Origin of the sequence: Paenibacillus auburnensis (assembly GCF_927798115.1) — a bacterium.
GTDB classification, from domain to species: domain Bacteria; phylum Bacillota; class Bacilli; order Paenibacillales; family Paenibacillaceae; genus Paenibacillus_AQ; species Paenibacillus_AQ auburnensis.
The window spans coordinates 57672-113508 of sequence record NZ_CAKMMG010000006.1; the positions used below are offsets into that span (position 1 = coordinate 57672).

Here is a 55837-nt window from a genome sequence, read left to right on the forward strand (position 1 = left end):
TTTGCAGATCAATGGCTACCTTGCCACTGCAGACCACCAGGCGTTTCACCTCAGCGGGCTTGCTGCCCAGCAGCGGCTCCGGCAATACAGCCTGGAAGCCTCCGGAGGCAAGCTCGGATCCCGGAGAGGTGCTGCGTGTGTTACGGATCAGACTCTTCGGCGCCATGATTACCAGCGGCTTAGCGTCAGGTTGCCCGCACAGAGCCGCTTGGCGGCGCAGCAGATGGAAATACTGCGCAGCAGTGGTCAGGTTCGCTACGGTCCAGTTCTCTTCGGCGGAGAGCTGCAAAAACCGCTCCAGACGGCCGCTGGAATGCTCCGGCCCCTGTCCTTCATAGCCATGCGGGAGCAGGATGGCCAGGTTGCTGCGCTGTGTCCATTTGGCCCGTCCGGCGGAGATGAACTGATCGATAATGACCTGCGCGGCATTGGCGAAATCACCGTACTGGGCTTCCCAGAGGACGAAGGTCTCCGGGGCGAACACATTATAGCCATATTCATAGCCGAGCACCGACGCTTCCGAGAGCGGGCTGTTATATACCCCGAAGGAAGCGGAAGAGGATGTGAGCTGATGCAGCGGAGAGAAGAGGGCCCCTGTCTCGCTGTCATGCAGTACAAGGTGGCGGTGGGCAAATGTGCCGCGCTGTGAATCCTGTCCGCTGAGGCGGATCGGGGTGCCGTCCTTCAGGATAGTTGCGAAGGCCAGCGTTTCGGCCAACGCCCAATCTACCCGCTCACCATCCTTGAGAGCATCCTTGCGCCGCTGGAGAATCCGCTCCAGCTTAGGATATACCTTGAAGCCGCGGGGTGCGGTCAATAGCTCCTGGTTGATCTCCTGCAGGCTGCTGAGCGGAACCGCTGTAGTACGCGGAGCCTTGGATTCCACATCAAGCGCCACTGCGGTTTTGGACTCTGCATTTTTGTGCTTGCCTTCTTTCATAGACTCAAAGGCTGCCTGCAGTACGCTTTCTGCCTCGGCATTCATCCGCTGCACATCTTCCGCCGAAATGATCTTCTCGCTCTGCAGCCGTTCGGCGTACACTTTGTAGACCGTCGGGTGATTCCGGACCTTGCTGTAGACAATCGGCTGAGTGGTATCAGGGTCGTCCATCTCGTTATGGCCGTGACGGCGGTAGCCGATCAGGTCAATCACGAAATCTTTTTTGAACAGATTGCGGTAGGCACTTGCCAGACGGACGGCTGAGATACAAGCTTCCGGATCATCAGCGTTGACATGCACAATCGGAATTTCATAGCCCTTAGCCAGGTCGCTGGCATAGTGGGTAGATCTGGAGTCCTCGCTTTCGGTCGTAAAGCCAATCCGGTTATTGACGATAATATGCAGGGTGCCGCCGTTCTGATAACCTTTCAATTTGCCGATATTAAGTGTTTCCGCAACGATGCCCTCGCCCGGAAAAGCGGCATCCCCGTGCATAAGAACAGCCATAGCTTTACTCGTGTCGAGCTTCGGCAATCCCGGTGTGCTCCGGTCCTCCTGCGCGGCACGGGTGAAGCCTTCAACCACGGGATTCACGAATTCCAAATGGCTCGGGTTGTTGGCCAGCGTGATCCGTGTACGCACGGTTTCTCCCTGTCTAACTGCACGGTCTGCACCGAGGTGGTACTTAACATCGCCGGTCCAGCCGTAGTTGATGCCCATGGAGCCTTCGGATGGAAACAGCTCTTTATTCGGGGAGTGATGGAACTCTGAGAAAATAATATCATACGGTTTGCCCAGAATGTGAGCCAATACATTCAGGCGTCCGCGGTGAGCCATCCCCATCAGGATATGCTCTGCACCGTCATGGGCGGCCGCACGCACGACTTCATCCAGCATCGGTACCAGGGCGTCATTGCCTTCCAGACTGAAGCGTTTCTGGCCGACAAAGGTCTTGTGCAGGAAGGTCTCGAACTGTTCCACCTGAATCAGCCGGTTCAGCAGCTCCTTACGTTCACTGTTGTTCAGGGGAGCAGGGGAGCTAGTGGATTCTGCCTGACTGTTCAGCCAGCGCAGCTCCTTCTCGTCATGCACATGCCCGAATTCATAGGCAATAGTCCGGGTATAGGCCTGAAGCATGCGCTGAACGGCATCCCATGCGGTCTTGACATCTCCCGGAGCGTTCTCCCAGATCAGCGAAGCAGGCAACGCCAGCAGATCTTCACGGGTCAAATCATAGGTTTTATAATCCAGCCACTGGGCCATAGGGTTTTCCCCACGGTCCAGCGGATCAATGTTGGCGGCCCGATGGCCATGTATGCGAATATTAGCGATCAGCTTCGAGGCTCTTACAGCCTTTTTCAGCCACTCTGCATCCCCTGATATGGAAGGCTGCGGTACCTGTGTCGTATCCAGATCCAGTGGAGGAGGGCCGGAGGTGGTAAAAAGATCGCGGTAATTAGGTTCTACTGAAGATGGATCATTGACGAACTGCTCATATTTCTCTTGAATATAACCTAAATTCGGTCCGTAATAATTGCTCCAAACGGATTCATTATAAGGTCCTTTGGCTGCCATGAATACATCCTCCTAACGGATGAACCCCACATGCGCCCAAACAGCACCGGCGTTAGGTGGAGCCTCGATGTTTGCGGTTTCATTCCTTATCCTATTGTGCTACTTTAAGGGCGGCTAATCAATTCATACTTTGCTCTATTCCGTTCGCAAAACGGCATGATTCAGCCCATGATTGATGCGGAACGATCATATATTTTTTTAGTGTTTAAAATTCTAAAAATTGGGTATATGGTTTAATAAATATATAGGTAAATAGTTTCAGGCTGGTTTGGGTCCTAAGGGGTAGAATTGGGCGAATACCTATTTAATTTACACAAATTGTTACAAATTCAAGCTGGTTTTTTCAAATTCTTTTCATTGAAAGTTTCCACAAAGCGACACATTTTTTGAGCAAGGCATTATATAATGTTATTGCGGATAACGGTTTCATGAATTCTAGCCAGATCCTTTCATGTGAAGGATCCAGTAAAGGGTAAACCTCGCCGAAAGGCAGGGACACAAAGTCTCGGGTCTAATGTAGAAATACTACGACGGCCGGACTGCCTGGGGACGCAAAATCTTAGGAGGAGATTTCTTGGATATGTCCAACCAGGGGAATGATGGGGAACTGCAGGCAGTAGATCTGGATTTAGAATGGGTATATTTGATGATGTCGGCCAAGAAGGCCGGCCTCAAGGTGGATGAGATTCGCCAGTTTTTAAGTCAAAAAACGTTGCAGGTAATGTGAGATGGAGCTGACCGGACGATACATACAGAAAAGGGCACAGCGATAGAGATGCTGTGCCCTTTTCTGTATGGCCGGGGAGGGTGGCGTCACTTTAATCCTTTTGCTCCAGCCGCCATTTCTGATAATCCAGAAATTCCTTGAATTCCCGTTTGCTTATCCCTGAAGCCATAGCCTCCTGTACGAGCCGGAACCATTCTCCGTCGAGTGAAGCCTCCTGTGACTCCTGGGGTTCGCCATACAGCAGTGCATGAATAGATACCTGAAGCGCATCAGCGATCTTTTCGATGAATTGGATAGAGGGGTTGGATTGAATATTTCTTTCCACATTGCTTAGGTATGATTTCGCCACGTCAGCCTTGTCCGCCAGCTCAGATAAAGACAAACCCTTTTCCAAACGGAGATGGTGGATGCGACTTCCCATATTATCTGGCACGATTAAAACGCCCCTCCGTTACTTTTTGTTAACAGTATAGCAAATTTTCTCATAGCGGACAAAAATCATTGTTTGATTGTCATGGGCTGCGGTCCGTGTATTTAAAAAGGCATATCCCGCCCGGGTTAGGGAAGGATATGCCTTTTTGGTGAGTTTACCTCGACTATTTAAGTTCTCCTAAACCTTGTTTAGCATTGAAGGTCCAGGTAAGGTCCAGTTTATCTCCCTGGAATACGTTCTGATCCTGACCGTTGTCTACAAAGACGAAGGCTACCTTGAAGACCTTGGATTGTCCGGCTGCGATACCGCCAGGCAGTGCGCCGGTGCTGATCAAATCATAGTTAGCCGTGTTCTTCAGATCCTTAAGGGAGATTTCACCGATGACAAAATTGGTGATGTCGCCGCTGACATAAGTATCTTTGAGAAGTTTGACTTTGAAATGGTCACCCAGATCCTGTCCTGCGTTATTCAGGCCGGCATCGGTTACCGTGTAAGCGCTAGCCAGTTTCAGCTCCTTGATATCGAGTGTGCCGCTGTTTTGCAGAGTGAAGTTGCGGACGGCGATGTCACCAGGCTTGAGGTTGCTGAGGTTAACGATTTCCGACGGGCTGGTGTTCAGATCCAGTGTTCCTGCTGCGAAGGTGGCTGTGCTCTGTGCAGTATCGCTGAAGTAAGCGAACGTTCCTCCTCCGATTAAAGACAATCCCAGTGCCGCCGATGCAATACCCAGACCCAGTGTTTTTTTGATACCCATAATATAAATTCCTCCTCGGTTATGTTTTTATTATTGAAATGCAGGGTTTACTTAAATTCGCCGGCTCCCTGGCTGGCTTCGAAGTTCCAGGTAAGCTTCAGCTTGTCGCCCTGGTAGTAGTTTTGCGGCTGGAAGGTTTCTTTGAAGGCAAATTGAACGGTGAGCTTATCCTCCGTACCCGCTTTAATGCCTGATTTTTCGCCTCCAAGCACGGTGCCCAGTAATTTTCTGGCTACGAGATCCGGGCTCTGGCTCTCCAGATCGGCGAGCGAAATGACAAGAACCTCCGGCTGTTTTTTGTCGTTGTTATTCAGGAAAGTAACAATAATATCATCCTTCAGATTATGGCTGCCGTTGTTGTTGTTCGTGTCCGTCACTGCGGATGAAGTCTTCAGCAAGACCTTAGGAATGTCGAGGGAGCCGTCATTTTTCAGTTTGAAATCTCTGGTGATCAGATCGCCAGGCTTCAGATTGCTGAGATCAACAATGACAGCAGGGTCAGAGGTGAGGCTTAGAGTTCCGTTGTTAAATGCAGCCGTACTCTGTGCGGAATCGCTAAAGTAAGCGAAAGTGCCTCCGCCGACAAGTGTCAGGCCAAGCGCTGCGGAAGCAACGCCGAGGCCTAGTGTTTTTTTAATATTCATTAGTTCATCCCTCTCTCATAGATCTTTTTGACAACAGGTGTACCGTTAATTATTGTGACTCCGCGTTTCGTAAACGGGAGATAACAATCGGTTATTGAAGCGGCATGGTTTCGGGGCCAGCCGGCGCGGCTGCGGCGCTTTTCTTTTCAAGTGCGGAAACGGCCTTCCAGGAACTGTAGAGTGCATAGAGCAGCAGCAGGAGACCCGGTATAATCATCAGCATGACACTGCCTGCTTTCGAAACCGCGAAATTCATCGCGTATCCCACATAAGGAACCGTTACTCCTGTATATTTCCCTACGACATTCGTTGAGCTGACCGCAGCAGAATCCGCAGCATCATTGTTATCGCCTTTGGTTGTGTAGGTAGCTTCACCCGTGGCAGTGTTTACAGTGGCATCGATGACCCGGTGGGTGATCAGAATATTCTCGGGATTCATAAATGTGATGACGTCGCCCTTTTGGAACCGGGTCATATCGCCGCCAGGCTTGATAGCAACGATGGAGCCGGTATGGATGCCGGGTTCCATGGAGCCGGACAGGACGGTTTTGATCTGATAGCCGAAGAAAGCCGGTTCGCCGCCGGAAGCTTTGGAGATCACAACGGCAACAACCACAAGCAGGAAAACAAGGGACATTAGCAGGGTCAGTGCTGTGCTGACTATTTTTTTAATACGCATTATTCATCGCCGCCTTTACTGGGTTCTGTGACCGGAACAGGAGAAGCTGCGGGAAGTTCCGGTACGGTATTGTCATTTTCGGTTATGTCCTGAACAGGCACTGCTGCCGGTGTTGGAGACGGATCGGGTGTATCCACGCCTGAAGCAGGGGCGTCTGGGGCGACAGTGTCTGGAGCGGCGCTGGTGTCTGGCGCCGGCTTATCCTCTACAGGCTTATCTTCTGCCGGCTTGCCGTTGTCCGGCACCGCAGGGACGGTTATCTCTGGGTTTCCTTCTCCCGCTTTAACAACCGGGGTCTTGTCATCTGCAGGATCTTTACCGTCCTGCTTGTCGTCATCAGCTTTGTCCGCCAATGCTTCTTCCTGAAGCTTTGCCTTGGCATCGGTGATTTCCAGCTGCTGATTTTGCAGATTGCTTACTGCCGAGGACAGGCTGCTCCGGGTAGAGGTTAGATCAGCATTCAGCTGCTCATAGGCCGCCTGCAATTCGGCAGAAATATCAGGCTGTGCTTCATATGCTTTGGCCACGAAGTCAAGCAGCTCGCTGCCGCCGGAAAAGCGGGAGTGTTCCTGCCCGAGTAATCCGCGGTCAGGATTGCCTGGCGGCAGCGCACTGCCGGTTGTATGAATGGAGCTCAGATAACCCACAATTTCGTTGTAAGTATTCTTGAGCGGTTCGGACAATACTCCGCTTTGGGCAGAATCCAGTTGCATTTGCCCGAAAATCTGTGCATCGCGGATTTCCAGACAATTGGGTTCAAGATGGAGCATATAGCCCCAGGCCTGATGCAGAATAGATGCCGCACTGCTGGCCTCCTGCAGAATCTGCTGCCAGATCCCGAGGTTGGTGTTGAGCTGTGCATCTATTGCCGCAATGGCGGAAATCGCAGAGGAAATCTGTGCTGCTACAAGCTCTGCGGCCTGATCCAGCTCATCCGGAGACAGTGCTGAGAGGTCCGCGGGACCTGTGAACTCTCCGGCCGGGCTGTGGCTGGCAAGAGAAGACTTAAGTTCGATGATTCTGTGGATGTGCCCTGACAGCTCCGAGAGCAGCTGTTCAATCTGTCCCGGGAAGACGGAGCAAAGCTCTATGCTGCTGGGTTGCTGCAGCGAGGTGTTGTACTCTCCGTAGGTACTGCCGATCTGACCGGAGGTGTACAGGACAAGAACGGATACAGCCATACCGGATTGCAGAATACGAAGCCCGGTTTTACTTGGTTTTTTTTTACGCCGTCTGGCGGATCTGGGGTACAAAGGCCAGCCCCCTCTCATGGCTTTACAATCATTCATTCGTTATATTCGTTCTTTATTAAGAACAATTTGATAAGGAAATCATACACCGTCTGCCGGGGAAAAGAAAAATGTGAATTAAGCCTAAAAGTTCTTAATAACGCACAATAATGGAGTATTATCTTTGAATTACTGCTATTATCGCTGTTTTACGCAAAATATTCTTTATAAAGAACAATTATTTGCACCTGGCGGATCGCCAATAACGCAAAGCAGCGGTTCTCCAATGCCTGGAGAACCGCTGCTTAGTTTCAGTAGATAAGTGTATACGTCCGGATTTGTTTAAAACGTAGAAACATTCTGCCTCAGGCCGGCTGGGCGGTTAGGGAAGCTTTTCTCCGCGTGAGCTTACATACAGGTCATACCATTCCTTGCGGGTCAGCTCCAGCTGGTCCGCACCTGCGCAGGCGGCAATCCGCTGCGGATTCACCGTTCCGATGACCGGCTGAATGGCCGCCGGATGGGTCATCAGCCAGGACAGGACGATGGCCTCAGGCGTCGTATTCTTCTGCCGGGCAAGCTCTTTGACCAGCGCGGCCGTATTCACGACATTCTCCGGCTGGCCTTCAAGTGAACGCCCGCTGAAGCTTCCTTGCGCCAGCGGCCCCCAGGCCTGCAGCTGGATGTTCTCCATGCGGCAGTATTCTATGGTACCCTCCGGAAAGGTAATATCCTTCCAAGGCTCGCGGTTTACGCTGACCATGGCATCAAGCCAGCTGATTTTGGCCAGACTCATATGCAGCTGGTTGACGATAAAGGGTTCGTCACAGTAATGCTGGAGCAGCCTGATCTGAGCGGCGCTCATATTGGAGACGCCGAAGTGGCGCACTTTTCCTGACACTTTGAGCTGATGCAGCGCTTCAGCTACTTCTTCGGGGTCCATCAGCGGATCAGGACGATGCAGCAGCAGGATATCAATATAGTCTGTCCCGAGGCGGGATAAGGTTCCGTCGACACTCTTTAGAATATGCTCCCTGGAAATATCGAATGTATTGGTGGTGTCTCCCGGTTCAATCAGCTTGATGCCGCATTTGGATTGTATAATGATCTCCTCGCGCAGTCCCGGCCGGTCCCTAAAAATCTCCCCGAATACCTTCTCCGCTTTACCGCGGGTATAAATATCGGCATGATCAAAAAAATTGATGCCGATCGACAGAGCAGCTTCAACGGCTTCATGTCCTTGTTTGATATTCTCAGCTGTAATCGGTTCATGGTCCCAGCCTCCGCCCAGCCCCATACATCCTAAGGCTATGCGGCTGGCGGGAATCCCGCGTTTGTTAAGTGGCAGCGTTCTCAGCAAGAAGTATCCCTCCGTCACAATGAATTGAAGAATCAGGGAATATTGTACACCTTTAGAAGCCGGTGTGGTATTTTTTGTCGCTGGAGGAACGGTGCTTCGTGCCTTCCTTATCCTTCTCCTCCTGCTTTTCCAGTGTTAAATCCTCCATCGGAATCGGATCGACGTTTTGCTCGCTTTCATGCATGTCGAACAGGCTGGGCTTGTCTGTCGGGTATTGCTCCGGATGGTCGCGCTTGTCTCCCTGCAGCTTTTTTTCCTCGTGCGGCTTCTTGTTTTCGTTCATGCTTGTTCCCTCGCTCTCATTTTGCAGTTTTGTTCGTTAATACACGCAATAGGCTGCGGTTAAACAGCAAAGAGGCCCCGGGGGCCTCTTCTATTCCTTGCTTATAACGACAGCGGGGTTCCGAAGTCGTTCAATTTGCGTGCCGCCACATCCTGGTAGAGACGTTTCAGCCAATTCAGTTCAGTAAGACTGTGCTCATATCTGCCGTACATCAGATGAAGCGCCGAACGGGGGACGACAGAAATATGGTCTTCGTACACCTGGTAGGCATAGTTAACCTGATGTTCAATTTCCCGGATCCGTTCCTCCAGTACCTTCTCGACTTTATCCTGATTGATATAGCGTGAGAGGGCCAGGGCCATATAGAGGGGATGAAAGACCAGATCGACTTTCTTAATCTGCTGCAGAATAAGCTGCTCGAACAAGGCCTTGCCCTTATCGGTAATGCGGTAAATCGTCTTGTCTGGACGGTCATTGCTGCGGATCGTCTCTACAGCTTCAATATAATCATCCTCAGCCAGCTTATCGACAGCGTAGTAGAGGGAGCCCATCTGCAGCTTCATCATCTGATCATACATTCGTTCCTTCATAATGAGTGTGATCTCATAAGGATGCATATCCTTCTCCTGAAGCAGACCGAGGATCACCAGTTTCATGGACATCGCCCGTTACCCGCGTTCAGTGGAGGGCTGAGCAGCCTTGGGCTGAACTGTAAGGCGGTCTTTCGGCATCAGGAATACAAAGACTACGCCCAGCACTGCAGGAATCAGCGCCCACATAAAGGTATGGGAGATGGAATCGGATAATGCCCCTGTAATCTTATCCAGTACGGCAGCCGGAATCTTGGCTCTTGCCTCCGGTGTCAGAGCTGCGCGCGAATCGCCAAACGAAGCGGATTCTGCACTGCCGCCAAAGGCATCACTAAGGCTGTTCGTGAAGCCGTTGCGCTGGATAATTCCGAAGATCGTAATACCGAGCGTCATGCCAAGCGAGCGCATGAAGGTGCTGGTGGATGTAGCTGATCCGCGCTGGCGCATATCGAAATGATGAATGGAGGACATGCTGAGCACGGAAAAGGAGAAGCCTACACCAAATCCGGTCAGCGCCATGAAGATATTTAGCATCAGTCGTGAAGTGTCAGGCGACAAGGTGCTTAAGCAGAAGACGCCTGCCAGGAAGCAGACAGCCGACAAAATCATAATATTACGGAAGCTGGTTTTGGTGGTGAGCAGTCCTCCGGTCTGGCTGCCGAGGACGGTGCCGATCATCATCGGCATCAGGATCAACCCTGAATTAGTAGCCGAGCCGCCGTAAACACCCTGTACAAAGATAGGAATATATACTGTGGCCACGATAAAGGTCGAGCCGTAGAACAAACCGATTACGCTGCTCGTTGCGAACAGGCGTTTACCAAACATGGCGAAGGAGATGACCGGTTCAGAAGCGAAACGCTCGATGAAGATGAAGGCAATCAGCAGGACCGCGAAGCCGGCAAACAAGCCGAGGATAGCCGCAGAATCCCAGGCATATTGATTGCCGCCCAGCTCCAATGCGAACATCAGGCAGATAATGGATCCAACAAGCGTAAAGGCTCCGCCCCAGTCAATGCGCTGTTTGGCATGGGAGACGGATTCCTTATAGGATGTCATAATCAAGGCAAACGCTACGATGCCGATCGGCAGGTTGATGTAGAATACCCACTGCCAGCTTAAGTAATCGGTAATATACGCACCGAGAAGCGGGCCGATGACGCTCGAAATGCCGAAGACGGCGCCGAAGAGACCGGTCAGCTTGCCTCTTTTTTGCGGCGGGTAGATATCGAAGACAATAGTGAAGGCAATCGGCATCAGTGCCCCGCCGCCGATGCCTTGGATGGCCCGGTAGATGCTGAGCTGTGTAATGCTGGTTGCCGTTCCGCACAGGGCCGAACCCGCCAGGAAGACGATAAGGCCAAAAATGAAGAACCGTTTGCGTCCGTACATATCGGACAGTTTACCGAAGATTGGCGTCCCGGCCATGACCATGACCATATAAGCAGAGGTTACCCAGACGATTTTGTCGAGTCCGCCAAGTTCGGATACAATGGTGCCCATAGCTGAAGCTACAATGGTATTATCCATAGCGGACATTAGAATACCAAGCAGCAGGCCGACAACTACGAGTTTAAGATTGCTTTCTTTAGTATGCATGCGTAGCAGGCTCCTTTTCCGTTGATTCTCGAAACAGTTTTTATTATATTCAAATTTGAATAGGGTAGCAATCATTATTTTTAAGGTATTTTAGTAGTGAGTATAGACTTAACACCAGGGTTGTATGCGGAAGGGAACTGGAAAGAGAAAGAGTGGATCGGGCCGGGGCAAAAAAAGAGCACCGCCGGGAGTCGGCGATGCTTTATACTGCAGTGTCTCCGGTGCGGTGCTCCCGGGTTTCGATGTATTCAATGAAAAATTCAGTGAGCTCCGGATCAAACTGGCTTCCAGCACAGGCCCGCAGCTCAATAATCGCTTCTTCAAAGGACTTGGTGGGCTGGTATGGCCTTTCGGTAGTCATCGCATCAAAGGAGTCGATAATGGTCAGCATCCGGCAGAGGCGGGGAATTTCTTCGCCCTTGAAGCCGTAAGGGTACCCTTTGCCGTCATAACGTTCATGGTGGAGCTCGATATAGGGGGCGAGTTCCTTGAATTTGTCATTGGTAAGCGCCATTTTTTTGCCCCAGGTGACATGCCACTTGACCATCTCCCATTCCTCGGGCGCCAGCTTGTCTTTCTTGTTAAGAATGTTCCAGGGGATTTCCAGCTTGCCGATATCATGAATAAGCGCGCCTAAGGTGAAATTCCTTTTAGATATGGGGTCGATGTCCAGCAATTCGCTGATATCCATAGCATAACGGAAGACGCGCTTGGAATGGCGGAAGGTCTCCATGTCCTTATACATGAACAGATTCAGCTGCTGCTCGATATCGCGCACATCCTGGCTGAAATCAAGCTCCTGCTCCAGCGGTGAATGCATCCCGTAGGTATGCACAGTATTTTTTCCTTGGCGTTTGGAATAATAGAGGGCCTGATCGGCCTGATCCACAAGCTGTGATTTATCATGGATGTCTAAGCTGCAGGCCGCAATGCCGGCTGAAAATGCAAGGCAGCCGAGCGGGAAAATTTCAACGCCATGGAAGCTGCTGTTGTTGAGTTTTTTGCGCAGCTGGTCAATATAATCCCGGGCTTGCAGGCTATCATATCCGGGCATAAGCAGGGTGAACTCTTCGCCTCCGTAGCGTGCGGCAACCGTTCCTGATTTCTGGGACTCGGTTTTGAGCATTTCTCCGACGAAGGAGATCAGCTTGTCCCCTTGAAGATGGCCGAAATGATCGTTATATTTCTTGAAGTCGTCAAGGTCAATCATCGCAAGCGACAGCGGCGCACCGGAGGACCTTGATTTCTGAATTTCCTGCTCCAAAACTTCCTCAAAGTAGCTGTGATTATATAATCCGGTCCGCTGGTCTGTATTAGCCCGGTCTTCGATGCTGCGGTACATGGCGAACAGTTTCTTGAAGGATTGGCTGAGCAGCACAGCGAGGCACATAAAGAGCATCAAGCCTAGGATCTGATTGTGATAGACCAGAACGGTCAACACAAGGGAAAGCGCTAAAGTGCAAAGAAAGACAAACACTGAATCTTTGATAATATCTTTGATCGTCTCGAAAAGTGTACCTCTGTATAAAATATAATAATACAAGCCGACCAGCAGGGTATTAGCAGCGAAATAAACCGTCAACACAGTGAGATACATAAATAACTGAGTGTTTACCAGTGCTCCAGGACTTCCTCCAAGGTATTGGAACAAAGCGGATGTTGCGGCGATCATGATGCAGTATATGGAAAAATTAGTAAGATGCTTCCACCAGCTCGTCTTGCGGTCGATGATAGAGAAGAATAAACAATTCATCAGGAGTACGGTCAGGGCAAAGCTGGTTCCAAAAGTGAAAATGCAGGCTAGATATACCGAGGAGTCCATCGACAACTCGTTGCCTTCCGGCGGGAGTTGTATCATAAAAAAGTTGAGAATAAGACAGGCGCCAGTCATTGCATAAATCCATACCCAGGTAGATGTTTCGTAATGGATAAACTCAAAACGGTTGGTATAAGAAAAGAGACTCATACCGATCAGGCATATGGAAAGTGCATACATGTGGCCTGAATCCAATGTTGCAGCATGAGATTTGAGTTTAGACATGATGACCCCTCTTTACATTTATCAGAATATTCCTTTTTACATAATAAAGCTTTTAGGAATAAATGAATAGCCGTATTGTAATGTAAAGAAAAGAAATAGGCGGGAAGCCCGCCTATTTCGCATTGTAGAATATTAGTTTCCGCCAATCTTGAAACCTGAAGTAAGAGCGATAATTACGGAAGCTACGATAATAGCATTGATCGCAAGACGGGAATAGCGGATGCCTTCCAGTTTCTTTTTCATGGGAGTCCCTCCTTATTTTATTTATTTTTGGGTTTTAGCGGCTTATCCCTGCACTTTGGGCTGCGATTTCAGGTCAACTGCGGCAGGTGTCATAATGTTCAGGAGGTATAGAAAAATTCCGAGATTCATTACAACATCTCCAATACTGATGGCCTGCGTCCGCGGATAAGGGCTGGATAGGGGGATAATGTCGCCGAGAAAAGGCAAACGGGTTGAAGCATCAAGCAGAAAGTGCTTGGTGACAGCATCGCCGCTTTTTAACATCTGCAGGTAAATCGGATCCAGTACAGACGCGGCCTCGACAGATACCGGCATTCTCCCCCCGTTGACAAGCATAACCAGAAAATTGAGGAATACGCCCGTCAAGATCAGCCAGAATCCTTTGTTGTGCCGGTTTAACCATAAAAAAATCAGCCCAACCACATACACAGCGATATAAATATACCCGCTGGCTGCGGCTACAGTGGACGACCGCTCCTGAATATCAAACATCAAAAATTGGAATACCAGCAGCAGGGGGAAAATCCAGCCTGCTTTGAGCCGGATGTTGCTGAACTGAACGAGGCCGTGTCTTAATCCGCCCCGGAAAAACCCTACTATCAGTCCGAAGATGATGCCATCGTACACCATTAAGCCTACCCGCCTCTGTTCAAGATTAGAAAATATGTAAATAATGGTTGTTCTTATGAATCTTTGATTCGCTGTTCTTCGCTATAAATCCTTTTTTTGTGCAGACAAAATTTTCTTGACATACCCCCACGGGGTATAATAAGATAAACCTGTAGCCAGGATAGAGGAGGTAATTTCGAATGGCACCGAACGAAGATAAGCAATCCTCTGCATCATGCGATAGCGGCTGTCATACTCCAGGTGAACGGAAGAGTCATCATTCGGCGGAATTTAAGAATGGACTTGCTACCCGCCTGAACCGGATAGAGGGTCAGATTCGCGGTATTAAAGGCATGATTGAACGGGATACTTACTGCGATGATGTACTGAATCAGCTCGCGGCAGTACAGGCTGCGCTCGGCGGAGTCGGAAAGCTGCTGCTGGAAGGGCATATGAGAAGCTGCATTATCGAGCGGATCGAAGCCGGAGAGCATGAGGTTATCGACGAGCTGCTGATTACGGTCAACAAGCTTATAAAATAGGGCGATAAAGGTTAACAGCCACCACTACATTTATAGGAGGGTTTATCATGTCAAATGTAACATTAACTGTAGAAGGAATGTCCTGCGGACACTGTGTCAGTGCTGTAGAGAAAGCCGTAAGCGGCCTGGGTGCTGCTGCTAAAGTTGACCTGCAGGCCAAGAAGGTAGCGGTCGAGTACGATGAGAGCAGCGTAAGTCTGAACGATATTAAAGCTGCTATTGAAGATCAGGGATACGACGTAGTGTAAGCCGGTTTCCGGCGTTTAAGGCTTGGAGCCGGGATCTTCATGTGATCCGGTGGCGTCCACGCCTTTTCTTTTTCACATTATTATACCCCATAGGGGTACCTGGAGGTGCGAAGACTATGGAAAAAACGGCAGAATCCGGCCTGCAGCAGGCGACCCTGCAGATTACAGGCATGACCTGCTCCGCCTGCGCGGCCCGGATTGAGAAAGGGCTGTCGCGCATGGAGGGGGTATCGCGGGCCAATGTAAATCTTGCACTGGAGCAGGCGACGGTGGGCTTTGACCCTGCGGTTGCAGGTCTTCCGCAAATTGAAGAGAAAATCCGCTCACTTGGCTATGATACGCTTAAGGAATCGGCGGATTTTGATATCACCGGCATGACTTGTGCGGCCTGCTCGGCCCGGATCGAGAAAGTGCTCGGACGGATGCCCGGCATTGCGGCGGTGAACGTGAATCTGGCGCTGGAGACGGCGCATGTGGAGTATACTCCCGGCAATATCAGCACCGCAGATATTATGGAGAAAGTCAGCAGCATCGGCTATAAAGCGTCATTGAAACAGGACCGCAAAGAGACAGCCGACCAGCGGGGCCAGGAAATTATACGCAAGCGCAACAAGTGGATGATCTCGGCGGTTCTGTCCTTTCCGCTGCTATGGGCAATGGCCGGCCACTTCGCCTTCACCTCATGGATTCCGGCGCCGGAGCTGCTGATGAATCCCTGGTTTCAGCTTGCACTTGCTACCCCGGTACAGTTCATTATCGGCTGGCAATTTTATGTGAGCGCGTATAAAGCGCTGAAGAACGGCAGCGCCAACATGGATGTGCTTGTGGTGCTGGGAACCTCGGCGGCGTATTTTTACAGCTTGTACTTGACGATAGCCTCCCTCCGGATGAGCGGGATGAGCCATACGGTAGATATGTATTATGAGACCAGCGCGATTCTAATTACACTGATTCTGGTAGGCAAATGGTTCGAGGCCTTGGCGAAGGGACGTTCCTCTGATGCGATCAAAAGCTTAATGGGTCTGCAGGCTAAGACTGCACTTGTTATCCGTAACGGGGCTGAGATCAGCATCTCTGTTGAAGAGGTGATACCAGGGGATATTGTGCTGGTGAAGCCGGGAACCAAGATCCCGGTCGACGGTGAGGTTATAGAGGGACTCTCCTCGGTTGATGAATCTATGCTGACTGGTGAGAGTATCCCTGTGGAGAAGAAGCCTGGTGATACGGTGATCGGTGCCACTGTGAACAAGAACGGGATGCTGAAGATTAAGGCCAACAAGGTAGGGCGTGATACTGCACTGGCCCAGATTATCCGAGTAGTGGAGGAAGCGCAGGGCTCCAAAGCGCCGATTCAGAGGATTGCCGATGTCATCTCCGGTATTTTCGTACCGATTGTTGTCGCCATTGCGGCGCTGACGTTTGTAATCTGGTATGTGTGGGGAGCGCCAGGCCAATTCGCCGATGCGCTGGAAAAAGCCATAGCAGTACTTGTTATTGCCTGCCCTTGTGCTTTGGGCTTGGCGACCCCGACTTCAATTATGGCAGGGTCCGGCCGAGCTGCTGAATTCGGAATTCTGTTCAAAGGCGGTGAGCATCTGGAAGCTGCACAGGGTATCCAAACCGTCGTGCTGGATAAGACAGGAACTGTGACCAGCGGAAAACCGGTGCTCACAGATATTATTACCACTACCGGAATCCCGGCCCACGGTAAAGTGCTGGCTGAGAACCGCCTGCTCTCCATTACGGCGGCAGCCGAGAAGCTGTCGGAGCATCCGCTGGCGGATGCCATCGTAGCCGGTGCTGCCGGGCGGAGCCTTGAGCTGCCGGTAGCTGAGCAGTTTCAGGCCGTACCCGGCAGAGGAATCTCTGCGGTGGTTGACGGGATGGCAGTGCAGGTCGGGACGCGCCGGATGATGGAGGAGAGCGGTGCAGAGACCGGGCAATGGACCCCTCTAATGAAGCAGCTGGAGCAGGAGGGCAAGACGGCGATGCTGGTGTCGGTGGATGGCGGTATTGCCGGCATTGTAGCAGTTGCTGATACGATCAAGGAGACCTCGAAGGCGGCTGTGGCAAAACTGCATGAAATGGGTATTGAAGTGGTGATGATTACCGGCGACAACAAACTGACCGCCGAAGCTATTGCCAAGCAGGCAGGGATCCGCTCGGTGCTTGCTGAGGTGCTTCCCGAAGGCAAAGCGGCCGAAATCCGCCGGCTGCAGAGCCGCGGTAACAAGGTGGCAATGGTCGGTGACGGAATCAATGATGCGCCGGCGCTGGCCACGGCAGATACCGGGATGGCTATCGGCACTGGAACCGATGTGGCCATGGAAGCTGCGGATATTACCCTGATGCGGGGCGATCTGATGAGCATTCCCGATGCGATTCTGATGAGCCGCAAGACCATGGCCAATATTAAGCAGAATTTGTTCTGGGCACTGGCTTACAATACAATTGGGATACCGATTGCTGCACTGGGCTTTCTGGCTCCATGGCTTGCCGGGGCTGCGATGGCATTCAGCTCTGTATCGGTTGTACTCAACGCGCTGCGGCTGCAGCGGGTAAAGCTGTAGCCAGAGGCCGTACTTAAGGAGCGATATTTATGAGTGAAGAACAACAATTGACCGGGGGGAGTGTCAGTAATGATACACTCTCTCTATTAATGAAGCATGCCTCCGTCCGCCAGTTCCTGGACACACCTGTAAGCGAGGAACAACTGGCTGCCATTATCGGAGCCGCGCAGATGGCTTCAACCTCAAGCAATGTTCAGGCCTATAGTGTTATTGCGGTTACCAATCCCGATCTAAAGGCACAGCTCTCCGGTTACTCCGGCAACCAGGCTTATATTGAGCAGTGTCCGGTGTTTCTGGTCTGGTGCGCCGATCTGTACAGGCTGCATGAAACAGCTGGGCCGCATCTGGGAGATACCCCTTCTTACGAGGACACCACGGAGAATCTGATTGTGGCCACTGTCGATGTTGCCCTTGCCGCACAGAATGCGGCCATTGCGGCCGAATCACTGGGCCTCGGAATTGTCTATATCGGCGGTATCCGCAACAATAGCGCTGCAGTGTCTGAGCTGCTGGGCCTCCCGGAGCTGGTCTATCCTGTGTTCGGCATGTGTCTGGGTACTCCCGCCGGAGCGTCCGGCCTGCGTCCTCGGCTGCCGCTGGCGGCCGTGCTGCACCATAACGGCTACGATAAAGAACAGACCAAGGAACAGGTCAAGCTGTATGACAAGGTATCCAGCCAGTATATGCTGGAGCGGACCGGCGGGCAGAGTGATATCCCTTGGTCGGCGATGATGGCGAAGCGGCTTGCCGAGCCTGCCCGGCTGCATATGAAGGAATTTCTGCAGGATAAGGGATTTATGAAGCGGTAAGTGCTCTCCGGGAATTCCTTATTGGAAGAGCATATATTATTGGAAAATATAAATAGCACAGGCAAGCATGGCATATCCGGAACCGGAAGCCATGCTTTTTTGTGCTGTTTGGTGGCCAATTCCCGGGAGGCGCCCGTTTTCCGCGAGAACAAAGGTGAAAATCCCGTTGATTCCCGGGGAACGCCCTTTTTTTCAACCGGAGGTGACAACTGTCAGTTTGAAGAAATGACAGTCCTTACTAATGTCATATCGCCGCTCCATATATTATTGGGATATGAAGATTAAGGACACGGGGGGATCGGATATGGAGCATGTAATTGAGATGGAGCAGGTCAGTAAAGTATTTCACGGGAAAAGAGCAGTTGACGGCATCAGCTTCACCATCGGCAAGGGCTCGGTTACGGCAATTCTTGGGCCCAACGGAGCGGGCAAAACCACGATGCTGTCGATGCTGCTAGGCTTGGCCGAACCAACGGAAGGGCAGGTCCGTATATTCGGCTTACCACCCAAACATGACGCGGTCCGGGAGCGAAGCGGAGCGATGCTGCAGGAGGTAAGCGTTATGGACCGGCTCAAGGTACATGAGATTATTTCGCTGATCCGCAGCTACTATCCGCAGCCGCTGGCGGAAGAAGCACTGTATGCAGCGACAGGGCTGGAAGCGGCTGATCTGAAGCGGTATGCCGAGAAGCTGTCAGGCGGGCAGAAGCGCAGTCTTGGCTTTGCTTTGGCGCTGGCAGGAAATCCAGATCTGCTGTTTCTGGATGAGCCGACGGTAGGGCTGGATACGACAGCACGGCGGCGGTTCTGGGAGACGGTACGCGGACTTGCCGCGCAAGGTAAGACCATTCTGTTTACCACGCACTATCTGCAGGAGGCTGAGGATATTGCCGACCGGATTCTGCTGTTCAGCAGGGGGGCGCTGGTCGCTGACGGCAGCCCCGAGGAGATTAAATCGCGGCTGGTGCAGCGTTCATTGTCTTTCCTGCCGGAGGGAGATGCCGGGGAGCTGAGAAGGCATCTTGAGCAGCTGGCAGTGATTAAGGAAATCAGCGATCGGGACGGCCGGATTCATGTGACAACAGACAATACGGATGAAGCGCTCAGGGTTATTTATACCGGCGGGTTTGCGGTGAAGGATGTGCGGATAGATCAGGGAAGGCTCGATGCAGCTTTTGAACAATTAACCTTAGAACCGGAGGCGGTACAGCCATGAAGATGAAATTACTGATGAACCAATGTAAGGCGGAACTGCTGCGGATCCTGCGCAATCCCTATTACGTGTTCTGGTCCCTGATCATGCCGATTATGTTCTACTTTATCTTCACCAAAGTCGTGAATACGGGAGTAGAGGATGCCGGGCAGTGGCAGGCGCACTACCTGATGTCCATGTCGGCGTTCAGCGTGATGGGTTCATCCATTATGACACTCGGCATCCGGCTGGTTCAGGAACGCACCCAGGGCTGGAATACCTTCATCCGGATCACGCCGCTGCCGTCCTCTGTTTATTTCTTCGGCAAAATGTTCGGGCAGACGATCATGCATCTCTTCTCGGTTCTTTGTATTTTTGCAGCTGGTTACCTGATGAACGGAGTGTCGCTTAGTCCGGCGGAGTGGCTGCTTAGCGGCCTTTGGATTGTAGCCGGCGCACTGCCGTTTATGGCTTTGGGGACATTGATCGGATTCATGAAGCGGGTCGATACAGCCAGCGGTGTCAGCAATGTCTTATATATGGCGCTGGCGCTGTTAGGCGGGATGTGGATGCCGCTGGATATTCTGCCGCAGACGGTTCAGCGGATTGGAAAATGGCTGCCCTCTTATAACTATGGGGACGGGGCGTGGAGAGTGGTACAGGGAGGTCATCCGCAGTGGGGCGGGGTGCTGATTTTACTCGGCTATCTGGCAATATTTATGCTACTATCTGGATATATCCGAAAAAAACAGGAAGCGGTGTAATCCACGATGGCACGAAAACAGTTTCATATGTTTCCCCAACGATTCGGTTTTTTCCCGTACGTATGGCTGCTCTATCTGCTGATGCCGGCGTTTAACCTGCAGATGGAGCACGGAGTTAAGCTGCTGCTCGGGGTTCTCATGCTGGTGCTCTTCGCCGTTACTTACCGCCAGTTGTACTGGGCAGGCGGCGGGAGAGTTTTTCATCTATGGCTGGGGCTTCAATTGCTGCTAGTCGTCGTGCTGAGCGTATTCTACACCCCTTATAATTTTTATCTCGGCTTTTATGCCGCGAACTTTATCGGCTGGTATACAGATAAGACATTATTCCGGCGTGCCTACACAATGTTCGCCCTGTCTGTTCTGCTTCCGCTGCTCCTCTCTATGCGAAGCATGGAGCTGAGCAGTCTGGTATTCCTGTTCCCGTTTCTGCTGATTATGCTGGTCTTTCCCTTCGGCGCCCGTTCTCTGACCAGCAACCGGCTGCTGGAAAGAAAGCTGGATCAGGCGAACGAGGTAATCAAAGAAATGGTAAAACGCGAGGAACGGATGCGGATTGCCCGTGATCTGCATGATACGATGGGCCATACCCTGTCACTGATTACGCTGAAGAGCCAGCTCGTCGAAAAGCTGGCTGCGAAGGACCCTGAACGTGCGCAGGCGGAGGCGCGCGAGATTCAGCGTACCTCCCGCGCCGCGCTGCGCCAGGTGCGGGAGCTGGTGTCCGAGATGCGTGCCGTATCCGTAGCGGAAGAGCTGGCGGAAGCCGGGGAGATGCTGCGTTCGGCAGAGATTGCTCTTGAAGTAGAAGGCGATGTATCCCTGGAGGGAATATCTGACCTGACGCAGAATATTCTGAGCCTCTGCATCAAGGAGGCGGTGACGAATATTGTGAAACACAGCGGAGCGGACCGGTGCAGGATCATTATTGGAATTACGGAAGGCGACGTACGGATTACCATTGAAGACAATGGGATCGGCCTGCGTCAGGCCGGTGAAGCTGGCGGAGCCTACCGCGCGGGTAACGGGCTAAAAGGGATGGCAGAGCGGTTGTCGCTGATGGACGGTTCTTTGACGCTTAGCCCAGGCGGCACCAGAGGCACCTCGTTGTCCGTGGTAATCCCAAGAATCGTGAAAGAAGGAAAGGAAGGGGTAACTGCATGATACGTATCGTTATTGCCGAGGATCAGCGTCTCCTTCGCGGCGCAATGGCCTCGCTCTTGGAGCTGGAGGATGATATTGAAGTTGCAGGCGAGGCTGGTGATGGAGCCGAGGCGCTTGCCTTAATTGAAAGAATCCAGCCCGAAGTCTGCCTCATGGACATTGAAATGCCGCTAATGAGCGGGCTTGAGGTAGCGGAGCTTCTGCGAGAAAGGGGGGTTCCCACCAAAATCATCATCCTGACCACCTTTGCGCGGCCGGGGTATTTCGAACGGGGTGTGAAGGCCGGGATTCAGGGGTATCTGCTGAAGGATGAGCCGGTAGACAAGCTGGCCGACGCGATCCGCCGCGTAATGCAGGGGCATCGTGAAGTCTCCCCTGAGCTGGTCTTCGGCAGCCTGCGGGAGGAGAACCCGCTGTCGGAGCGCGAACGCGAAATTCTGAAGCTGGCCGGCAAAGGCCAGTCTGCGGGTGACATTGCCAGCGGGCTGCATCTCTCCTATGGCACTGTACGCAACTACATCTCGGAGATCCTCAGCAAGCTGGAGGTCAAAAGCCGGATCGAAGCGGTGCGGTTGGCGGAGGAGAAGGGCTGGATTTAACGGTTATCATCCGGCCACTCCAGGCAAATACCGGGATTTATTTACATAACAAAAGCACTGCCGTCAGGTTAAATTGGACGGCAGTGCTTTTGTTCATAGGGGCAATTGCGGCGGGCTGATCAAGCATGAAGTATGCAGCCGGATTACTTCCTATCCTTTGACTGTTCCTCCCGCATCCACTGCGCCAGCTGGCGCTTCAGCTGCAGGAATTCCGGCGAATCGGTAATCTCCTCGCGCCGCGGCCGCGGAAAGGGGATATCCACGGTGTGCAGGACCGAGCCGGGACGCCCGGAGAACACGTAGATGCGGCTCGAGAGCAGCAGTGCTTCTTCGATGTTGTGGGTGATGAACAGCACGGAGCGGCGGTTCTCCTCCCACAGCTCCAGCAGCCAGCGCTGCATGTCGCTGCGCGTCAGCGCATCCAGTGCGCTGAACGGCTCGTCGAGCAGCATTAGTTCCTGCGGTGCGAGCAGCGCCCGCAGGAAGGCGGCCCGCTGCTGCATGCCGCCTGACAGCATGTGCGGGTAGGCCTTCTCGAAGCCGCCGAGGCCAACCTTGGCCAGCCAGCGGCGGGCGTTGTCCCGCGCTGCAGCCTGCGGCTCGCCCTTCAGTTCCCCGGCGAGCAGGACGTTGTCCAGGGTGCTGCGCCAAGGGAACAGTGCGGGCTGCTGCGGCATGTAGCTGATCTCGCCGCGCTGTCCCGTCACGCTGCGCCCATTCATGCTGACGGTTCCGGCATCCGGTGCCTCAAGACCGCCGATAATGTGGAACAGGGTGCTTTTTCCGCAGCCGGAGGGTCCAAGGATGGAGACGAATTCCTGCGGCTCCACCGTCAGGGACACATTGTCCAGCACCCGGGTGCTGCTGCGACCCCGGGTGAACGTCTTGGAGATGCCGCTGACCTCAAGGGCTGGCGGCAGCTTCTGGACGGCAGTGCGGTCTACCGGACTTGCTGGACCCGAAGGGCTTGCGGCCCCCGCCTGTGTTATTCCGGCATCTATTTGGTGAGACATGGAGTATGTCTCCTTTCCGGTAAATTCTGCAATGCGATACAAGCTGGTGGTGTGCGGAAAGAGCGTTTCTCGGGCTTCTTCCGCCAGCCTCCCCCTCATTCAGGGGGTCTTACGCGGCTTCCAGCGCACGAGCCATTTCTCCAGCAGGGCGATAATAGCGAACAATACAAGACTTAATAGTACAATAATAGCAATAGCAACAAACACATTGTCCGTATGATAGGCCGACTTCTGGAGCAGCATGTAATAACCAAGCCCCTTGTCCGCGCCGATCCACTCGGCGACGACTGCGCCCATTACGGCGTAGGTGGCAGAGATTTTAAGGCCGGAGAACAGGGCTGGCAGGGAGCCAGGCAGCTCCAGCTTGGTGAAGATCTGCCACTGGCTTGCGCCGGCCATCTTCATATAGTTCATCATCGTCCGGTCACTCTGCGCCAGGCCGCCCATCGCGGCGACTGCAACCGGGAAGAAGCAGACGAGTGTGATTAACACGATCTTCGGCAGCAGTCCGAAGCCGAACCAGATGACCAGCAGCGGTGCCAGGGCAATCGAAGGTACATTCTGGCTGAGGATCAGCAGCGGGTAGAGCGCCCGCTTGAGCCAAGGCAACAGATGCAGGAGCAAGGCTACGATCAGGCCGACGCCGGTGCCGATCGGGAAGCCGATTAGGGTAAGGCGCAGGGTTGCCGCGGTATGCGACCAGATGCTGGCAGCGTTCTCCGCAGAAGCGCGGAATATTGCGTCCGGGCCCGGCAGAAAATAGGCCTCGACCTGAAATGCAGATACGGCCATCTGCCAGATCCCCAAAAACAAGACGACCGCCACTAAGGGCGGCCAAATCTGCTTGAAGTACGATCTCACCGGTATTTCTCCGTCAGCTTATCCATGCTGATGCCATTCGGGTTATGGGCGATTTTAATCTGTGAAATGATGCTTGGGCTTCCGGCTTCAACAAGCGCTTCATGCATTTGGCGGACGACTTCAAGAAGCTCAGTGATCTCGCCTTCCATCGTAGTATCCAGCGCGTTCACCTGATGCTTCACACCTGACTTTTGAATAACCTCAATGGCTTTATCGACGTAAGGAATGGAATCCTCGCCGTTTGGTGTTTTTGGAATGACCTGAATGCTAAGCAGTGTATTTGCCACAATAATCAATCCTCTCAGTGTATTGGTATATCCAATTAATTCTCCGGCAAAAATTCATTAGTAAACGTGCTGTTTACATCCAGCTTCTGATCCAGCAGCTTCAGGCCGTACATCCAGTCGGCATAGTTCTGCCAGACCTCAGCCTTCTGCTCACCCCAGCGGGCAGCGTCATCCTTATATTTCGGGCTGAGCCATTTCTGGCTGGCCAGGACAAGCTTGGGATCCAGATCCGGTACAGCTTTGGTCAGGATGGCGGCCGCTTCTTCCGGCTTATCGATGGCGTACTGGTAACCTTTCGACGTCGCCTTGAGGAAAGCCTTCACCAGTTCAGGCTGCTCGGCGATTTCCTTCTCGCTTGTGGTCAGCACCGGCGTGTAATAATCAAGCTGAGGCGCATAATCCTTGAGGTACAGCATATCCAGCGGCTCTCCGCGCAGCTCGGCTTCAATACCGGTCCAGGCGTAGAAGATCCAGGCGAAATCAATATCGCGTTTCACGGCGGTGAAATAATCAGCTTCCCCGATATTCACCAGCTTGACCTTCTTTACATCTCCGCCTTCGGGGTCCATGATCGCCTTCATCGCAGCTTCTTCAGCAGGTGAACCCCAGCCTCCGTAGGTTTTGCCTTCGAAATCCTTCGGCGAAGTAATCTTACGGTCCTTCGGTGCTGCGAAACCGGATGTATTATGCTGAATGATAGCGGCAATAGATACGATTGGCACATTCTGCAGACGGGCCAGTGTCAGGGCTTCCTGGGCGCTGATGCCAAAAGCGGCTTCACCCGAGGTCACCATGGTATCGGCACCGGCTGCACCGGGCTGCACGATCTCCACATCAAGCCCCTCTTCCTCATAGTAGCCCAGTTCCTTGGCCGCATACAGGCCGGTGTGATTCGTGTTCGGCGTCCAGTCCAGGGCGACCTTGATTTTGGTCAGCGGTTTGGGCGCATCGGTTGCCGCAGCGGCGCTTGATTCCGGGGCAGTGGTACTGTCTGCTGCGGAGCTGCCTCCGTTGTTTCCGTTGTTGCTGCCGCATCCGGCAATGGACAGACTCAGGATGCAGGTAAGGCAGAGCATTAAGCTTTTTTTGACTCCCATTGTTCTTCTCGACTCCTTCCAGCAATCCCTAGTCTTCCAGTTTCTGAATAGATCCATTCTGATATGCCAAAAAAAGCGCCCCGAAGATCGGGACGCCATGTATTTGCGCAAGGTTGCAGGCTCCGGCCGCAGGGGGCCGGGAAGCATTTAAGATTCCTACGCTGGCATTATCCAGATCAGGTGTAAGGGTCAGTATCTTGCGGGATACAATCTCAGCCGGCCAATTCCAGCACCCCTGATTCTATGAAGTTTGCGGGTATTGCTTGTTCTACGCTGTATTATAGCGGCCTGCCCCGGGGTTGTCTAGTAGCGTTCCCTTCAATCCTTGGAAAAGAACCGCTTCCTGCGGCGGCTGCGGAACCCGTTCCACAGCTCCTTGAGGGTCAGGAAGATGCTGACGGCAATCCCTGTAAAAGTGACGAACAACGCCAAATATTCAAAGGGGGAGTAGCTCAGCATTTTGCTCCAGTCGATCCTGCCCTTTAAATCTTCGATCACCTGATTCATGCCGTAGATGCCGCTTACGACCGTAAATACAGTAAGGATCATCAGCAGCGTATCCCGGCGTTTGGCCTGGAATTTATCCTGGTATTGGAACAGATCATTCAAGGTCATCTTCACTTCCTCGAACAATGCGTCATTGCCGTAGACCTTGCGCAGCTGGAAGAAAATCTCCCGGCCCTGTGACTGCGAGATCAGCTCGAGGAAATAGAATTTAGCCGAAAATTTGTTGATCAGAAAGATCAGATTCTCAATTTCATCATAGTCGTGGTTGATACGCAGACGGGAGTGCAGATTAGCCAGCTTGAGCAGAACGATTTTATGAAAAATGCTCAGCAACAGCCCGTAATAATATTGGCCGTACATCTGGTTGATGAGCTGGGTAGCGATCTCAGGCTCCGCCCGGCTTAAGCAGCAGAAGGTCTGTTCATTGGTCATGTAGTAGGTGTCTGGACCCCAGCGGTTATACGAATGTTCCCGGACGTAGTTCTCTATGTACTCCGGATCGCTGGCGCTAATGTAAGGATTGCCGCTCAGATCCAGTCCGTCCAGCTGGGATGCACGGTAGCGTATCTCCGCACTGAGCTCATCCTGGCTGTCCTGGCGGTTGAAGCCGTAAAAGGCCTGAACCATCATCCGCTCATCGACAAAAAAAGGCAAGGTTTCAAAATAAGCGCCGTCGATTTCCGTTTGATCGAGAAACGGCTCCAGGCCGGGCGTCAGATTCCTGAACACAAAATCCTCTACCTGCTGAAAGGACTTGTTGTCACAGTGAATATGCGTCTGCTTGTCCTGAAAGGAGGAATCCTCCAGAGTGCGGAACCGGTCGGCGAATTCCAGCGCCGTGCTGAACGGCAGCGTCTCTTCTTCAATGCGGACCCGCACGGTTAAGAATCCTAGCTGAAACGGGCAGATGAATACATCCGTCGACAGCACCCTGAAATGGACGGATTGCTGGGGCATCTCCAGCCGACAGGGCAGGTCGTTGACCTTTGAGAATCGGCGGAAGGAATCCTCATCCTTCTCGCGCGGGAATAGTACGTGGGCTGCGAACGGCAGGTAGCTGCGCTCCATTTTTTCATGGGACACGCAGTAGCCTTCTCCGTAATAAGCATCCTCGAGATCTTTGTTATCCAGAAAAAATCGTGTAAAGCCATCCTGCAGAAGCTGCCCGGCCAGCGTGTTATCCTCCCCGTCTTTGATAGAGAAGGGGAATATAAATTGCATTAGTGCGGTATGTAATGCCGGTTCGGCAGACACGGTCAAAAGCTTAGTCATGAAGGTTCCACCTTGTACACAGGATATCGGTATGTTCTATATTACCCTAACTTCCACACAGCAAAGCTTAGCGGAAACAATTGCCGGTATAAAGAGGCAGTAATCTGTCTGGTGCCGGGTGCCGCTTCCTGCCGTTCATGGATTTGTCCCGGATTCAATACGAAGGGAGCGGGTACACTATAGTGAGTACGGTTTTATCATAATCCAAACTGCGGAAGTGGATATATACATTTATATCTGCATGATTTTTGAAAGGAGCTGTTTCGTCAATGGATAACAAAGAGCTGGAGCAGACAATTATCAAGGCGCTGGATGACAATAAGTTCGGTTCCTTCGGTACGATCGAAGCCGGTAACAAGCCTAAGGTGCGTTATATGGCGGTATTTCATGACGGATTAAATATTTATCTGGCAACTAACCGCAAAACGCATAAAGTAGAGGAGCTTAAGGATAATCCGAATGCTTTTCTGCTGCTTGGTTATGAAAAGGGCGGCGGCAAGGATGTGCTGGAGATTGAGGCAAGGGTTGCGGTTACGAAAGACGACAGTCTGCGCTCGAAGATCTGGAATAAATCGCTGGAGGAATGGTTTAAGGGACCGGATGATCCGGACTATGTAGTTCTTGAGCTTGAGCCTACACGGATAGAGTATATGGGCAAGAATAAGGAGCATGGTGTTTGGCAGGCTGGCGCCTCGGTCAGCCAATAACAGCCGGACAGCTGTTTTTCTATAAAAGAAAGGTCACAGCCACCCGCAGACTCTGGTTTGCAGGTGGTTTTTTGTATAACCTTGTCATCCTGTGCCTGCACGTGGTTGAAAATTGGTAAATCATGATATAATGACTTGACCTCAGTTTGTCATTTGATGCGAAGGAGGATGTCTATGAACTGTAAGGACTGCTCTGCAATTGAGCCGGTGGAGGATGAAGGAGAAATCCGGTTTCGGCCTTTTACCTTCGTACTTGCCTCCGCTTTACGGGCTGCAGGAGTAGAGTTTGCAGGCACGAAGAATACGGGGAAAATTACGTATACATCCCGGGAGGCGCTTTTTGACCTGTTAAAGCTGCTGAATTTACTCCAGAAACAACTGGATACCTCGCTGGATTTATGTATAAACAGCAAGACGGGTAAAGGATCGGCAGAACGTTGGGTTTCCTTGGATCAATTAGAAATAAGGTTCGCCAATGACAATCTGATTTCCATCATTTCCAACCATGATTTTACCAGTCATATGCAGCCTATTGTGAATTTTAATGAAGAGATTGTAGGTTTTGAGCTGCTGCTGCGGCCGCTGCCGCAAGGAAGTGTATTTCAGCCGTATGAGCTGTTCGAACTTGCCCGCCAAACCGGCTTTCACTCCTTTTTGGACCGGGCTGCGCGGATCTCGGCTATTGAGACCAGTGCAAGACTGCTGCCCAAAGGCATCAAGCGGTTTATTAATTTTCTGCCTTCTTCTATTTATAATCCCAGTTTTTGTCTTACACATACCTTTGAAGCTATATCGAGACTTGACCAGAACCCGGAGGATTTCGTATTTGAAGTTGTCGAGACAGAACGTATTCATGACATGAGTCATCTGCAGGCGATTTTTAGCGAATACCGGAAACAAGGCATGCGGGTTGCCCTCGATGACGTCGGTGCCGGCTATTCTACGGTAGAGGTCATGTCCAGTCTCCAGCCGGATTATGTTAAGATTGACCGGGCTCTGATTAGCTATTGTGATCAAGATACAGTGAAACAGAAGGCCATCAACGATATCCTAAACCGGGCTTCAGCTTTCGGAGCCGAAATACTCGCCGAAGGTATTGAGCGGCGTGAAGAGTTCCTGTACTGCCGGGATATCGGCATTCAGCTGGGCCAGGGGTATCTATTCGGTAAACCGGAGGACAAGCCCCCGGCGAATTTCGGATTTATTGCATAAGGTCATCATTTACATACTCCCCGGAGCGCAGACGCTTTATCGCCCGCCCCGGGGGTTATTTGCTGAAGAAACGGATACCGTCCTTAGGGGAAGGGAACTCCGTTTCTTCTTGTTTGGGCATTTTCTTAAGGAAAGGATCTGAAGCTGTATGAGCGTTACACTGCTGTATGTGGAGGATGACCGGGAGATTGGCAGTGCAGTCTCTGCGGATCTGCGGGAACGGGAATATGCTGTCCGCTGGCTGGAAAGCGGTGAGGGTGCAGTGGAGGCGGCTGCCGGCTGCCAACTGGCGGTTCTGGATGTGATGCTTCCCGGACTCGACGGGTTCACAGTGGGACAGCGGCTGAAACGGGCGTATCCCGGCTTGCCGATCCTGATGTTATCCGCCCGTGCTTCGATCGACGACAAGCTGCAGGGACTGGAATTCGCCGACGATTATCTGACAAAGCCTTTTCATCCTGATGAATTGGCTGCACGGATAGAGGTCCTGCTGAGACGGACCGGCGCTGCCGAGCCTTCGCCGCTGGTACTTAAGCATCTTATTGTATATGAAGGAAATAATGTCATTCAGGAGGCTGCAACCGGCCGGGAGATTCTGCTGACCGGCAAGCAGTTCCAGATATTCACCTATCTGCTGCGTCATCTCGGCCAGATTCTGACCAAGGAACAGATTTATGAAGCGGTCTGGGGCGAAGCCTATATGGAGGGTGACAAAACACTGATGGTTCATATCCGCTATTTGCGTGAGAAGCTGGAGCTTGATCCGGCAGCCCCGGAGATTATTGAGACCGTACGGGGCATCGGCTACCGGGTGAGAGCATGAGAAGAACCGGGCAGCTGCGCAAGCTCCAAAGCTCATTGCTCACCCGCTATTTACTGATTATTATCGTTGCCTTGCTGTTTATACCTGTCGTGCTGCCTTTGTCTTTGGCGGGGTACGATATGTACAACAGCTGGGCGGGTGAAAAACCGCCGGAGGAATATGCGTTGTATTCCAACATCGCCGGGCTTGAGGAGATGTGGCATAAGGAAGCGCTGGAGCTTCACGGGCAAATACCGGAAGCGATCAGCAGCCGGCTGCAGAAACTTGGCCGCAGCTACCCGCTGGCTAGGATGTTCTGGGTGGACGGGCAGGGCAAAACCCGGCTTACACTTACACCGGATGATCCCCGGATGCGGGAGGAGCTCAGCACCGGTATGATTCCGCCGCAATGGAGCGCGGCGGAAGCGATCGCCTTCATGAAAGAGAGCGCGAAGCAGGACCCGCTGGCGATAGTCGCGTTTGTGGGTGATGAGATGGATGCTGGTGAAGGTTTTATGGTCATGCAGATTCCGGCTGTTGTTACGAAGGCTTATCAATTTAAGAGTGTAGGTTCAAGGTACGTTATTGTTCTGCTGGTATTTTTCGCCCTGTTTGTTGCCGTTTCCTGGCTCTTCTTCATCGGCATCCGCAAGCGGCTGCTCCGGCTGCAAACCGCCATGAGCTTTACGGGAGGTGCAGGCATTCCGCAGCCGATAGCTTCCGGCAGGGCAGATGAGATCGGCCGCCTTGAGGAGGCTTTTAACTCTATGGTAGCCGAGCTTTCCGCCAGCCGTCAGCGCGAGATGGAGGAGGAAGGGCTGCGCAAACGGCTGGTATCGGATCTGTCCCATGATTTGCGCACCCCGCTGACTGTAATCCGCAGTCATCTTCATGTTCTCGGTAAGGAAGCTCTGTCTCAGCGCGGACAGGAATCACTGCAGCTGATGGATGTCAGAATTGACAGCCTTAGCGGCCTGATCGAGAATCTGCTGTCATACAATCTGCTCAGCAGCGGCCGGATGACCCTGAAGCTGGAGCAGAAGGATGTGCTGCGGGTGCTTCGGGAGAGTGCTGCTGCCTGGTACCCGCTATGGGAGAAGGAAGGCTTTGAGGCGGCGGTTGATCTGGAGGCTGAGCCGCTGTATTGGGTCATTGATGAAAGCTGGTTCCGCCGGATTCTCGATAACCTCTTCCAGAATATTGTGCGCCACGCACATGACGGGCAGTATGTCGGGGTCCGGGCGGATGTCCGGGAGGGAAAACGTGTGATTGTGATTTCGGATCACGGCAAGGGGATGGATAGCGCTTCAGAATCCAAAGGTGCAGGACTCGGCCTGTCCATTGTCGACTTACTGCTGAAACGAATGGAGCTGGAGTGGAGAATGGACAGCTCACCGCAGGGGACCTCCATTGTGATCGGCCAGGCTCCGGAGCGAAATTTAAACAAAATTTAAACTTGCACCAGCCGCTGCTTTAACCTCGGGACGCTATGCTAGATACCGGGGTGAAGAACAATGAAGCAAACAGTGATCAAAACAAGTGATTTATTGAAAATCTACCGCGGCCGGGCCGCGGTGGAGCATCTGGACCTGAATATAGGGAAAGGGGAAATCTACGGGTTCCTCGGACCGAACGGCGCCGGCAAAACAACGACCATCCGCATGCTGTTAGGGCTGATCAAGCCGACCTCCGGCCGGATTGAGATCTTCGGCCAGGAACTGCGGAAGCATAAGTTGCAGATCCTGCGCAAGGTGGGCTCACTCGTAGAGTCTCCTTCCTACTATGGGCATCTGAGTGCGGTGGACAATCTGGAAGCGATCCGCCGGATTCTGGACGTGCCCAAAAGCCGGATTGCCGAGGTGCTGGACATTGTGTCCTTAACCGGTGAAGAGAAGCGTCCGGTCAAGGGGTTCTCGCTCGGGATGAAGCAGCGGCTGGGCATAGCAGCCGCACTGCTGGGCAGCCCGGAGCTGCTGATTCTTGACGAGCCGACGAATGGCCTCGATCCTTCAGGGATCCAGGAGATCCGTTCGCTGATTAAACGGCTTCCCGGAGAGCAGGGAATTACCGTGCTGGTATCGAGCCACCTGCTGAGTGAAATCGAGCAGATGGCCGATACTGTCGGCATTATCCGCCAAGGCAAGATGGTCTATCAGGACACGATTGCCCATCTCCAGGAACAGGCGGCCGGGGAGCTTAGGCTGGCTGTGTCCGAACCCGAAGCTGCGCTGGAGCTGGCGAAGCGCAGAGGCTGCGGCGGCTCCCTGCAGGAGAGCCGGGTGGTGCTGCCCCGGATGAGCGATGCCAGAGTGGCGCTCCTGATTAAGGAACTGGTGGAGAACGGACATGCGGTTTACCGGGTGGAAGAACACCGGCAGTCACTGGAGCAGTTCTTCCTGCAGGTGGTTGAGGGAGGCGCATCATGATGTGGCGGGCATTGTCAGCGGACTGGCTGAAGATACGCGGCAAGGGGCTGTGGTTTCTGGTCTTTCTGGGCCCGCTTGGGCTTACTCTGATGCAGGGGCTGAACTTCGGGATACGCTATGATTATTTGAAGGACCAGTATCGTGCAGACCTATGGGGCGGACTGCTAAGCAATGTGGCCGATTTCGTGCCAGTGGCCCTGTATCTGGGAGGAACGCTGATCTGTTCACTGGTCGCGAATGTTGAGCATCAGATGAGTTCGTGGAAACAGCTGCTGGCTTTGCCAATCTCACGGATTTCGGTCTTTATGGCCAAGCTGCTGCTCTGTCTGCTGCTCCTGGCCTGTTCCTGTCTGCTGCTGTCAGCAGGAACCCTGGCCTTAGGACTGATCCTCGGGTTCGGCTCACAGGCGATCCCCTATCCGGATATTCTGCGGATCGGTTTATCTTCTTATGCTGCCGCACTGCCTGTGATTGCGCTGCAGCTGTGGTTCTCGCTGTCGAGCCGCAATCAGACCCTTCCGGTAGCCCTCGGCATTACCTTGTCGCTGTTCAGCCTGTTCGCAATGTTCCTGTCTGAATGGGTACCTTTGACATGGCCTGCCTTGGCTTGGAGTGCGGCTTCACCGTGGCAGTTCATCGTATCCGGTCTGCTCCTTGGCCTGCTGGTGATGATGTCCGGAGCCCTTCATTTTGTGCGAAAGGATGTGGACTAACGATGCAGAGCTTCCTACGAATTCTCTCGGCGGAGAGATTGAAGATGTCGAAGTCCTACGTCTGGCTGCTGGTTCTCGTCAGTCCGGCGGTTGCACTGCTTGTCGGAGCGATGGCCAATATACAGCAGGATGGGGAGGTAATTACCTGGCAGTTGCTGCTCAATGTCATGTCCTTAGTCCATGCTTTATTGTTTCTGCCGGTACTTTCAGGGATCTTCGCCGCGTTGATCTGCCGTGCCGAGCATAGCGATGGCGGCTGGAAAATGCTGCTCTCGCTTCCCGTAACAAGGAATTCTGTCTACCTGGCTAAATTCACTTTAATTATGCTGCTGCTGGCGTCCGTACAATTGGTCTTTCTTGCAGCGCTGCTGGGAATGGGTATATACCGCGGGGCTGAAGGGGCTGTACCCTGGGCGATGTTGTTCTCCAGCCTGGCCGGAGGCTGGTTTGCCTGTTTGCCGCTTGCGGCACTGCAGCTGGGAGTATCTCAAGGCTGGAGTAGCTTCGGTGCACCGCTGGCGGTGAACGTAAGCCTGACCATACCGAATATGCTGATCGCTAACTCGTCGACTTATGGTCCGTACTATCCATGGGTCCAGCCTTTACTGGCCATGTCACTGTATGGGGAAGACAAATTTGGCGCCTTTAGTCTGCCGGGGGAGACGCTGATGCTCGTAGTGTCGGGCAGTCTGCTTTTATTTTTGACCGCAGGCCTTCTCTTCTTCCGGCGTAAGGCTGTCTAACCGCCCATTCCCTGCAGCCGCTGTGCTTTTTGCTCCGGAAGCCTTCTCCATGGACATCGTGTAAAGTTTTTTCTATAATTAATCGTAGAAGATCTTATTAACGACCGGTGTAACCGGAGAAGCATAACTAGGAGGGCGAGAGCATGGAGCCGGCGGCACTTGAAGAATGCGACAACACATGCAGTGGTTCGGAGCTGGGGCCTGAGACTGCGGCGCTCATTCTGCCTGACCGGGGAACCACGGATAAAATGGCGGAGATGTTCAAAGCGCTGGGCGACCCTACAAGGGTAAGGCTCATCTACGCATTGTCGCAGAGAGAGCTGTGTGTCCACGATTTGTCCTCCATCCTGGACATGGGGCAATCGGCGGTATCCCATCAGCTCCGCTATTTGCGTAATCTGCGGATTGTGAAGCGCCGCAAAGAAGGCAAAACGGTATATTATTCGCTGAACGATGCGCATGTCGAGCAGATTTTTCTGCAGACGCATGAGCACATCCGGCACGAATAGATGGGCTAGACGGAAGAAACCGTCCCTAACGGCTAATAAGCCTGAGGGACGGTTTCTTTTTGGTATGAATCAGGCAGGCCTATACTTTCAAATGGTCATGCTGTAGGGAAGAGTTCTCCACTTGCAGGGTGGCATGCTGAATGCCGAACCTCTTCTCTACGAGGCGGACGGCTTGCTGCAGAATGTCCTGCTGGCTGCTGTGATCCTCTATCCGCAGATGGGCGCTCAGTGCATCAAGTCCTGATGTGATACTCCAGATATGCAGATCATGAACATCAATGACGCCATTGATATTCAGCAGCTCTCTTCTGACATCATCGGAATTCACGGTAAGCGGGGTGCCCTCCATCAGGATATGGAATGCCTGCCTGATTACGCTCCAGGCGCTCCGCAGAATGAGCAGCGCCACAATTACGCTGATTATGGGATCAGCAATGTACCAGGAGAATACATTCATGACAAGCCCGGCAAGCAGTGCCCCTACAGAGCCAAGGGCATCGCTGACAATATGAAGATAAGCGCTGCGGATGTTGATATTCGCGGTTCCGCTGCTTTTGCGCATTAGCGACCAAGCGCTGAGGAGGTTGGCCAGCAATCCGACTGCGGCGATGATTATCATGGTGCCGCTGGCAACCTCCGGAGGCGCATTGAAGCGCTGGAATGCTTCCCACAGAATAAAGCCGGCAATGACAAACAAGGTAACCCCGTTGAACAGGGCGGCCATAATTTCGAATCTGTGAAACCCGTAGGAATTCTTCGCGGTTGGCGGCTTGGCGGCAAAGATCATGGCAACAAGACTTAAGGCCAGGGATGCGGTATCGCTCAGCATATGCCCGGAGTCTGATAGCAGAGCAAGGCTGTCTGTAACAAGTCCCCCGAAAAATTCGAGCAGCATAATACCGCCGGTAATAAGTAATGCGATCAGCAGACCGTTCCGGTCACCGGGCGAATGAGAGTGTGCATGACCATGCCCGTGACTATGCCCGTGACTATGACCATGACCATGATCATGACTGTGGTCGGCATGTGTATGATCATGATCATGAATAGGATGATTCATAGAAATACCCCTTCCTCGAATAACATATGAATGATTGCTCATATATTAATATTATCCTTGTTGAGCCGTATTTACAAGGCTAAACTTTCCAGTTGAGAACGGATGCCTGTTCTGGTTATGAAGAGCATAGGCGATTTCATTAGCATCCTAAAATAATGGAGAAACTATACAAATCCTGCGTTGACACTGCAAGTTTAACAGGAATATAATGTGTTTAAGTTAACATATGAACAAATACTCATATATAGTTTTATCCAAGGGAGATGAGTCATTTGAGTACGGCAGAGGGGCAAGTGAAACGCCAGTGGATGCTCGAAGGGCTGGACTGCGCAAATTGCGCCATGAAAATTGAGAATAAGGTTAAAAAAATCGAGGGCGTATCCTCCTGCTCCGTCAACTTCACAATGAAAATGATGACCCTGGAGACCGCCGCCTCCGAGGCTGAGACGATCTCAGAGCAGGCGCGGCAGACGGTACTATCTCTAGAACCGCATGTGAAGCTCAGGGAAATGAAGACCGGAGCTATCCGGAAGCCGCTGCAGTCCGGCAGCTTCCGTACTGGCCATCCCGGCGAAGCAGGCGGTCATGCCCATGATGCCCATGATGATCATGATCACAGTCAGGGGAGTGCGCATCAGCATGAGGATACTTCTGGGGAAGCCCATGGCCACAGTCATGATCACGGGGCAGGCGATACACGCCGTATCCTGCTGCGGCTGGCCGGGGGCGGTCTCCTGGCTGCCGCGGGAATGTTCCTGCCAGTCGACGGAATTCCGGAGCTGCTGCTCTTCCTGGCCGCTTATCTTATTGTCGGCGGTGAGGTTGTGCTGTCAGCAGCCCGCAATATTGTCCGGGGCCAGGTGTTTGATGAGAATTTCCTGATGGCGCTGGCAACGATTGGGGCCTTTGCCATTGGTGAATATCCCGAAGGCGTCGCCGTTATGCTCTTTTATCAGGTTGGCGAGCTGTTCCAGGGAATGGCGGTTAACCGTTCGCGCCGCTCCATAACGGCCCTGATGGATATCCGGCCGGAATTCGCCTATCTCAAGGAAGGCGGCAATCTGCGCCGGGTTTCGCCGGAGGAAGTGGGGATCGGCGATGTGATCGTCGTGAAGCCGGGCGAGAAGGTTCCGCTGGACGGAACCATTCTGGAAGGCAGGGCGATGATGGACACCTCGGCACTTACGGGCGAGTCGGTGCCGCGTTCGGCTGAACCGGGTAGTCAGGTGCTGAGCGGGTTCATTAACCAGAGTGGTGTAATTACAGTGGAAGTTACGCAGACCTTTGGGGATTCGGCAGTCTCCAAAATTCTTGAGCTGGTGCAGAATGCAGCCGGAAACAAAGCAAAAACAGAAAATTTCATTACCAAATTCGCCCGTGCCTACACACCAGTAGTTGTGATTACAGCCTTGCTTCTGGCAGTCCTTCCTCCACTGGTGCTGAGCGGGGCAACCTTCTCAGATTGGATTTACCGTGCGCTGGTCTTTCTCGTCATTTCATGTCCCTGTGCGCTGGTCGTTTCCATTCCGCTCGGCTTCTTCGGAGGGATTGGAGCCGCTTCACGCAGCGGCATCCTGGTCAAGGGCAGTAATTTCCTGGAGGCGCTGAACGATGTGAAGATTGTCGTGTTCGATAAGACAGGTACGCTGACTAAAGGTCAGTTCACTGTCACGGGAATCTACCCTTCGGAAGGTTTCACCGAAGAAGAGCTGCTGCGGACGGCTGCCTATGCGGAGAGCCACTCCAGCCATCCGATTGCCGCATCCATCCGCGCGGCATATGGCAAGGAGATTTCCGGAGAAGCTACTGCCGACTACAATGAAATCTCCGGTCACGGGATTGAGGTTACAGTAGAAGGCAGAGCAGTTCTCGCCGGAAATACAAGGCTGATGAAACGTGAAGGGATTGCCTCAAGTACCCCGGCGCAGACGGGGACCATTGTTCATCTGGCCGTGGATCAGAAATACGCCGGGTATCTTGTAATTGCTGATGAGCTGAAGGAAGACTCGTTGTCAGCAATTCAAGCGCTTGAGGCGCTCGGTATCCGCAAAACCGTTATGCTGACAGGTGACACTACTGCAGTAGCTGAGGCCGTTGGTCGGCAGCTGGGAATCAGCGAGGTTCATGCCGGACTTCTGCCACAGCATAAGGTAGAGGCTATCGAGCGTTTGGAGCGCGGGAAAAGCCAGCGTGAGAAGATTATTTTTGTGGGCGACGGCATTAACGATACACCGGTGCTGGCGAGAGCGGATGTCGGGATAGCGATGGGCGGACTTGGCTCGGATGCAGCCATTGAAGCGGCGGATATAGTGATTATGACGGACGAACCGTCGAAAATTGCGGCGGCGATTGGTATTGCCAAGCGTACACGGAGTATTGTCTGGCAGAACATTATTTTCGCCCTGGCTGTCAAAGCGGTATTCCTGCTACTTGGCGCCTTCGGAATTGCAACGATGTGGGAAGCGGTATTCTCGGATGTGGGTGTCACAGTGCTTGCCGTGCTTAACAGTGTCCGGGCATTGCAGGTTCCGAATAAATTGGCATAAGCCTAAATGCAGCCGATTCGATGGAGAAGAGTATTACTGAAATCGGCGAGGGATATGCTGACAATTGCCAGAAATTCGTCGGAAAATGCCCAAATGGTTGCCGAGGCTTCCGAAGAGCAAAAGGAACTTATGAAGAAAGTGGTGACTTCAGCACAATCCCTGACGCTGATGATGTCTGAGCTGAAGATTGAAATCGAGAGATACCGGTAACTAGCAAGAATAGAAGGAAGAGCTGCAGCAGCAAGCCCCCCTATAGAATTAGGGGGGCTTGCTGTGTAGCAATCAGCCTATATTTTTTGTTCCAGGTTCAGGCTTTCGATACCGGAACGTATGATGCCGCAGGAGGCATCGAACTTCGCGAACTCCTGATCACTGAGGTTCAGCTCCAGCAGCTCCTGGATACCGCCTCCGCCGATAATTGCCGGTACACCGGCACATACATCCCGTTGCCCGTACTCGCCGTCAAGAATCGCCGAGACCGCAATGATTTTGTGCTCGTCATTCAGAATCGAGCGGGTAATATAGGCCAGCGCACTGCCGATGCCGAAATGGGTCGACCCTTTGCGGGTGAAGATTTCCCAGCCTGCGTCTTTGGTCTTGCGGGCAATATCATCCAGATCGAGGCTGCGGAACCGTTCACGGTGCTGCTCCATAATCTGTAGCAGCGGTTTGCCGCCGATCGTGACATGAGACCAGGCGACGAATTGGGACTCGCCATGCTCGCCGAGCGCGTAGCCGTTAACGCTGCGCGGATCAATCGAGAACACTTCGGAGAGCAGTGTCTTTAGGCGTGAAGAGTCAATGGAAGTACCGGTTCCGATAATCCGGTGGCGCGGCAGGCCGGAAATTTTCCATACCATATAAGTAACTATATCGACCGGATTGGCAGCCACCACAAAGATGCCGTCGAATCCGCTGGCCATTATTTCCGTAATAATTTCCCTGGTTATGACAGCAGCGTCGTCCAGAACATCCAGTCTGGTCTGGCCAGGCTTGGGATTAGCTCCGGCGGTCAGAATGACAACATCCATATGGCCGCAATCACTGGCGGTGCCAGCATATACTTTGGTCCGTGTACCTGTGAAATCCATGCAATGCGAGAGGTCAAGCGCTTGTGCCATGGCGCGGTCATAGGTGCGGTCGACCATCATGATCTCATCGCATATCGCCTGATTGACCATGGAATAGGCACAGCTGGAACCTACATTGCCGGAGCCGACGATCGCCACTTTTCTCGATTTTGTTTTCAATTGCCTTGCCCTCACTCTCTAAATGTAATACCTGGCCCTCTTCTTCCCGAGATGGCAGCCATTTGGGTTGCGCCTCTAATGAAGCCTGTGGTTAAGTATGCCTACATTTTACCTTATCTTACCGCAAGTTACCTGACATCAGAATGAAAAATACCGTGCCGGCCTTCCGGTTTTTGTCACAACTAACATAGGGAGTCATCATTTTCCGGGCGGTCTATATAAATATTGTATGCAGAAAATGTGATTACGGGATAAAAGTTGACAAACATATGCTAAATTATATTGGTTGTGTGACAAGAAATAGCGGGCAAGGACGAAAAGAGCATTCATGCGCCCGTCGGGTCGATGGAATGCTCTCTTTTGTGAATAATGCAGTGCGGCTTACCCCCGTGTCTGCGGAATACGGGCCTCTGGGGGAGCCATAAGAGTGTAGCGCTTATACATGAACACCCGCCAGTGAAGGATCATACCGAAGGCCAGGATGAAGAACAGGCCGCCGGATTGCGGAACCGATACATATTGGTTGATGAACTCATGCAGTACGGTGCGGATCAGCAGCAGACCCAGCAGAATGAAGGCGAAGCTCTTGGAGCGCTGGGCGTAAATCTGGCCCTCCCGTTCCTCGAATTTGGTACTGCGCATCAGCGGATAGGCAAAAATAAACCAGCCGATCAGGAAAGCCAGCACCGCCCACCACCAGGGGAAGCGCACCTCAGGTACTACGAACATGGCAAAGCCTGTTGACATGCCGAGCGGCGGAATCCATATTTTGCGGATGGTCACCGGGCGTGAGCTTGCCTTCAGACGGATAAAAATAACCATCAGCGCCATAAACACGGCTCCCAGAGTAGAGCCCACATGCAGAAGCGAGGGGTTAATATTGCCCATGATACACGTTCCTCTCTGTGATTTGTGTCACTTATTTTTTCATTATAGCAGAAATTTCTATATATACAGAATGGGGCCGCCCAGCAATAATGAACACAATAAACCCGCCAGGGGGTCCTGACGGGTTTATTATGCAAGTATAAGTTTTAACAGGTTCAGGGTCGCTCATAACCATGCAGATTAAGAGCGGCTGCGTCCGCCGACCGAACGAAGGATCAGGCTGACGATAAAGATCAGGACGATCGCACCGATAAGTGAAGGGAAGACATAGAAATCACTGATCTTAGGTCCCCAGCTTCCCAGCAGCATACCGCCGAGCCATGAACCAAGAATACCGGCAATGATGTTACCGATAATACCTCCCGGAATATCTCTGCCCATAATCAGGCCTGCCAACCAACCAATCACGCCACCGACAATCAACATCCATAATAAACTCATGATGCTTCAGCTCCTTTGTATGTGTTTGTGTTTCTTCGATGGTTACTATTAACCCTCGACTCGTACGTTTAAACCATGTGAGAAATTTTGTAGTGATGCATATTTTGTATATTAGTATGCCCTAAAAATGGCTGTTTAACACGGTTCATGTGCCGGGTATATAAACATGTTATAGTGAAAAAGGAACGCGGATGTGAGTGAACACTCCACTGTAGAGGGTATACATAAGTAAAGGGAAATAAGCCTATGCGCTACTTACTATAAAAGGGGATACTGCCATGCACCAGCCTAATGAAGTATTGTTTTACATTGGAACCTACAACTCTAAAGAAGAAGATGCTATCCTGCTGGGGGCCCTGGACAAGGAAACAGGGGAAATGCGGGTACTGAACGGTACAAAGGGCATCGAGAATCCGTCGTATCTGGCTTTAAACCGTTCGGGCTCCGTACTCTATGCGGTAAGCGAGCAGGATGAGGGAGAGGTTCATGCCTTTGCCGTGGAAGAAGGTACCGGGGCGCTGAATCCGCTGGGCGGCAGACGAACGGAAGGCGGAGCACCTTGCTATGTCTCCATAAGTCCGCAAGGCGATTACATATTCGTAGCCAATTACATGGGAGGCAATGTGAATGCCTTTCCGGTGAATACCGATGGTTCACTTGGAGAGATGTCTGCCCAGGTAAGGCATGAGGGTTCAGGAATCCGCCAGGACCGGCAGGAAGCGCCGCATCCCCATTCGGTTATTCCTGACAGTACCGGCGGGCGTGTGCTGGTCTGCGATCTTGGCATTGATCAGGTGCTGTTCTACCGTGTCGAGGACGGCAAGCTGATTACGCACCGTGAGGTGAATCTGCCGCCGGGCGCGGGACCGCGGCACTTGGCCGTGCATCCGTCGAAGCAGTGGATCTATCTGATAAATGAACTGGACAGCACCATTACTGTCTTTGCCAATGATGAACAGAACGGGGACCTCAAAGTATTGCAAAGCCTCAGTTCATTGCCGGAAAATTATACTGCCGGCAGCGATGATACTGCTGCGGATATCCATGTCTCTCCATGCGGACGGTTCCTTTATGCGTCTAACCGCGGCCATGACAGTGTGGGTTTATTCTATATAGACGCTAAGACAGGGCTGCTGGAGTCTGGCGATTGGGTGATATCCGGCGGGCGGACCCCGCGTAATTTCACAATTATCGGCGGCATGCTGCTTGCGGCCAACCAGAACAGCAACAATATCGTATCGTTCAGAATCGACAGGGAGAGCGGACGGCTGATTCCTACCGGCAACGAACTGGAAGTTACTGCACCGGTCTGCCTGACCCCCGTGCAGCTGATATAGAATAAGGGTCTCCCTTAGCAGCCTTTGCGGCTGTTAGAGAGACCCTTAATTTATAATTTGCACAGACAGCTATTTCACTCCGCCATCTATATTCTCTTCTCCAGTATAAAATCCGATATCATCGAGCATAATTTTATCGCCTGCTTCCTGCAGATAGAAGGTTATTCCGGCCAGCTCATCCGGGTTCAGGCGGGGTTCTTCCTCAAGGAAGCTTTCGAATGGCAGCTCATAGGTCTGGAAGATTGCCTCCGAAAGGTCCCCGTATTTACCGTTACTAACCCGTTCCTCAAGCCAAGGGCTTAGTGTAAACTCTGTCTGCGGCAGCGGCAGAATATCCATCACTTTGTCCAGCGGCAGGCGCGCACTTATATGATTGCTGTCAGTCAATTCAACTTCTACAGCAGGAGCCGGCGGGATATCCGCTGCTAAGACTTGAGTGCTGTCGTCTTCCAGATCATCGGCATTACGGTTCGCCATGGAGAAAGTCAGGCCGGACGCACCCGACCCGGCGACCTCCCTGGTGAGGCTGTCTTTAAGCTTGATAGCATAGGCAGCTACTTTGTTGTCTTCTCCAGCCTTGTGTTCCAGAAGGATGCCGTAGGTTGCTTTGCTCTTGGATTCCCGGTCCTTGGCGGTTTCCTCCGACCAGTCCAGACCCATAGCCGTCGCTGTGCCGCCTGTCACCGTGTTCTTATTGCGGTCCTCGTCAAAGGTAGCCACCGGGATATAGTTACCGCTCTGGAACCGGCTATAGTAAGCCGTATCCGGCAGCCACTGTGCACCGCTGCGGTAATCGCGGAACAAGTCCTGATATTCACTTTGCCCGTGCAAAGTGGCCTCCAGAAATGCCGAGACGTATACTTTGGCAATTTGCCGCTGCTTGTTACCGTCCATGATCTGCGCGCGGCTTAGGAATAAGCCGGCTGGAAGCGACTGGTCGTAGAGTCCCCAGCTTGTGTTGAACTGGCTGTGGTTGGCATCGGCGATGTAGAGCGAGCTTTTGAAGGCTGCGGAGCCGCTGGAGAAGCTGGAACGTATATACTGCCGGTCTCCGTAGAAATCGTGAACATCGCCGTCGCGTGCACCCTGCAGCGTCAGATAATTGACATCCTTCAGCCGTGCCTGCTGATCGTCGATGGCTTTATCCGTAGGAGCCAAAGCGATGACCGAAACAATATTGAACGGTTTGGTTGCTGCCAGTACAGGATCGTCCTTGAACCAGCGTGCGGCATCGGCAGCCATGGCAACTGCCTGCCCGCCGCGGCTGTGGCCCAGCAGGGCTGTATGACTGTAATCGACCTTCTGGTAGAAGAGATTTCCGGGCTGCTGCGCGAAATTCCCGATTTGCTGCAGATGCTTCAGGATCAACCAGGTCCGCACTTTGAAATCATTGTCCGGAATGCCGGACCAGGCCGAGTAATTCAGAAAGTTCTCGTCCAGAGAGACGGCGATGAACCCCCGGCTGGCCAGCTGCTCGCCTAAGTAGGCGTAACCGCCTTCTGAATAGTCCTCCATCATGTGATTGCCATGCACCATCAGCAACAGCGGAAAGGGGCCCTCCCCGTCAGGCATCCACACCTTTGCATTGACAGGAAGCGCACGGTAGTCGAATCCCCAAAAGATCGTACGGAGCTTAGGCCAATTCTTGATAAAGGCTGATGCATCGGCAGAAGCTGAGGTCAGAGTGACATCTGCGCCATACTCCTTACGGTGCAAATCTTCACCGCTGCCGTAAGTGAAATACTGATAGCTATAATCTCCCGGACTGCCGGGATTGGCTGCTTCAATAGGAACAGCATTTCCGTTTGATACAGCCGATGTATCCCGGGCGGACTCGCTGTGTCCGGTGCCGTATAACGGCAGCGGAGCCAGCAGGACGGCTATAGCCAGCAGCGTTCCGGCGATCGTCCGTCTGCTGCGCAGCAGACCGATGGACAGACCGGCTGCTCCGCCGAGCAGGGCGGCGATACCGGCCATTACGGCAGCGGCTTCAATCTCAATATCCGCATAATACAGGACTAACAGTACAGCTCCCATGGAACTCAGGAAGGTACCGGCAAACAGCCGCGGAAAGCGCAGGCCCGTTAAAGACAGCAGCAGGGCCAGAATATTGCCGGCCAGCGCCAGCACGAGAGTTCCCGCACCGGCAGCAAGTATGATATCCGCTGCGGTTCCGAGTCCTGTAGGAATGCCCAGAACAGCAAGGATAAAGGCAAGGGTCCCTATCATCCATGGACCGGCCAGTGCTGTCCTCCATAATCTTGTGTCATATACATAGGTGTCTTTGATGCGTCTTGCCATTTCCCCAAGTATGCGTTTAGGCAGCCGCGTTCGCTGCGGCTGCGGCTGCGGAACATACTCCAAATCCATCCCCATGATTCTCTCCCCCGGCAGTTGCGGTGATTTCTGTTTTTTGGCCTATAAGATGTAGCAATAATATTACTTTACAGCTTTAATAACAAGTGGGTCTTACAGGAACAGCAGCCACCTGCTTCCCGGCCGGTCTCCCAAAATACCTTGCTGCCATTTTGAAAAAAAGATTTGACAGGGTGCGGAGATTTCAGTATTATGTGTATAACCTACTAAATGGGTAGGAATAATTGAATAAATTGTTCTTACCGTACAGACGGAGGAGCGCCCGCTTGACGCAAGCAGACACGTGTCTTATTGACCGGTTTGACCTGCCATACGTGGGCCTTCTGCGTCTTTTTCTGCTACCGGAATTTCAAAGGAAGTACGGAATCATTCATTATTATTATGAGAAAACATGGGGGAGTGGTTTGGGATGAAGAAAGGGATCAAGAAGGGGCTTATCGCCGGGTTCACCTTATTACTGACGGCAGGGCTTACTGCTTGCGGAAACAATAACAATGCGAATAACAGTGCAAATGCTGCGGCAGATGCTCCGGAAGCCACCACTTCCGCAACCAATGCGGCTGCTACAGCTGAAGCGACTAAGGCGCCGGCGAAAGATCCGGTAGAGCTGCTGAATGTATCCTATGACCCAACACGCGAGCTTTATGAGAATTATAACAAGGCTTTTGCTGCTTATTGGGAGCAGGAAACCGGCCAGAAGGTAACAATTAAGCAGTCCCATGGCGGTTCCGGCAAACAAAGCCGCGCTGTCATTGACGGTCTGGAGGCCGATGTCGTTACGCTGGCACTTGGCTATGACATTGATGCGCTGCAGGAAACGGGCCTAATTAATGAAGGCTGGCAAAATAAATATGAGCATAACAGCTCACCGTACACTTCGACGATCGTATTCCTCGTTAGAAAAGGCAATCCGAAGGGAATTAAGGACTGGCCGGATCTGCTCAAGGAAGGCGTAGAGGTGATTACCCCGAATCCCAAAACCTCCGGCGGTGCCCGCTGGAACTATCTGGCGGCCTGGGGTTATGCGCTCGACCATAACAACAACGATGAAGCTAAGGCACAGGAATTTGTACAGGAATTGTTCAAGCATGTACCTGTACTGGATACCGGAGCGCGCGGCTCCACTACCACCTTTGTTGAACGGGGAATCGGCGATGTGCTGATTGCCTGGGAAAATGAGGCTTACCTGTCGATTAAGGAGCTGGGTCCGGACAAATTCGAAATTGTAAATCCTTCTGAGAGCATTTTGGCTGAGCCGCCGGTTGCGGTGGTTGACAAGATTGTCGACAAAAGAGATACACGTGAAGTGTCCGAAGCCTATCTGAAGTATCTCTACTCCGAAGAGGGGCAGACCATCGCTGCAGAGAACTATTACCGGCCTACGCTTGAGAGTGTGAAAGAGAAGGTCAAGGATCAATTCCCTGAGATCAAGCTGTTCACCCTGGCTGATAAATTCGGAACCTGGAAAGAAACACAGGAGAAGCATTTCAATGACGGCGGAATCTTTGACAAGATTTATGTGCCGGGCAGCTAAGGAAAGAACCTGCGGGGAAGGAATCCGTCAGGGGTGCTGATCGGCATAAGAGCCGAAGGCAGGAAAGGATGAATGCGTAAATGAAGGTCTCTACTACGGCTGCAGCGCAGCGCAAGGTGCTTCCGGGCTTCGGGCTTACAATGGGCTACAGCGTGCTCTACCTGAGTCTCGTTGTTCTGCTGCCGCTATCTGCGCTGCTCATAAATTCCACCGGACTGACCTGGGCTAAATTCTGGGACGTGGCCACAGACGCGCGTGTTCTGGCCTCTTACCGTGTCAGCCTTAGCACTGCGGCAGCAGCAGCTTTAACAGATGCTTTTTTGGGTCTGCTGATGGCATGGGTGCTAGTACGCTATGAGTTTCCGGGCAAACGGATTTTTGATGCCCTGATCGATCTTCCGTTCGCGCTGCCGACCGCCGTAGCGGGTGTATCACTTACGGCACTTTATTCCCAGAATGGCTGGATCGGCTCCCTGGTGGAGCCGCTCGGGCTGAAGGTGGCATTCACGCCGCTCGGCATTACGCTGGCGCTGATGTTTATCGGTATTCCATTCGTGGTCCGTACCGTTCAACCGGTGCTGGAGGATCTGGACCGGGATATGGAGGAGGCTTCGGCGACGCTGGGCGCCGGACGGTGGCGGACGTTTCTGCGGATCATCCTGCCTGAATTGCTGCCTGCGCTGCTTACCGGGTTCGCTTTGGCTTTTGCCAGAGGGATCGGTGAATACGGGTCCGTGGTCTTTATCTCCGGCAACATGCCGATGCGGACGGAAATTGCCCCGCTGCTGATCATGACCAAGCTGGAACAATTCGACTATGCCGGCGCTACGTCGGTAGCACTGTTGCTTCTGCTGATCTCCTTCCTGATGCTGCTGGTGATCAACACCCTTCAGCGCTGGGCACGCAAGAGTTCCCGGTAGGTTGTACACTTCCTTAGCGGACTCAAGCTATTACACATATTAGGGGGAATAAACATGGCAGGTACTGTGCCCATGTATGCTCCAAAGCAGAAAAGCGGTGTATCTTCGCCCGCCACTAATGAATCCTCTGTGGTGAAATGGGTGCTGATCGCTGCCGCCGGGCTGGTACTGCTCTGGCTGATTGCCCTGCCGCTGATCGTTGTGCTGACGGAGGCGCTTAAGCGGGGCTGGGATGTCTACATTGCTGCCCTGACCGATCCGGATGCTGCCTCGGCATTGCGGCTGACCCTGCTTGTGGCGGCGATTACCGTTCCGCTCAATACGGTCTTCGGCGTGGCAGCGGCTTGGGCCGTTACTAAGTTCCGCTTCCGCGGCAAGGGGTTCCTGATTACACTGATTGATCTGCCGTTTGCTGTATCGCCGGTTATCGGGGGACTGATTTTTATCCTCGTGTTCGGCTCGCACGGATGGTTCGGCTCCTGGCTGAGCGATCATGATATCAAAATCGTCTTTGCGCTTCCCGGCATTGTGCTGGCGACTTTATTTGTAACCTTCCCTTTTGTGGCCCGGGAGCTGATTCCGCTAATGGAAGATCAGGGGACACAGGAGGAAGAAGCGGCGATTACACTGGGCGCACGCGGCTGGCAGATTTTTTTTCGTGTGACATTGCCCAATATTAAATGGGGCCTGCTCTACGGGATCATTCTCTGTAATGCGCGGGCAATGGGAGAATTCGGCGCGGTGTCCGTAGTATCCGGGCATATCCGCGGAGAGACGAATACACTGCCGCTTCATGTCGAGATTCTGTATAACGAGTACCAGTTCTCCGCATCTTTTGCGGTCGCTTCACTGCTCCTGATGCTGGCCCTGGTCACGATGATCATCAAAAGCTGGCTTTTACGCAAAAATGCTCATTGACAGCTCTTTTGGTTCCATGCTAAGTTAAAGCTCAGTATACAAGTTGGATATTACGGAATTGAGCGGAAATCACCCCTGTCCGGGGAAAGGGAGGCTGGAGAATGGCTAAGCCACTGAAGGTGGATGAGGTATGGCTAACACGGATTGCAGAACTTCTGGACAACATGGAATTTGGTTCACTGCATATTGTGGTGCATGAAGGCCAAATCGTTCAGATGGAGCGCACGGAACGCAAACGTTTCGAGAACAGCGCTGCTAACCCGCGGTATAGTGTAGAAACCGGAAGCCGGCGCACCGACACCCGTTCCGCGGGACGGGGATAGAAGCTATACCCTACCAATGGACTTACTTTTTCTGCAGCAGGAATGATTGCCCCTGTCAGTATAGCGGCTTCCGGCGGGATACGATACAGAAACCAAACAGAGCAGTGATCCTCCAATGCTGGAAGAATCACTGCTCTGTTTCATTTTGTAACGCCCAGACAGGTTAATACCGCGGTCTCTGCCGGGAAGCAAAGATACCTTCAAACAGCAGGATAACGGCAGTGATGACATGCATGATCCAGCCGACGAATGGAATAAAGGCGACTATCGAAGTGACAATCCCGACGATGTTGCCGATAAATGGCCCGCGTTCCCTCATCAATATGATTACCGCAGCCGCGTGGAGCAGGAAGGCGATGCCGAGCGGTACCCAGCCATTGGCTACCACAAAGGCACCCCCGATAAACGGCAATGCCAGGAAACCTTCGTATGCAAAAGTCCCCCATTTAAATAATTTTCCTAATGATGACATGACTCCTCACCGTTCCTTTTCAGCTTAATAATGTTAGCTTTGTCTGTTATTAGTTACCCGTCTTTATGGACTGAGAATTATGCAGGTACAGTGTAGCGGATTTCTCTATAGTTTACGTCAAGATAAGCTTTACGTTTCAATTTCAGTCCTGGGTTAATCGGCCCTGCTTGATGCGGCTGCTGCTGTCGTATATATTGGTAACAGTGTGGATGCCTGCAAGCAGGCTTCTTCAGAGAACGGGGGAGAAGAGCGTGGGGATGACAGGAAAACCGGAGATACGCTATGTACCTCCCGCAGTAGAGCAGTATCTGGCCCTGCGGGTGGAAGCAGGGCTAAGTCCGATGAGTGCCGAGGGTGCAGAGGCCGGGCTTCCGCGTTCTTGTTTTGCGATAACGCTCTACGACGGGGAACTGCTTATCGGAATGGGGCGTGTGATCGGGGACGGAGGCTGTTTTTTTCAAGTTACCGATATCGCTGTCAAACCTTCCTATCAAGGGCAAGGATTAGGCAAAGTCATTGTGCGTGAAATCAGGGATTTCCTGGACACCATTCCCGCACAATCCTATGTCAGTCTTATCGCTGACGGGGAGGCCTCGAAGCTGTACGAGCAGTATGGCTTTGTTCCGGTAATGCCGTATTCGCAGGGGATGTTTCTTCGGCGGTGAGGTTAATAATTATGATAGATGACAGGCAGAGGCAGACCCCACATTGTGGGGTTATTTTTACCTGATTACAGGTTCAGGAAGGTGAGGAAGCAGGAATGGATGTTGTGGTGTTTGGTGCTTCAGGAAGAATAGGGAAAGCGATTGTACAGGAAGCATTAAAAAGAAAACACGAGGTGACCGCTGCTGTCCGCAATCCGGAATCCATAGATCTGCAGCATGAGCGTCTGCAGATTGTGTCCGCAAATATTCTGGATCCGGCATCGGTGGCTGCAGCGGTAACGGGCCACGGGGAAATTATCAGCGCCTTCGGACCCGGCCCCGGGCAGGAGAATGATCTGCTCAGGGCGGCAGAATCACTGCTGGAGGGGATGCAGCAGGCCGGTGTAGCACGCCTGATTATTGTTGGCGGGGCAGGCAGCCTTAAGACGGAGTCTGGTGAATGGCTGATGGATACGCCCGGGTTCCCGGAGGAATTCCGGCCGCTGGCTGCTGCCCATGCGCATGCCTATGAAATCTATAGGGGCTCAGAGCTGGATTATACGTACATCAGTCCGCCCGCTGCCATTATCTCCGGCCGCCGGACCGGCATGTTCCGGATTGGCCTAGACCGGCTGATTACGGATGAGGACGGGAAGAGCAGCATCAGTGTGGAGGATTTTGCGGTAGCTGTGGTGGATGAGCTGGAGGAAGGCAATTTCAGCCGTGAACGGTTTACTGTAGCTTATTAAGCTCGGCGGACCGGGGAAGATATAACAAGGAATGGTTTGGATAGGCAGGGATTCTGTCCCGGCGGATAGGGGTAAGGCTTATTGCATAATATGCTGTAAGGCTTACCCTTTTATTTAAAGTGGGGTTGCATGTTGATTAATGGATAAGAGTAAGACGAAGTACCGTGCGGCTGGCACAAGGGAGCTCTCTGCAAATCACTGAAACGAGAACAATCTACGGAAAAGTGGGAGTGGAAGGGCTGAGGTGAAGTAGTGGGCTACAGAGTCCTACCACTAATTTTTTCCGGGCAACGGGGAGAGAACGTAGTAGATTTTCTCCCACTAATTTCTTCTAGGGGGGATGGGGAGAGGACCGTATTTGATTTCCTCCCACTAATTTCTCCCCTTTGGATCAAAATCAGCGTTACTTGGGAAATTAGTTTGAGGTTTTCCATTTGAAGTCCGATCTAAGTCGAAAACGAGTGAATTAGTTGGAGTTTTTCCACTATAGCTGGACACAGTCCTTCAGGGCGATGAACCGCTGCACGCCAATACTCGCTTTGATTATTTTTCTATTGTTTTGATTCTTGTGTGTGTTTTAGTTCATCTTTAAGCTAATCAACAGGTCTGCACATTGTGCAGCGGAAGGGATGGGAACAATGGATCTAGTCACTGCGGAGCAAATGCGGCAGCTGGACCGCATGACGATAGAGAAGCTGGGCATTCCGGCAATTGCGCTTATGGAGAACGCCGGACGGGCGATTGCCGAGGAAGTGATTGCGCTCTGCCGGCGCGGAGGAAGTGCACATGGTGAGCGGGCTGGCCGGAGCGGGAGCGGAGGAGTAGGCGGAAGCGGCCGGAGCGGCTGGAGCGGAAGCGGCGATGGCAGTGAGGATGGCGGTTCGAGCGAAAGCGGCTGGAGTGGCTGGAGCAGGAGCGGCGAGAGCCGTGAGGACGGTGGTGCGAGCGGAAACAGCGGCGAGGATGGAGCTGGGCGGAGAGGTGAGTGCGGGCCTGGAGCTGAGCGGATCAGGGGCGGGAACGGTGGCGTGGGCGGTCCGGCGGTCCTGCCGCCGGGCTTTGCGGTCAGCGGCGACCGGGCGCTGACCCTGGACGCTTCCGGCGAGCATTGGCTGATCCTCGCCGGCAAAGGCAACAACGGCGGCGACGGCCTCGCCGCCGCCAGGTACCTGCGTGAGGCGGGGATCGCCGTCACGCTGGTGTACGCGGCCGCGCCGGAGTCGCTGGCCGGCGAAGCGGCCGTGCAGCGGGACGCCGCAGCGGCCATGGGGCTGCCGGCCGTAGTCTACGGCCGGGACGTCATTGACTTTGCCGCCTGCAGCGGCATCGTCGATGCGCTGCTCGGCACCGGCAGCGCAGGCGCCCCGCGCGGTGCCTATGCGGCCCTGATTGCCGCCGCGAACAGCAGCGGCAAACGAATTGTGTCCGCGGACATCCCGAGCGGGCTGAACGCGGACACGGGCGAGCTGCATGAGCCGTGCATTCATGCAGCAGTGACAGTATGCCTCGCGTTTCTCAAGCGGGGCCTGGTGCAGTATCCCGGCGCGGGAGCCGCCGGGCAGGTCGTGGTCCGCTCCATCGGCATCCCTGCTGCCTCGGCCCGGGAGGCCGGGGTGCAGGCCAGCCTGCTGACCCCGGAAGTGCTGCGGACACGTCTGGGGGTCGACGTGTCGCGCCGCCGCTCGCCCGAAGGCCACAAGGGCACTTACGGGCATGTCCTGCTGGCGGCGGGAAGCCTTGCGATGAGCGGCGCGGGTCTGCTCGCGGCCCGGGCCGCGCTGCGGGCGGGCTGCGGTCTGGTGACCTGGGCGCTGCCGGACAAGCTGCTGCCTTATGTAATCGGTGCCGCACCGGAGATCATGCTGGCCGCGGCCGGCGGCCGGGAGGACGGCACCTGGAATGCGGGAACCGCTGCGGAGGTGCTGCGGCTCGGCGCAGTACGTGATGTGACCGCCACCGGTCCCGGCCTGGGCCGGTTCGAAGGGGACGGGGAATGGCTCCGCATGCTGTGGGAAGGTACCCAGGGACCGCTGGTACTGGATGCCGATGCCCTTAACATCCTGGCGGACTGTGACTATTCGGCCTGGTCCTGCCCCGGCCGGCCCGTCATTCTTACGCCGCATCCAGGGGAGATGGCACGGCTTGCCGGACTGACTACAGCGGAGGTGCAGCGTGACCGGATCGGTCTGGCACTGGCTTATGCCACGCAGCACGGTGTAGTGCTCGTGCTGAAAGGAGCGCATTCTGTCATTGCCACACCTGACGGAGAAGCCTATGTGAATATCACAGGCCATCCGGGAATGGGTACAGGCGGAGCGGGCGATGTTCTGACAGGGATTATTTCTGGCCTGTTGGCGCAAGGCCTCAATGCCGTTCAGGCAGCGGTCTTCGGTGTGTATCTGCACGGACTGGCAGGGGAACGGGCGGCAGGCGCGAGAACCCATCCGGCGGGTTTAATCGCCGGGGATATCATCGAAGCGCTTTAAGCAGCGGCTTACACCAGCACAAGGCAGAGCAGCGGTACGAACAGCGCGAATACGGGCAGCAGCAGCGGATAACGTTCGCCGGACAGCTGGGCAAGCCGGAACAGCAGCAGCACCCCTATACCGTAGAGGGCACAGGTCTGTGCGTCTCCGCCTTGCTCTGAAGCCAACCATAAGCCGGCGCCGAATCCGGCAGCAGCATACATTACAAGGGAAGGGCCGAGGGATGAGGAGCGGAACATGCGCAGGAGGGCGTCTGCAATGAGCGCGGCCGGCAGCCCGTAGGCATAAACGGCGTAGGGCACGGAAACCGGCCAACCCTTCGGCACCCCGTCTGTATGCGGCAAACCAAGCAGTACAAGCGACACCAGCATGAAAGTCAATCCGGCAGCGGATAACTTGGACAGTGCATACATACCTGCAGACAGCCGGACAGAGGGTAGATCGTACTCTTTGATTTTGTTCATCTGATAACGTCCTTTCAGGTTAGGTGAACGGCGCTGCCGGACTCAGCAGAGTACCCGGCGGTTTTTTTAATGTGCAGATTCAAACGGTCTAAACCGCCCTCCCACGGATCAGCTGGTGACCATGTCCCCGCCGTTAACATGAATGCAGGTGCCGGTTACATAGGTAGAATCCGGTCCGGCCAGATAGACATAGGCTCCGGCAAGCTCATAGGGTTGTGCGGCCCGCCCCAGCGGGGTATCTGTTCCGAATATGCTGACTTCGGCAGCGGAATAGCTGGAAGGGATGAGCGGGGTCCACACCGGACCTGGAGCAACGCTGTTGACCCGGATTCCGGTATCTGCAAGCGACAGGGCTAGAGAGCGTGTGAAGGTGACGACTGCACCTTTGGTGGACGAATAGTCAATCAGCTTCTTATTGCCCTGGTAAGCGGTAATGGAGGCGGTGTTGATGATGGACGCTCCCTTGTTCAGATGCGGCAGTGCAGCCTGAGTCAGGAAAAAGTAAGGAAAAACATTGGTCTGATAGGTCTGGTACAGCTGCTCTTCGGTGATATCCAGAATGCTCTCCTGCGGATACTGCACAGCAAGATTGTTGACCAGAATATCCAGCCGGCCAAAGGTCCGTACCGTCTGCTCCACCGCCTGGAAGCAGTTTTGCCTATACCGTAAATCGGTTTCAATCCGCAGGCAGCGGCGGCCAAGCTGTTCAATACGCTGTGCTGTGACCTCGGCGTCCGAGGCTTCATACAGATAGGCAATGGCCACATCCGCCCCTTCTTTGGCAAAAGCGATAGCCGCCGCCTTGCCGATCCCGCTGTCTCCGCCGCTGATAAAAGCAACCTTGCCCTGCAGCTTGCCGCTACCGCGGCTGTCCGGGTCTTCACTGATGGGTCGGGGATTCATCAGGCTCTCCAGGCCGGGCTGGCGGTCCTGGTGCTGGGGCGGGAAGGCGATCGGCTGCTTGCGGCATACCGTCTGTTCCCCGTAATAGGGGTAAGTAGGATTCATTGCGTGATACTCCTCCTTGCGCACTGTCTGGTTTGTATATTTTTATGCATACGCCCAGAGAAGCGTGCGCTCACTGCCGGTGCAGGCTTATGGAAGCAGTGGCCGGAGCAGCACTCTTGTTGCCTTAAATCTCGTAGCCTAAAGTTGAACTGAAGAATGATAATTTGGAAAGCGGGGAACAAAAAGATGCGTTACAGAGCAATGATTGCAGATGATTATGAGGCTGCCTATCAGCTATGGGAGAATACAGCAGGGATGAACCTCAGCCAGGCAGATTCCCGGGAAGAAATTTTGCGGTATCTGGAGCGGAATCCCGGCATGAGCCAGGTATGCGAGGATAAGGACGGCCAACTTGCCGGGACTGTGATGTGCGGACATGACGGGCGGAGAGGATATATGTATCATGTAGCTGTCAGCGGTGCCTGCCGGGGCAAGGGAGCCGGCCGTGAAATGGTGTCGCGTTCGCTTAAAGCATTGCGGGAAGCGGGCATTGCGAAATGCCATCTGCTGGTCATTGAAGGCAATACGCTGGGACGCAGCTTCTGGTCGGGCACCGGCTGGCAGGAGCGGGACGGCCTTGTGCTCTTTTCGCAGAATACCGATCTCTAAAAAACGTATTACAGCGCTTTTAGTGACAACTAATGTAATGGTGTAGGTTCTGCATTCGTGCAGTATAATATATAGGCAAGTAAATGGCGAAATTGAATAGCAGGTGATCTGACAATGCGTTTTAAAGATGTGTTCTCTATTATCGGTCCGGCGATGGTCGGGCCTTCCAGTTCACATACCGCAGGAGCGGCACGGATCGGCCGAGCGGCCCGGCAGGTGCTCGGCGAAGTGCCGCGTGAGGCGGAGGTCATTTTTTTTGGATCGTTTGCTGCAACGTATCAGGGACATGGAACCGACCGGGCTATCGTCGGCGGATTGCTGGACTTTGCTACAGACGACCCCCGTTTGCCGGATTCCATTGAGCTGGCCGCTGAAGCCGGAATGGAGGTTTCCTTCCGGCAGGGGGCGGGATTGTTCCCCCATCCGAATACCGTGAAGCTGCGTCTGGTCGGCCGTGACACAGGCACAGAATTGACGCTGACGGGGATCTCGATTGGCGGGGGAAATATAGAGATCGTTGATATTGACGGGTTCGGGGTTAAGCTGACCGGAATGTATCCGACGGTACTTATCAACCACATGGATTATCTCGGGGTATTGGCCAGTGTTACGGATGTAATGCGCCAGGGCCAGTTTAACATCGGGCATATGTCCCTTGACCGCAAGAACCGCAGCGGGGCGGCGCTGACCGTGCTGGAGCTGGACGAACCGGCAACTGCAGAACTGCTTCAGGGGCTGCGCGCTCTGCCTGCTGTGAAATCAGTCAAAGTGGTGGATCTTAACGAGGATACGCGAGCACAGAAAGGGAAGGAAAGTACAACATGAATTTTCAAACTTTAAGCCAGCTGGCTGTATTATGCGGGGAGCGGGGCCTTGGCATCGGTGCACTGATGCTGGAGGAGCAGAGTGCGGAATCCGGACGCTCGAAGGAGCAGGAATTCGCTACGATGAGCCAGTATTATGGCGTGATGAAAGAGGCGGTACAACGCGGCCTGACGGAGAATACGACCTCGCGCAGCGGCCTGACAGGCTTGGATGCCCAGCGGGTTGCCGCCTACAATGCTGCGGAGGAGCCATGTCTTGGGGGGCCTGCCGGACAGGCGATGGCCTACGCGTTAGCCGTATCGGAAGTGAATGCCTCCATGGGGCGGATTATCGCTACTCCGACAGCAGGCTCCTGCGGAATTATTCCCGGCGTATTTCTCAGCTGCCAGGAGCGTTTCGGCTGGGATGATGATTATATGGTGTCTGGATTGTTTGCTGCAGGCGCAATCGGATATGTTATTGCCAATAACTCTTTTGTATCCGGGGCAGAGGGCGGCTGTCAGGCGGAAGTCGGTTCCGCGATCGGGATGGCTGCAGGAGCGCTGACGGAGCTGCGAGGCGGTACACCGGCACAGGCGGTTCATGCCGTGGGGCTGGCGCTTAAGAACACACTTGGCCTGATTTGCGATCCGGTGGGCGGGCTTGTAGAGATTCCCTGCATCGTGCGCAACGGCTTCGGTGCTGTTACCGCACTGGCTGCAGCGGATATGGCGCTTGCAGGTGTACGCAGTGTGATCCCTTCTGATGAAGTAATCAAGGTGATGCTTGAGGTTGGCTCAGCCATGCCGGAGAAGCACCGTGAGACGGCCGGGGGCGGGCTGGCCCAGACGCCTACCGGGCGCCAGATTATGAAAGATTTGCAAAGCAAGAAGTAACCGGCTTATATTTCCCGGGTAGGCATTATGATCTTATAACATATGGAAACGTTCAAGCTGCTCCCACATGCCCTCCTGCCGGAGAATTTCCGGCTGCTTCGGTCCAAGCAGATCGAAGTGGGGGAAGGGTTTGCGGTTATGGATATATTGCGGCGGAAGACCGTTCTGCAGACACCAGCGGCGGAGACGGGGCAGGTCGCTGCAGCCGACTTTGGTTACGGTGGTGATTCCGGGAAACCGCGGATCAAGCCAGTAATGGGTCAAAAAAGCGATCTCCCCCCGGGAGACCGCCTGTTTCCACCGGTTCAATTCTTCTCTGTTAATTCCGAAGGCCATAGCTGTCTCATCCTTATCCTTATCAGTAATTGTTGA

The 55837-nt window shown here is 53.3% G+C and carries 57 protein-coding genes and 2 riboswitches (1 of these 59 running past the window's edge); of the genes, 31 read left to right on the forward strand and 26 right to left on the reverse strand.

Annotated features, from left to right (window positions below):
- Positions 1-2515, reverse strand: partial view of a 2-oxoglutarate dehydrogenase E1 component gene (locus L6H70_RS19165; protein ID WP_236335644.1) — the 5' portion only. Its footprint begins 353 nt before the window's first position; 2515 of the gene's 2868 nt are visible here — the first part of the coding sequence; it begins with the start codon at positions 2513-2515; its stop codon lies off the left edge, out of view.
- A gap of 461 nt (positions 2516-2976) precedes the next feature.
- Positions 2977-3062, forward strand: a riboswitch (cyclic di-GMP riboswitch).
- A gap of 33 nt (positions 3063-3095) precedes the next feature.
- Here L6H70_RS19165 and L6H70_RS19170 point away from each other — a divergent pair.
- Positions 3096-3242, forward strand: a complete 147-nt coding sequence (locus L6H70_RS19170; RefSeq protein ID WP_236335902.1) for an anti-repressor SinI family protein — start codon at positions 3096-3098, stop codon at positions 3240-3242.
- Positions 3243-3333: 91 nt separating this feature from the next.
- Here the strand turns inward: L6H70_RS19170 and L6H70_RS19175 are convergent, their stop codons facing one another.
- The 11 genes from L6H70_RS19175 to L6H70_RS19225 all read right to left on the reverse strand — a co-directional run bounded on the left by L6H70_RS19175 (position 3334) and on the right by L6H70_RS19225 (position 13727).
- On the reverse strand, positions 3334-3663 hold the full coding sequence (locus L6H70_RS19175) for a helix-turn-helix domain-containing protein (protein WP_236335903.1): 330 nt from the start codon (positions 3661-3663) through the stop codon (positions 3334-3336).
- A 175-nt stretch (positions 3664-3838) separates the two neighbouring features.
- Positions 3839-4429: a TasA family protein gene (locus L6H70_RS19180; RefSeq protein ID WP_236335645.1), complete on the reverse strand. Its 591-nt coding sequence runs from the start codon at positions 4427-4429 to the stop codon at positions 3839-3841.
- Between the two features lie 47 nt (positions 4430-4476).
- On the reverse strand, positions 4477-5073 hold the full coding sequence (locus tag L6H70_RS19185) for a TasA family protein (protein ID WP_236335646.1): 597 nt from the start codon (positions 5071-5073) through the stop codon (positions 4477-4479).
- Positions 5074-5164: 91 nt separating this feature from the next.
- Positions 5165-5752: a signal peptidase I SipW gene (gene sipW, locus L6H70_RS19190; protein WP_236335647.1), complete on the reverse strand. Its 588-nt coding sequence runs from the start codon at positions 5750-5752 to the stop codon at positions 5165-5167.
- On the reverse strand, positions 5752-7005 hold the full coding sequence (locus L6H70_RS19195; RefSeq protein WP_236335649.1) for a hypothetical protein: 1254 nt from the start codon (positions 7003-7005) through the stop codon (positions 5752-5754). The genes sipW and L6H70_RS19195 overlap by 1 nt, the downstream gene beginning before the upstream one ends.
- A 358-nt stretch (positions 7006-7363) precedes the next feature.
- Complete coding sequence (locus tag L6H70_RS19200) at positions 7364-8341, reverse strand: aldo/keto reductase (RefSeq protein WP_423802857.1); 978 nt, start codon at positions 8339-8341, stop codon at positions 7364-7366.
- 52 nt (positions 8342-8393) lie between these two features.
- Positions 8394-8624, reverse strand: coding sequence for a hypothetical protein (locus tag L6H70_RS19205; protein ID WP_236335651.1), 231 nt, complete (start codon positions 8622-8624; stop codon positions 8394-8396).
- Positions 8625-8725: 101 nt separating this feature from the next.
- Positions 8726-9280, reverse strand: coding sequence for a PadR family transcriptional regulator (locus L6H70_RS19210; protein WP_341482754.1), 555 nt, complete (start codon positions 9278-9280; stop codon positions 8726-8728).
- Between the two features lie 12 nt (positions 9281-9292).
- Complete coding sequence (locus L6H70_RS19215) at positions 9293-10813, reverse strand: MDR family MFS transporter (RefSeq protein ID WP_236335654.1); 1521 nt, start codon at positions 10811-10813, stop codon at positions 9293-9295.
- 202 nt (positions 10814-11015) lie between these two features.
- Positions 11016-12854, reverse strand: a complete 1839-nt coding sequence (locus tag L6H70_RS19220) for a bifunctional diguanylate cyclase/phosphohydrolase (protein WP_236335655.1) — start codon at positions 12852-12854, stop codon at positions 11016-11018.
- Positions 12855-13139: 285 nt separating this feature from the next.
- Positions 13140-13727: a DUF5317 domain-containing protein gene (locus tag L6H70_RS19225; RefSeq protein WP_236335656.1), complete on the reverse strand. Its 588-nt coding sequence runs from the start codon at positions 13725-13727 to the stop codon at positions 13140-13142.
- Between the two features lie 179 nt (positions 13728-13906).
- On the opposite strand from L6H70_RS19225, the gene L6H70_RS19230 reads away from it, so the two are divergent.
- The 8 genes from L6H70_RS19230 (at position 13907) to L6H70_RS19265 (ending at position 21591) form a co-directional block, all read left to right on the forward strand.
- Positions 13907-14248 (forward strand): metal-sensitive transcriptional regulator, encoded by a 342-nt coding sequence (locus L6H70_RS19230; protein WP_236335657.1) that lies wholly within the window; start codon positions 13907-13909, stop codon positions 14246-14248.
- Between the two features lie 47 nt (positions 14249-14295).
- Positions 14296-14496 carry a copper ion binding protein gene (locus L6H70_RS19235; RefSeq protein WP_236335658.1) on the forward strand — a complete coding sequence of 67 codons (201 nt, stop codon included), beginning with the start codon at positions 14296-14298 and terminating at the stop codon, positions 14494-14496.
- A gap of 116 nt (positions 14497-14612) precedes the next feature.
- Positions 14613-17066 (forward strand): heavy metal translocating P-type ATPase, encoded by a 2454-nt coding sequence (locus L6H70_RS19240; RefSeq protein WP_236335659.1) that lies wholly within the window; start codon positions 14613-14615, stop codon positions 17064-17066.
- 29 nt (positions 17067-17095) lie between these two features.
- Positions 17096-17875, forward strand: coding sequence for an oxygen-insensitive NADPH nitroreductase (gene nfsA / locus L6H70_RS19245; protein ID WP_236335660.1), 780 nt, complete (start codon positions 17096-17098; stop codon positions 17873-17875).
- A 304-nt stretch (positions 17876-18179) separates the two neighbouring features.
- A complete protein-coding gene (locus tag L6H70_RS19250; RefSeq protein ID WP_236335661.1) occupies positions 18180-19091 on the forward strand; it encodes an ABC transporter ATP-binding protein in 912 nt (303 codons plus the stop codon).
- Positions 19092-19093: 2 nt separating this feature from the next.
- Complete coding sequence (locus tag L6H70_RS19255) at positions 19094-19831, forward strand: ABC transporter permease (RefSeq protein ID WP_236335905.1); 738 nt, start codon at positions 19094-19096, stop codon at positions 19829-19831.
- 6 nt (positions 19832-19837) lie between these two features.
- Positions 19838-20992, forward strand: coding sequence for a sensor histidine kinase (locus L6H70_RS19260; protein ID WP_236335663.1), 1155 nt, complete (start codon positions 19838-19840; stop codon positions 20990-20992).
- The gene (locus L6H70_RS19265) at positions 20989-21591 is read left to right on the forward strand and encodes a response regulator transcription factor (RefSeq protein WP_236335664.1); all 603 of its coding nucleotides are present in this window, start codon (positions 20989-20991) and stop codon (positions 21589-21591) included. The genes L6H70_RS19260 and L6H70_RS19265 overlap by 4 nt, the downstream gene beginning before the upstream one ends.
- Positions 21592-21734: 143 nt before the next feature.
- On the opposite strand, the gene L6H70_RS19270 is transcribed toward L6H70_RS19265, so the two are convergent.
- Positions 21735-22484, reverse strand: coding sequence for an ABC transporter ATP-binding protein (locus tag L6H70_RS19270; protein WP_236335906.1), 750 nt, complete (start codon positions 22482-22484; stop codon positions 21735-21737).
- Here L6H70_RS19270 and L6H70_RS19275 point away from each other — a divergent pair.
- A complete protein-coding gene (locus L6H70_RS19275) occupies positions 22396-22599 on the forward strand; it encodes a hypothetical protein (protein ID WP_236335917.1) in 204 nt (67 codons plus the stop codon). The genes L6H70_RS19270 and L6H70_RS19275 overlap by 89 nt on opposite strands.
- A 104-nt stretch (positions 22600-22703) precedes the next feature.
- Here L6H70_RS19275 and L6H70_RS19280 read toward each other — a convergent pair whose 3' ends face one another.
- From L6H70_RS19280 to L6H70_RS19295, 4 genes are all read right to left on the reverse strand, one after another.
- Positions 22704-23465, reverse strand: coding sequence for an ABC transporter permease (locus L6H70_RS19280; protein WP_236335665.1), 762 nt, complete (start codon positions 23463-23465; stop codon positions 22704-22706).
- Complete coding sequence (locus L6H70_RS19285) at positions 23462-23752, reverse strand: thiamine-binding protein (protein WP_236335666.1); 291 nt, start codon at positions 23750-23752, stop codon at positions 23462-23464. The genes L6H70_RS19280 and L6H70_RS19285 overlap by 4 nt, the downstream gene beginning before the upstream one ends.
- Before the next feature lie 35 nt (positions 23753-23787).
- Complete coding sequence (locus L6H70_RS19290) at positions 23788-24849, reverse strand: ABC transporter substrate-binding protein (protein ID WP_236335667.1); 1062 nt, start codon at positions 24847-24849, stop codon at positions 23788-23790.
- Between the two features lie 136 nt (positions 24850-24985).
- Positions 24986-25096: riboswitch (TPP riboswitch) on the reverse strand.
- 71 nt (positions 25097-25167) lie between these two features.
- Complete coding sequence (locus tag L6H70_RS19295; RefSeq protein WP_236335668.1) at positions 25168-26628, reverse strand: hypothetical protein; 1461 nt, start codon at positions 26626-26628, stop codon at positions 25168-25170.
- A 269-nt stretch (positions 26629-26897) separates the two neighbouring features.
- On the opposite strand from L6H70_RS19295, the gene L6H70_RS19300 reads away from it, so the two are divergent.
- The 8 genes from L6H70_RS19300 (at position 26898) to L6H70_RS19335 (ending at position 33740) form a co-directional block, all read left to right on the forward strand.
- Positions 26898-27335 carry a pyridoxamine 5'-phosphate oxidase family protein gene (locus L6H70_RS19300; protein WP_236335669.1) on the forward strand — a complete coding sequence of 146 codons (438 nt, stop codon included), beginning with the start codon at positions 26898-26900 and terminating at the stop codon, positions 27333-27335.
- Positions 27336-27509: 174 nt separating this feature from the next.
- A complete protein-coding gene (locus L6H70_RS19305; protein ID WP_236335671.1) occupies positions 27510-28547 on the forward strand; it encodes an EAL domain-containing protein in 1038 nt (345 codons plus the stop codon).
- Positions 28548-28695: 148 nt separating this feature from the next.
- Positions 28696-29370 carry a response regulator transcription factor gene (locus tag L6H70_RS19310; protein WP_236335672.1) on the forward strand — a complete coding sequence of 225 codons (675 nt, stop codon included), beginning with the start codon at positions 28696-28698 and terminating at the stop codon, positions 29368-29370.
- Positions 29367-30803 carry a sensor histidine kinase gene (locus tag L6H70_RS19315; RefSeq protein WP_236335673.1) on the forward strand — a complete coding sequence of 479 codons (1437 nt, stop codon included), beginning with the start codon at positions 29367-29369 and terminating at the stop codon, positions 30801-30803. Before L6H70_RS19310 ends, L6H70_RS19315 begins: the two co-directional genes overlap by 4 nt.
- Positions 30804-30863: 60 nt before the next feature.
- Complete coding sequence (locus tag L6H70_RS19320) at positions 30864-31775, forward strand: ABC transporter ATP-binding protein (RefSeq protein ID WP_236335674.1); 912 nt, start codon at positions 30864-30866, stop codon at positions 31773-31775.
- Positions 31772-32488 (forward strand): ABC transporter permease, encoded by a 717-nt coding sequence (locus L6H70_RS19325; RefSeq protein ID WP_236335675.1) that lies wholly within the window; start codon positions 31772-31774, stop codon positions 32486-32488. The genes L6H70_RS19320 and L6H70_RS19325 overlap by 4 nt, the downstream gene beginning before the upstream one ends.
- A gap of 2 nt (positions 32489-32490) precedes the next feature.
- Positions 32491-33231, forward strand: coding sequence for an ABC transporter permease (locus L6H70_RS19330; RefSeq protein WP_236335676.1), 741 nt, complete (start codon positions 32491-32493; stop codon positions 33229-33231).
- Positions 33232-33374: 143 nt separating this feature from the next.
- Positions 33375-33740, forward strand: a complete 366-nt coding sequence (locus L6H70_RS19335; RefSeq protein ID WP_054943168.1) for an ArsR/SmtB family transcription factor — start codon at positions 33375-33377, stop codon at positions 33738-33740.
- A gap of 79 nt (positions 33741-33819) precedes the next feature.
- Here the strand turns inward: L6H70_RS19335 and L6H70_RS19340 are convergent, their stop codons facing one another.
- Positions 33820-34800, reverse strand: a complete 981-nt coding sequence (locus L6H70_RS19340; protein ID WP_236335677.1) for a cation diffusion facilitator family transporter — start codon at positions 34798-34800, stop codon at positions 33820-33822.
- Positions 34801-35072: 272 nt separating this feature from the next.
- On the opposite strand from L6H70_RS19340, the gene L6H70_RS19345 reads away from it, so the two are divergent.
- Positions 35073-37346 carry a heavy metal translocating P-type ATPase gene (locus tag L6H70_RS19345; RefSeq protein ID WP_236335679.1) on the forward strand — a complete coding sequence of 758 codons (2274 nt, stop codon included), beginning with the start codon at positions 35073-35075 and terminating at the stop codon, positions 37344-37346.
- 6 nt (positions 37347-37352) lie between these two features.
- Positions 37353-37556, forward strand: coding sequence for a hypothetical protein (locus L6H70_RS19350; protein ID WP_236335681.1), 204 nt, complete (start codon positions 37353-37355; stop codon positions 37554-37556).
- A 77-nt stretch (positions 37557-37633) separates the two neighbouring features.
- On the opposite strand, the gene L6H70_RS19355 is transcribed toward L6H70_RS19350, so the two are convergent.
- The 3 genes from L6H70_RS19355 to L6H70_RS19365 all read right to left on the reverse strand — a co-directional run bounded on the left by L6H70_RS19355 (position 37634) and on the right by L6H70_RS19365 (position 39925).
- A complete protein-coding gene (locus L6H70_RS19355; protein ID WP_236335683.1) occupies positions 37634-38596 on the reverse strand; it encodes an L-lactate dehydrogenase in 963 nt (320 codons plus the stop codon).
- A gap of 381 nt (positions 38597-38977) precedes the next feature.
- Positions 38978-39484, reverse strand: a complete 507-nt coding sequence (locus L6H70_RS19360) for a CcdC family protein (RefSeq protein ID WP_236335685.1) — start codon at positions 39482-39484, stop codon at positions 38978-38980.
- A gap of 180 nt (positions 39485-39664) precedes the next feature.
- Positions 39665-39925: a GlsB/YeaQ/YmgE family stress response membrane protein gene (locus tag L6H70_RS19365; RefSeq protein WP_054943165.1), complete on the reverse strand. Its 261-nt coding sequence runs from the start codon at positions 39923-39925 to the stop codon at positions 39665-39667.
- Positions 39926-40203: 278 nt separating this feature from the next.
- Between L6H70_RS19365 and L6H70_RS19370 the strand changes: the two genes are divergently transcribed.
- A complete protein-coding gene (locus L6H70_RS19370) occupies positions 40204-41262 on the forward strand; it encodes a lactonase family protein (RefSeq protein WP_236335686.1) in 1059 nt (352 codons plus the stop codon).
- Positions 41263-41331: 69 nt separating this feature from the next.
- Here the strand turns inward: L6H70_RS19370 and L6H70_RS19375 are convergent, their stop codons facing one another.
- The gene (locus tag L6H70_RS19375; protein ID WP_236335687.1) at positions 41332-43638 is read right to left on the reverse strand and encodes an alpha/beta hydrolase; all 2307 of its coding nucleotides are present in this window, start codon (positions 43636-43638) and stop codon (positions 41332-41334) included.
- Between the two features lie 409 nt (positions 43639-44047).
- Between L6H70_RS19375 and L6H70_RS19380 the strand changes: the two genes are divergently transcribed.
- The 4 genes from L6H70_RS19380 (at position 44048) to L6H70_RS19395 (ending at position 47333) form a co-directional block, all read left to right on the forward strand.
- A complete protein-coding gene (locus tag L6H70_RS19380; RefSeq protein WP_236335688.1) occupies positions 44048-45172 on the forward strand; it encodes a sulfate ABC transporter substrate-binding protein in 1125 nt (374 codons plus the stop codon).
- An 80-nt stretch (positions 45173-45252) separates the two neighbouring features.
- Entirely contained in the window at positions 45253-46092 is an 840-nt protein-coding gene (gene cysT / locus L6H70_RS19385) for a sulfate ABC transporter permease subunit CysT (RefSeq protein ID WP_236335689.1), read from the forward strand.
- A 54-nt stretch (positions 46093-46146) separates the two neighbouring features.
- Positions 46147-47010, forward strand: a complete 864-nt coding sequence (gene cysW / locus L6H70_RS19390; protein ID WP_236335690.1) for a sulfate ABC transporter permease subunit CysW — start codon at positions 46147-46149, stop codon at positions 47008-47010.
- A gap of 101 nt (positions 47011-47111) precedes the next feature.
- Entirely contained in the window at positions 47112-47333 is a 222-nt protein-coding gene (locus L6H70_RS19395) for a YezD family protein (protein WP_236335691.1), read from the forward strand.
- A gap of 163 nt (positions 47334-47496) precedes the next feature.
- Here L6H70_RS19395 and L6H70_RS19400 read toward each other — a convergent pair whose 3' ends face one another.
- The gene (locus L6H70_RS19400; RefSeq protein WP_236335692.1) at positions 47497-47805 is read right to left on the reverse strand and encodes a hypothetical protein; all 309 of its coding nucleotides are present in this window, start codon (positions 47803-47805) and stop codon (positions 47497-47499) included.
- A 257-nt stretch (positions 47806-48062) separates the two neighbouring features.
- Here L6H70_RS19400 and L6H70_RS19405 point away from each other — a divergent pair, with 257 nt between their 5' ends.
- From L6H70_RS19405 to L6H70_RS19415, 3 genes are all read left to right on the forward strand, one after another.
- The gene (locus tag L6H70_RS19405) at positions 48063-48470 is read left to right on the forward strand and encodes a GNAT family N-acetyltransferase (protein ID WP_236335693.1); all 408 of its coding nucleotides are present in this window, start codon (positions 48063-48065) and stop codon (positions 48468-48470) included.
- A gap of 95 nt (positions 48471-48565) precedes the next feature.
- Positions 48566-49198 carry an NAD(P)-dependent oxidoreductase gene (locus L6H70_RS19410; RefSeq protein ID WP_236335695.1) on the forward strand — a complete coding sequence of 211 codons (633 nt, stop codon included), beginning with the start codon at positions 48566-48568 and terminating at the stop codon, positions 49196-49198.
- 638 nt (positions 49199-49836) lie between these two features.
- A complete protein-coding gene (locus tag L6H70_RS19415; RefSeq protein WP_236335696.1) occupies positions 49837-51684 on the forward strand; it encodes an NAD(P)H-hydrate dehydratase in 1848 nt (615 codons plus the stop codon).
- A gap of 8 nt (positions 51685-51692) precedes the next feature.
- Here L6H70_RS19415 and L6H70_RS19420 read toward each other — a convergent pair whose 3' ends face one another.
- The gene (locus tag L6H70_RS19420) at positions 51693-52148 is read right to left on the reverse strand and encodes a hypothetical protein (RefSeq protein WP_236335697.1); all 456 of its coding nucleotides are present in this window, start codon (positions 52146-52148) and stop codon (positions 51693-51695) included.
- Positions 52149-52256: 108 nt separating this feature from the next.
- Positions 52257-53156, reverse strand: coding sequence for an SDR family oxidoreductase (locus tag L6H70_RS19425; protein ID WP_236335699.1), 900 nt, complete (start codon positions 53154-53156; stop codon positions 52257-52259).
- A gap of 186 nt (positions 53157-53342) precedes the next feature.
- Between L6H70_RS19425 and L6H70_RS19430 the strand changes: the two genes are divergently transcribed.
- The 3 genes from L6H70_RS19430 (at position 53343) to sdaAA (ending at position 55465) form a co-directional block, all read left to right on the forward strand.
- A complete protein-coding gene (locus L6H70_RS19430; RefSeq protein WP_236335700.1) occupies positions 53343-53765 on the forward strand; it encodes a GNAT family N-acetyltransferase in 423 nt (140 codons plus the stop codon).
- Positions 53766-53879: 114 nt separating this feature from the next.
- Complete coding sequence (gene sdaAB / locus L6H70_RS19435; protein ID WP_236335701.1) at positions 53880-54590, forward strand: L-serine ammonia-lyase, iron-sulfur-dependent subunit beta; 711 nt, start codon at positions 53880-53882, stop codon at positions 54588-54590.
- Complete coding sequence (sdaAA, locus tag L6H70_RS19440) at positions 54587-55465, forward strand: L-serine ammonia-lyase, iron-sulfur-dependent, subunit alpha (RefSeq protein WP_236335702.1); 879 nt, start codon at positions 54587-54589, stop codon at positions 55463-55465. The genes sdaAB and sdaAA overlap by 4 nt, the downstream gene beginning before the upstream one ends.
- 33 nt (positions 55466-55498) lie before the next feature.
- Here the strand turns inward: sdaAA and L6H70_RS19445 are convergent, their stop codons facing one another.
- Positions 55499-55801, reverse strand: a complete 303-nt coding sequence (locus L6H70_RS19445) for a hypothetical protein (protein WP_236335908.1) — start codon at positions 55799-55801, stop codon at positions 55499-55501.
- Positions 55802-55837 lie beyond the last annotated feature (36 nt).

Bases quoted from the DNA above. Each gene is read 5' to 3' on its own strand.
- L6H70_RS19250 (WP_236335661.1), top strand. From the start codon at position 18,180: ATGGAGCATGTAATTGAGATGGAGCAGGTCAGTAAAGTATTTCACGGG.
- L6H70_RS19295 (WP_236335668.1), bottom strand. From the start codon at position 26,628: ATGACTAAGCTTTTGACCGTGTCTGCCGAACCGGCATTACATACCGCA.
- L6H70_RS19430 (WP_236335700.1), top strand. From the start codon at position 53,343: ATGCGTTACAGAGCAATGATTGCAGATGATTATGAGGCTGCCTATCAG.
- L6H70_RS19445 (WP_236335908.1), bottom strand. From the start codon at position 55,801: ATGGCCTTCGGAATTAACAGAGAAGAATTGAACCGGTGGAAACAGGCG.
- L6H70_RS19350 (WP_236335681.1), top strand. From the start codon at position 37,353: ATGCAGCCGATTCGATGGAGAAGAGTATTACTGAAATCGGCGAGGGAT.
- L6H70_RS19185 (WP_236335646.1), bottom strand. From the start codon at position 5,073: ATGAATATTAAAAAAACACTAGGCCTCGGCGTTGCTTCCGCAGCGCTT.
- L6H70_RS19180 (WP_236335645.1), bottom strand. From the start codon at position 4,429: ATGGGTATCAAAAAAACACTGGGTCTGGGTATTGCATCGGCGGCACTG.
- L6H70_RS19240 (WP_236335659.1), top strand. From the start codon at position 14,613: ATGGAAAAAACGGCAGAATCCGGCCTGCAGCAGGCGACCCTGCAGATT.
- L6H70_RS19360 (WP_236335685.1), bottom strand. From the start codon at position 39,484: ATGGGCAATATTAACCCCTCGCTTCTGCATGTGGGCTCTACTCTGGGA.
- L6H70_RS19255 (WP_236335905.1), top strand. From the start codon at position 19,094: ATGAAATTACTGATGAACCAATGTAAGGCGGAACTGCTGCGGATCCTG.
- L6H70_RS19370 (WP_236335686.1), top strand. From the start codon at position 40,204: ATGCACCAGCCTAATGAAGTATTGTTTTACATTGGAACCTACAACTCT.
- L6H70_RS19300 (WP_236335669.1), top strand. From the start codon at position 26,898: ATGGATAACAAAGAGCTGGAGCAGACAATTATCAAGGCGCTGGATGAC.
- L6H70_RS19235 (WP_236335658.1), top strand. From the start codon at position 14,296: ATGTCAAATGTAACATTAACTGTAGAAGGAATGTCCTGCGGACACTGT.
- L6H70_RS19220 (WP_236335655.1), bottom strand. From the start codon at position 12,854: ATGTCTAAACTCAAATCTCATGCTGCAACATTGGATTCAGGCCACATG.
- sdaAB (WP_236335701.1), top strand. From the start codon at position 53,880: ATGCGTTTTAAAGATGTGTTCTCTATTATCGGTCCGGCGATGGTCGGG.
- L6H70_RS19215 (WP_236335654.1), bottom strand. From the start codon at position 10,813: ATGCATACTAAAGAAAGCAATCTTAAACTCGTAGTTGTCGGCCTGCTG.
- L6H70_RS19275 (WP_236335917.1), top strand. From the start codon at position 22,396: ATGGAGACGAATTCCTGCGGCTCCACCGTCAGGGACACATTGTCCAGC.
- sipW (WP_236335647.1), bottom strand. From the start codon at position 5,752: ATGCGTATTAAAAAAATAGTCAGCACAGCACTGACCCTGCTAATGTCC.
- L6H70_RS19330 (WP_236335676.1), top strand. From the start codon at position 32,491: ATGCAGAGCTTCCTACGAATTCTCTCGGCGGAGAGATTGAAGATGTCG.
- L6H70_RS19380 (WP_236335688.1), top strand. From the start codon at position 44,048: ATGAAGAAAGGGATCAAGAAGGGGCTTATCGCCGGGTTCACCTTATTA.
- L6H70_RS19290 (WP_236335667.1), bottom strand. From the start codon at position 24,849: ATGGGAGTCAAAAAAAGCTTAATGCTCTGCCTTACCTGCATCCTGAGT.
- L6H70_RS19375 (WP_236335687.1), bottom strand. From the start codon at position 43,638: ATGGGGATGGATTTGGAGTATGTTCCGCAGCCGCAGCCGCAGCGAACG.
- L6H70_RS19265 (WP_236335664.1), top strand. From the start codon at position 20,989: ATGATACGTATCGTTATTGCCGAGGATCAGCGTCTCCTTCGCGGCGCA.
- L6H70_RS19320 (WP_236335674.1), top strand. From the start codon at position 30,864: ATGAAGCAAACAGTGATCAAAACAAGTGATTTATTGAAAATCTACCGC.
- L6H70_RS19425 (WP_236335699.1), bottom strand. From the start codon at position 53,156: ATGAATCCTACTTACCCCTATTACGGGGAACAGACGGTATGCCGCAAG.
- L6H70_RS19340 (WP_236335677.1), bottom strand. From the start codon at position 34,800: ATGAATCATCCTATTCATGATCATGATCATACACATGCCGACCACAGT.
- L6H70_RS19410 (WP_236335695.1), top strand. From the start codon at position 48,566: ATGGATGTTGTGGTGTTTGGTGCTTCAGGAAGAATAGGGAAAGCGATT.
- L6H70_RS19335 (WP_054943168.1), top strand. From the start codon at position 33,375: ATGGAGCCGGCGGCACTTGAAGAATGCGACAACACATGCAGTGGTTCG.
- L6H70_RS19170 (WP_236335902.1), top strand. From the start codon at position 3,096: ATGTCCAACCAGGGGAATGATGGGGAACTGCAGGCAGTAGATCTGGAT.
- L6H70_RS19400 (WP_236335692.1), bottom strand. From the start codon at position 47,805: ATGTCATCATTAGGAAAATTATTTAAATGGGGGACTTTTGCATACGAA.
- L6H70_RS19305 (WP_236335671.1), top strand. From the start codon at position 27,510: ATGAACTGTAAGGACTGCTCTGCAATTGAGCCGGTGGAGGATGAAGGA.
- L6H70_RS19260 (WP_236335663.1), top strand. From the start codon at position 19,838: ATGGCACGAAAACAGTTTCATATGTTTCCCCAACGATTCGGTTTTTTC.
- L6H70_RS19310 (WP_236335672.1), top strand. From the start codon at position 28,696: ATGAGCGTTACACTGCTGTATGTGGAGGATGACCGGGAGATTGGCAGT.
- cysW (WP_236335690.1), top strand. From the start codon at position 46,147: ATGGCAGGTACTGTGCCCATGTATGCTCCAAAGCAGAAAAGCGGTGTA.
- sdaAA (WP_236335702.1), top strand. From the start codon at position 54,587: ATGAATTTTCAAACTTTAAGCCAGCTGGCTGTATTATGCGGGGAGCGG.
- L6H70_RS19405 (WP_236335693.1), top strand. From the start codon at position 48,063: ATGACAGGAAAACCGGAGATACGCTATGTACCTCCCGCAGTAGAGCAG.
- L6H70_RS19205 (WP_236335651.1), bottom strand. From the start codon at position 8,624: ATGAACGAAAACAAGAAGCCGCACGAGGAAAAAAAGCTGCAGGGAGAC.
- L6H70_RS19230 (WP_236335657.1), top strand. From the start codon at position 13,907: ATGGCACCGAACGAAGATAAGCAATCCTCTGCATCATGCGATAGCGGC.
- L6H70_RS19395 (WP_236335691.1), top strand. From the start codon at position 47,112: ATGGCTAAGCCACTGAAGGTGGATGAGGTATGGCTAACACGGATTGCA.
- L6H70_RS19210 (WP_341482754.1), bottom strand. From the start codon at position 9,280: ATGAAACTGGTGATCCTCGGTCTGCTTCAGGAGAAGGATATGCATCCT.
- L6H70_RS19225 (WP_236335656.1), bottom strand. From the start codon at position 13,727: ATGGTGTACGATGGCATCATCTTCGGACTGATAGTAGGGTTTTTCCGG.
- L6H70_RS19420 (WP_236335697.1), bottom strand. From the start codon at position 52,148: ATGAACAAAATCAAAGAGTACGATCTACCCTCTGTCCGGCTGTCTGCA.
- L6H70_RS19415 (WP_236335696.1), top strand. From the start codon at position 49,837: ATGGATCTAGTCACTGCGGAGCAAATGCGGCAGCTGGACCGCATGACG.
- L6H70_RS19175 (WP_236335903.1), bottom strand. From the start codon at position 3,663: ATGGGAAGTCGCATCCACCATCTCCGTTTGGAAAAGGGTTTGTCTTTA.
- L6H70_RS19365 (WP_054943165.1), bottom strand. From the start codon at position 39,925: ATGAGTTTATTATGGATGTTGATTGTCGGTGGCGTGATTGGTTGGTTG.
- nfsA (WP_236335660.1), top strand. From the start codon at position 17,096: ATGAGTGAAGAACAACAATTGACCGGGGGGAGTGTCAGTAATGATACA.
- L6H70_RS19325 (WP_236335675.1), top strand. From the start codon at position 31,772: ATGATGTGGCGGGCATTGTCAGCGGACTGGCTGAAGATACGCGGCAAG.
- cysT (WP_236335689.1), top strand. From the start codon at position 45,253: ATGAAGGTCTCTACTACGGCTGCAGCGCAGCGCAAGGTGCTTCCGGGC.
- L6H70_RS19315 (WP_236335673.1), top strand. From the start codon at position 29,367: ATGAGAAGAACCGGGCAGCTGCGCAAGCTCCAAAGCTCATTGCTCACC.